This window comes from Pelorhabdus sp. sgz311002, assembly GCF_056134285.1.
Window position 1 is genome coordinate 53,093 of record NZ_JBWBCL010000014.1, and the last position, 40,943, is coordinate 94,035.

At 44.1% G+C, this 40,943-nt stretch carries 34 protein-coding genes and 1 pseudogene; 4 read left to right on the plus strand and 31 right to left on the minus strand.

Features of this window, described 5'->3' with window-relative positions:
- Positions 1-427 precede the first annotated feature (427 nt).
- Positions 428-1,867 carry an FAD-dependent oxidoreductase gene (locus tag AC0NJP_RS16410; protein ID WP_474700476.1) on the plus strand — a complete coding sequence of 480 codons (1,440 nt, stop codon included), beginning with the start codon at positions 428-430 and terminating at the stop codon, positions 1,865-1,867.
- Between the two features lie 3 nt (positions 1,868-1,870).
- On the opposite strand, the gene AC0NJP_RS16415 is transcribed toward AC0NJP_RS16410, so the two are convergent.
- The 8 genes from AC0NJP_RS16415 to AC0NJP_RS16450 all read right to left on the minus strand — a co-directional run bounded on the left by AC0NJP_RS16415 (position 1,871) and on the right by AC0NJP_RS16450 (position 8,640).
- Complete coding sequence (locus AC0NJP_RS16415) at positions 1,871-2,233, minus strand: EamA family transporter (RefSeq protein ID WP_474040027.1); 363 nt, start codon at positions 2,231-2,233, stop codon at positions 1,871-1,873.
- Positions 2,234-2,238: 5 nt separating this feature from the next.
- Positions 2,239-3,348 (minus strand): GNAT family N-acetyltransferase, encoded by a 1,110-nt coding sequence (locus tag AC0NJP_RS16420; RefSeq protein ID WP_474700477.1) that lies wholly within the window; start codon positions 3,346-3,348, stop codon positions 2,239-2,241.
- 12 nt (positions 3,349-3,360) lie between these two features.
- Positions 3,361-4,221: an arginase family protein gene (locus AC0NJP_RS16425; RefSeq protein WP_474700478.1), complete on the minus strand. Its 861-nt coding sequence runs from the start codon at positions 4,219-4,221 to the stop codon at positions 3,361-3,363.
- Positions 4,222-4,242: 21 nt separating this feature from the next.
- Positions 4,243-5,472, minus strand: coding sequence for an aminopeptidase (locus tag AC0NJP_RS16430; protein WP_474700479.1), 1,230 nt, complete (start codon positions 5,470-5,472; stop codon positions 4,243-4,245).
- 89 nt (positions 5,473-5,561) lie between these two features.
- A complete protein-coding gene (locus tag AC0NJP_RS16435) occupies positions 5,562-6,797 on the minus strand; it encodes a molybdopterin molybdotransferase MoeA (protein ID WP_474700480.1) in 1,236 nt (411 codons plus the stop codon).
- Between the two features lie 127 nt (positions 6,798-6,924).
- On the minus strand, positions 6,925-7,422 hold the full coding sequence (gene msrA, locus AC0NJP_RS16440) for a peptide-methionine (S)-S-oxide reductase MsrA (protein WP_474700481.1): 498 nt from the start codon (positions 7,420-7,422) through the stop codon (positions 6,925-6,927).
- A 155-nt stretch (positions 7,423-7,577) separates the two neighbouring features.
- Complete coding sequence (locus AC0NJP_RS16445) at positions 7,578-8,273, minus strand: LrgB family protein (RefSeq protein WP_474700482.1); 696 nt, start codon at positions 8,271-8,273, stop codon at positions 7,578-7,580.
- Positions 8,257-8,640 (minus strand): CidA/LrgA family protein, encoded by a 384-nt coding sequence (locus AC0NJP_RS16450; protein WP_474700483.1) that lies wholly within the window; start codon positions 8,638-8,640, stop codon positions 8,257-8,259. The genes AC0NJP_RS16445 and AC0NJP_RS16450 overlap by 17 nt, the downstream gene beginning before the upstream one ends.
- 153 nt (positions 8,641-8,793) lie before the next feature.
- On the opposite strand from AC0NJP_RS16450, the gene AC0NJP_RS16455 reads away from it, so the two are divergent.
- The gene (locus AC0NJP_RS16455; RefSeq protein ID WP_474700484.1) at positions 8,794-9,708 is read left to right on the plus strand and encodes a LysR family transcriptional regulator; all 915 of its coding nucleotides are present in this window, start codon (positions 8,794-8,796) and stop codon (positions 9,706-9,708) included.
- 49 nt (positions 9,709-9,757) lie between these two features.
- Here the strand turns inward: AC0NJP_RS16455 and hrpB are convergent, their stop codons facing one another.
- The 7 genes from hrpB to AC0NJP_RS16490 all read right to left on the minus strand — a co-directional run bounded on the left by hrpB (position 9,758) and on the right by AC0NJP_RS16490 (position 18,888).
- Positions 9,758-12,232, minus strand: coding sequence for an ATP-dependent helicase HrpB (gene hrpB / locus AC0NJP_RS16460; protein WP_474700485.1), 2,475 nt, complete (start codon positions 12,230-12,232; stop codon positions 9,758-9,760).
- Entirely contained in the window at positions 12,219-12,434 is a 216-nt protein-coding gene (locus AC0NJP_RS16465; RefSeq protein WP_474040037.1) for a hypothetical protein, read from the minus strand. Before AC0NJP_RS16465 ends, hrpB begins: the two co-directional genes overlap by 14 nt.
- Before the next feature lie 147 nt (positions 12,435-12,581).
- Positions 12,582-13,382 carry a flagellin N-terminal helical domain-containing protein gene (locus tag AC0NJP_RS16470; RefSeq protein ID WP_474700486.1) on the minus strand — a complete coding sequence of 267 codons (801 nt, stop codon included), beginning with the start codon at positions 13,380-13,382 and terminating at the stop codon, positions 12,582-12,584.
- Positions 13,383-13,461: 79 nt separating this feature from the next.
- Positions 13,462-15,114: a phosphoglucomutase (alpha-D-glucose-1,6-bisphosphate-dependent) gene (gene pgm, locus AC0NJP_RS16475; protein WP_474700487.1), complete on the minus strand. Its 1,653-nt coding sequence runs from the start codon at positions 15,112-15,114 to the stop codon at positions 13,462-13,464.
- A gap of 65 nt (positions 15,115-15,179) precedes the next feature.
- The gene (locus AC0NJP_RS16480) at positions 15,180-17,345 is read right to left on the minus strand and encodes a DNA topoisomerase 3 (protein ID WP_474700488.1); all 2,166 of its coding nucleotides are present in this window, start codon (positions 17,343-17,345) and stop codon (positions 15,180-15,182) included.
- 290 nt (positions 17,346-17,635) lie between these two features.
- A complete protein-coding gene (locus AC0NJP_RS16485) occupies positions 17,636-18,082 on the minus strand; it encodes a hypothetical protein (RefSeq protein ID WP_474700489.1) in 447 nt (148 codons plus the stop codon).
- Positions 18,079-18,888: a DUF3100 domain-containing protein gene (locus tag AC0NJP_RS16490; RefSeq protein ID WP_474040042.1), complete on the minus strand. Its 810-nt coding sequence runs from the start codon at positions 18,886-18,888 to the stop codon at positions 18,079-18,081. The genes AC0NJP_RS16485 and AC0NJP_RS16490 overlap by 4 nt, the downstream gene beginning before the upstream one ends.
- Positions 18,889-19,002: 114 nt before the next feature.
- Between AC0NJP_RS16490 and AC0NJP_RS16495 the strand changes: the two genes are divergently transcribed.
- Together AC0NJP_RS16495 and AC0NJP_RS16500 are read left to right on the plus strand one after the other, a co-directional pair.
- Positions 19,003-20,328 (plus strand): amidohydrolase, encoded by a 1,326-nt coding sequence (locus AC0NJP_RS16495; protein WP_474700490.1) that lies wholly within the window; start codon positions 19,003-19,005, stop codon positions 20,326-20,328.
- A gap of 22 nt (positions 20,329-20,350) precedes the next feature.
- Positions 20,351-21,268: a DMT family transporter gene (locus tag AC0NJP_RS16500; RefSeq protein ID WP_474700491.1), complete on the plus strand. Its 918-nt coding sequence runs from the start codon at positions 20,351-20,353 to the stop codon at positions 21,266-21,268.
- 2 nt (positions 21,269-21,270) lie between these two features.
- Here AC0NJP_RS16500 and AC0NJP_RS16505 read toward each other — a convergent pair whose 3' ends face one another.
- From AC0NJP_RS16505 to AC0NJP_RS16580, 16 genes and pseudogenes are all read right to left on the minus strand, one after another.
- Positions 21,271-21,984: a class I SAM-dependent methyltransferase gene (locus AC0NJP_RS16505; protein ID WP_474700492.1), complete on the minus strand. Its 714-nt coding sequence runs from the start codon at positions 21,982-21,984 to the stop codon at positions 21,271-21,273.
- Between the two features lie 171 nt (positions 21,985-22,155).
- Positions 22,156-23,856: an amidohydrolase gene (locus AC0NJP_RS16510; RefSeq protein WP_474700493.1), complete on the minus strand. Its 1,701-nt coding sequence runs from the start codon at positions 23,854-23,856 to the stop codon at positions 22,156-22,158.
- Positions 23,857-24,024: 168 nt separating this feature from the next.
- Entirely contained in the window at positions 24,025-24,429 is a 405-nt protein-coding gene (locus tag AC0NJP_RS16515; protein WP_474700494.1) for a response regulator, read from the minus strand.
- A 43-nt stretch (positions 24,430-24,472) separates the two neighbouring features.
- Positions 24,473-25,501, minus strand: a complete 1,029-nt coding sequence (locus tag AC0NJP_RS16520; protein WP_474040048.1) for a protein-glutamate methylesterase/protein-glutamine glutaminase — start codon at positions 25,499-25,501, stop codon at positions 24,473-24,475.
- Between the two features lie 12 nt (positions 25,502-25,513).
- Positions 25,514-26,323 (minus strand): CheR family methyltransferase, encoded by an 810-nt coding sequence (locus AC0NJP_RS16525; protein WP_474700495.1) that lies wholly within the window; start codon positions 26,321-26,323, stop codon positions 25,514-25,516.
- An 8-nt stretch (positions 26,324-26,331) separates the two neighbouring features.
- Entirely contained in the window at positions 26,332-28,539 is a 2,208-nt protein-coding gene (locus AC0NJP_RS16530) for a HAMP domain-containing methyl-accepting chemotaxis protein (RefSeq protein WP_474700496.1), read from the minus strand.
- A 35-nt stretch (positions 28,540-28,574) separates the two neighbouring features.
- Positions 28,575-29,060, minus strand: a complete 486-nt coding sequence (locus AC0NJP_RS16535) for a chemotaxis protein CheW (protein ID WP_474700497.1) — start codon at positions 29,058-29,060, stop codon at positions 28,575-28,577.
- A 21-nt stretch (positions 29,061-29,081) separates the two neighbouring features.
- Positions 29,082-31,172 carry a chemotaxis protein CheW gene (locus tag AC0NJP_RS16540; protein WP_474700498.1) on the minus strand — a complete coding sequence of 697 codons (2,091 nt, stop codon included), beginning with the start codon at positions 31,170-31,172 and terminating at the stop codon, positions 29,082-29,084.
- Between the two features lie 32 nt (positions 31,173-31,204).
- Positions 31,205-31,786 (minus strand): TetR/AcrR family transcriptional regulator, encoded by a 582-nt coding sequence (locus AC0NJP_RS16545; RefSeq protein ID WP_474700499.1) that lies wholly within the window; start codon positions 31,784-31,786, stop codon positions 31,205-31,207.
- 91 nt (positions 31,787-31,877) lie between these two features.
- Complete coding sequence (locus AC0NJP_RS16550; protein ID WP_474700500.1) at positions 31,878-34,574, minus strand: PAS domain-containing hybrid sensor histidine kinase/response regulator; 2,697 nt, start codon at positions 34,572-34,574, stop codon at positions 31,878-31,880.
- Positions 34,575-34,608: 34 nt separating this feature from the next.
- Complete coding sequence (locus AC0NJP_RS16555; RefSeq protein WP_474040055.1) at positions 34,609-35,808, minus strand: MFS transporter; 1,200 nt, start codon at positions 35,806-35,808, stop codon at positions 34,609-34,611.
- 143 nt (positions 35,809-35,951) lie between these two features.
- The gene (hypD, locus tag AC0NJP_RS16560) at positions 35,952-38,327 is read right to left on the minus strand and encodes a trans-4-hydroxy-L-proline dehydratase (RefSeq protein WP_474700501.1); all 2,376 of its coding nucleotides are present in this window, start codon (positions 38,325-38,327) and stop codon (positions 35,952-35,954) included.
- Positions 38,328-38,332: 5 nt separating this feature from the next.
- Entirely contained in the window at positions 38,333-39,241 is a 909-nt protein-coding gene (locus AC0NJP_RS16565; RefSeq protein ID WP_474700502.1) for a glycyl-radical enzyme activating protein, read from the minus strand.
- A 12-nt stretch (positions 39,242-39,253) separates the two neighbouring features.
- Positions 39,254-39,814 (minus strand): helix-turn-helix domain-containing protein, encoded by a 561-nt coding sequence (locus tag AC0NJP_RS16570; RefSeq protein ID WP_474700503.1) that lies wholly within the window; start codon positions 39,812-39,814, stop codon positions 39,254-39,256.
- Between the two features lie 247 nt (positions 39,815-40,061).
- On the minus strand, positions 40,062-40,706 hold the full coding sequence (locus tag AC0NJP_RS16575; protein WP_474040059.1) for a CBS and ACT domain-containing protein: 645 nt from the start codon (positions 40,704-40,706) through the stop codon (positions 40,062-40,064).
- Between the two features lie 67 nt (positions 40,707-40,773).
- A pseudogene (locus AC0NJP_RS16580) lies at positions 40,774-40,943 on the minus strand (ABC transporter ATP-binding protein); the annotation flags it as partial.

Sequence of the window (40,943 nt, forward strand, 5' to 3'; positions counted from 1 at the left end):
CATTTGAAGCATTTGAAGCATTTGAAGCATTTGAAGCATTTGAAGCATTTGAAGCATTTGAAGCATTTGAAGCATTTGAAGCATTTGAAGCATTTGAAGCATTTGAAGCATTTGAAGCATTTGAAGCGGGTAAAACAAAAACACAACCCTTTTCGACCTAGCAAACCTCTTGCAAAACCAAGAATCGAAATTCCATGCACTTGCAAATCGGAGAATCTGTAGTCACTATAAGGATGGTGCTTGATTTAATTATAAAGCCTTTCCTATAAAAAAGCAAGAGCCTTAAGAAAAAATTTTTATCTTTTAAAAAACATTCAAAAACAGATTGAAACAATAAGAATTTTTCCTGTAAGCTAAGCAGGATTCGTTTGGAAAAAGAAAGAAATTCCTAATAAAGAATCTTTAAGAATTATAAGGAGGCTTCTTTATGTATGACGTCTGTATCATTGGCGCGGGAGTGATTGGCGCGAATATTGCCCGACTATTATCCCAATACCAACTTCGCATCTGCCTTATTGAAAAAGCCGCTGACGTAAGTTGTGGCTGTTCCAAAGCAAATAGTGGCATTGTTCATGGCGGTTATTCCGACAAACCAGGCACACTAGCTGCCGAGCTGTGCGTAAAAGGAAATCGTCTGTATGCCCAATTGGAATCAGAGCTGCATTTTGGTTATCGCGAAACAGGCTCCTATGTAATTGCTTTAGAAGAGGAAGACATTCCCCGCCTCAAAGCGCTAGAAGCGTCAGGACTGACCAACGGCGTCAATGGCCTTGCGCTACTTTCCGGCGAAGAGGTCTTACAAAGAGAACCCCATCTAAATCCAACCATCAAAGGAGCGCTTTACTGCGCAGAGGCTGGTGTTACTTCTCCTTATGAATTCGTCATTGCCCTAGTCGAAAATGCCATCGCCAATGGCGTTGAGCTGCGCTTAAACGCCCTTGTTACCGCCTTAGCACGTCAGCAAGATGGCTTTGAAATAACGATTAATGAAACCGAAAAGCTTAGGGCTCGTTATGTGATAAACGCAGCAGGCGCTGGCAGCGACGCCATTTCGGCCTTGCTAGGCATCACTGGCTTTAAGATCCATCCCCGGCGCGGCCAATATGTTCTCTTAAACAAAAATCAAAATCATCTTGTCTCATCAGTGATTTTTCAAGTTCCCAGTAAATTAGGCAAAGGCATTCTCGTAACCCCCACTTATCATGGCAATATCATGGTCGGCCCTAACGCGGAAGAAATTGACGACAAAGATGATGTAAGCACTGATGAAGCTACCTTAGCTTTTATTGCAGCAACGGCGAGAAAATCCTTGCCCACACTAGACTTCAAACAATCACTTACTTCTTTCGCTGGTAATCGTCCCGTCTGTAATGACGGCGGTTGGACCATTGAAGCGACAGAAATCCCCGGCTATATTCATCTAATCGGCATCGATTCGCCGGGGCTTACAGCTTCACCAGCGATTGCCCTGAAGGTACGCGGCATTTTAGCCTCTATTGGTCTTGCCCTCAAGGAAAATCCGGATTTTAATCCTTATCGCGAAGCAATTATTCATAAAAAGCCAGCCGATTTTGCTGGTAAAATTGATGGCGACTCGCCAGAATTAAATATTATCTGCCGTTGCGAAACGATTACTGAGGCAGAAATTATCGACAGCCTCCACCGCGGGATTCCTGTCACAGCGGTCGATGCTGTAAAACGCCGGACCCGAGCTGGTATGGGGCAATGTCAAGGAGCGTTTTGCCGTCCTCGCGTGAAAGCCCTGCTGGCTAGAGAGCTAGGTATTCCACTAGAAAACGTACCGGAAAATCTTTCTTCAACTCCGCCGGAAGTACGGGCCAAGCGTCTTGCTTTACTTAAATTATAAAAATTATCGACTTAAAAAATATGTGCCGCTGCAAATAAGGGTAATGCCAATAAACCGATGTAACGTAAAAGGCTCCTGAAAAATCAAACAGCCTACAGCTAAAGCAAAAATATAATTCAATGATGTAAGCGGCACCACGACACCGAGGTCGCCGCTTTTTAATATGTAAATCCACAACAACAAATCACAGGCGCTAATAATCACACCGAACATAATTAAAGGGTTTTGAATTACTTGCAAAATCAAAAGCCATATTTCATAAGGCGAATGAGGATCGATCAGATTCTTTGATCCAAACTTAATAAGAATCTCGCCTGCCGTATTAACACCACACCATAGTAAAATAAGAGTTAGTAGTCGCTTCATAATGCTCACCGCTTTTCTTGATGTTTTTTTTGCCATTCTTCCAAAACTTTGCGATCTGATTCAAAAGAATCGGCCACAAGCTCAAGCAGCTTACGCATCCACTTGTTTTTCGGATATACGGCATGCTTCGTAAAGGTAAACTCGGCGCCAAGTTCTGCTTTAATTTCAGGACTTGTCCAGCCAAAAACCACATATTTCTTACCTGTCTGCCTAGCATATTCAAGAAAATCGAACCAGCTAACAAAATAGAGATTGCAGTCACGATAAGCTGGATAAAGGGCGCCCATATATTTATCAACGAGACAATCACCCTGCTCATAAGCAAGAAAATAGCCAACGAGTTGCTCCTTCTGCCAGTACGTAAAAACAACTCCACCGGACCGACTGTCCTGAAATGCCGCGGTAAAAAACTCGCGTGACAATAAATCAAAATGAATTTCACTAGCATCATAGACTGCTTTATAAAGAAGATATAAGAGGTCTAGATTTTGTTTATCTTGAAAAAATGAATCACCTGTCCGGAACAGCCGCAATGTAACTTCACTGCGACTTTTTAATTTGCGGCGAAAATTTTTGCGACGATTTTTCGAAAATCGCTCTAAAAACTCCGCTTCGGAAGCAAAATCTATGGGAACATAGGCAGCAGCCTGGCCTTCTAGCAAAACAAAACCAGCCTTTACCAAAGTATCACAGATGGCCTGTGCCGCTTTTCTTTCTGCGTCATTAAAAAAAGGGGCATCGGCAGCTAAATCTTTAGCAATTAAATAACTGGCGCCAGTCCGATCCATAGTTTGCTGCAAAACACCGGCAAGTTCCTCCAGTGCAAAACCCGCCGGAAACAGACAAAATTCCGAGACAGTTGTACCAATAAACAAAGTATTCGGCTGCAACAGTGATTGACGCAGTCGCTGTGGCAAGAGAAAGCTTACAGCCTGAACTTTTCGCTGTAGGCTTTCATCAGCCGTAAGCAGTAAGTCAAATCGAGTTGTAAAAGCAGGCAGCTTCCGCTCCCCCAGAGAAATCGCTTCTGGAGTAAAGCCCTCTGGCGGATTATCTTGAAAAGCAGTAATTAGCGAGTTCGGTTCCATTTGAAACAAAAAATTTTTATCATCCATCCTACTATCTCCTCATTCATTCCCACCGGCTGTATCACCGTCGGCTCCATTCGCTAACAGAGACAAAAGGATCGTATTGACCTTTTCCTGCTTTTGCCAACTAGCTGTCAAGGAAAGCTTGTCGCAGGGATTAGGATGATCCCAATCGGCCAACAAGTGTTTTAAAAAATATCCCTGATAATTGCAAGGAAAACTGGCCTCGCCGGTTATATCAGCTCCAATATAAGAAAAAGACGAACCGACTGCTTCGATAAGATAGACTACATCAGTCAGTGTCAAAATACCGTTATCCCAATCTCCTGGTGACTCCTGCGCGTTTATGACATCCTTATCAAGACTGAGATATAAAGGCATTTCTTCCTTAAGGCTCGGCTCCAACAAGGTCATAATTTCCTGGTAATAATATTTTTTTCCCTTGCCGATCTCAGCTGGAATAAACAATAACTTACCAGATTGTTGTAAGCTATGCAAACTTAGCGCACGACGCAACCAGCCATATGTTTCGGTAGCTCCTACATGGACCACCTGCCGACATAAAGGCAGCTTCACGGCATGATACAGCCAATTACCGCAAGCATAACGCGGCAAAGCATAGGAACAGTCTGGATGATTGTCAAATACAAGTAAAGCAAAAGGATCTGTTAGTTTCTCCAGCGTAGCTAATGTTAAATGATGAAAATCACCAGACCCTAAAAAACGGCAGAATCCTGCCGGTGAAGCCTCTTGTAAAAGTTTAGCCTGAAAACGACGAATCGCTTCCTGGTCAGCCCAATACTGTAAGCTTGCCTGCAGGTCCCGCAAATAAATCCGTTTTATATCACGACGGAAAAAATCTAGGCTTCCATCCGTGTCAAGAATAATCGGTTCAAGCACAAGGCGCCTCCTTCGCTACAGCTAAAAAGCAAAGTTTCCGGCTTTAAATACAGGAATCTCTGTCCCGTCGGCTTGAATTCCTGTAATCGTCAGATCAGCCGTACCAATCATAAAATCCTCATGAATCAAAGAATCATTTACCCCAGCAGCAGCAAGCTCTGCTCTGGTCTTCGTTTCGCCTTCAGACAGACAAACAGGATAGGCTTTGCCGATGGCCAAATGACAGGATGCATTTTCATCAAAGAGTGTATTATAAAATAAGAGATTCATATTAGAAATTGGCGAATCATAAGGTACCAAAGCAACTTCGCCTAAATAAGAAGCCCCGTCATCGGTAGCTATCAAATTTTGCAAAACTTTTTCACCGACGCGTGCTGCAGCTTCTACAATTTTACCGTTTTTAAAGACGAAATAAAAGTCCTCAATTAAATTTCCATTATAGTTAAGCGGACGGGAACTGACAACTTTACCGTTCACACTGTCTCGCTTTGGCAAAGTAAAAACTTCTTCCGTCGGCATATTCGCCATAAATTCAAGCCCGGAAGGCGTCAGTTCAGAACCGCCAAGCCACAAATGATGTGCGGGAAGTTCAATCGTTACATCAGTTCCTAATGAATTTGTGTAGTGCAAAAACTGAAATTGGTGCTCATTCAAAAAGGACAGACGTTTTTTTAGCTGTTTCTTATGGTGATCCCAGGCGGCTACAGGGTCAGCGCAATCAATTCGTACACTTTTGGCAATCGCTTGCCACAGCTTTTCTACCGCTGTCGCTTCCGTATCCTCTGGAAAAACCTTTCGAGCCCAACTAACCGTAGGCACTGATACGACAGTCCAGGTATTGCGATTATTCATCATATTTTCCCGATATTCTCTGAGCGCCTCACTGCTTGTTTTTTGGGCCAAAGCGAGCCGCTTCGGCTCCACATCTTTTAATAAAGTTGGATCATTGGCGGCAATGCTGATAAAAGCGGCCCCCTGCTTCATATAAGACAGATAAAAATCCTGCTGCCACTGGGGAAACTCAGAAAAAATGACTTCCGGCCCTTGTTCGTAACGGATTTTCGCAAACAATTCATCTTTCCAGTTCATTACCACATCTCTGGCCCCAATAGCAAAAGCTTCCTGAGCAATCAGCCTAGCAAAAGACGCACATTCAATGGGTGTGGTAATAACGACGGTTTGATTCTTTTGCAAATTCACTCCAGCTTGTACAATCAGCTGGGCGTAGCGCTGTAAATAAATTTCGTTCATGTATACCCCTCCTTGTTCTACCAGTAAAAAAGCAAGACAGATTCCGGCGATCCAGAAACTGTCTTGTCAAATTTGAAGCAAGCGACTTTTTAATTCAATAGTTCAATCTCTACCCATTCCTGACCATATAAGCCGCTCTTCACTTCACTAATATGCACAATTCCGTCCGCTTTTAATAAAGTACTAATTAATCCCGGCTTGCCATCAATTGGCTCTGCCCAATAATCACCGCCGCGCCGCACAAGGCGAACACGAATAAAATCATCACGTCCCATGACCGAAGCAACACTGCGTGTCAGACGCGCTAAAATACGATGTACCGCTTCTGGTGGCTTTTGTCCGAGTAACAAAGCTGCGGCTGGCTTGACTAAAGCATTACAAACCGTCATAGCTGCTACAGGCTGACCCGGCAGAGCAAATACGGGAATGCGACCAATCATGGCAAAAATAGTAAGCTTACCAGGATTTACGGCAATTTCCTTAAGCAAAACGCCCTGCGTATCAAAACGTTGCAAAACCTCTAGCGTTTTCTCCCGCGCGCCAGCAGAACTTCCACCGGAAATTAGAATCATGTCACTATTCATGAGCGCTTTTTCCATAGCTCGATAGAGGGTTTCAGATTCATCTGGTACAATGCCGCACCGCTCAACCTGACAGCCCACCTGCTCCAACACAGCTCCTAATGCATAGGAATTGACATCGCGAATCTGTCCCTCACCGACAGTTCCACCCACATCGACGACTTCATCCCCTGTTGATAAAATAGCTGCCCGCGTTCTTTTATTGACCTTCACTGAACTATAGCCGCAAGCGGCCAAAGCGCCAATAAGCTGGGGTGATAGAACCTCGCCTCGCTTGGCCACAAGAACATCCTGCTTAAAATCCTCGCCGCGCAAAATCACATTTTCCTGCGCGGTTACCGGATATGGTACTAACAATCGATCCTCTACCACGCTACTGCTTGTAGGTAGCATCAGTACCGCATCAGCTCCTGGCGGCAACATGCCGCCAGTCGGAATAAGGGCTGCTTCGCCTGGCTGCAAAACAAAACCTGCGGCCTCTCCCATTCGAACCGCCCCGATAATTCTTAAGGAAACAGGCTGTTCCAAAGATGCATCTTTTACATCAGAACTATGTATGGCAAAACCGTCAATGGCAGCACGGTCAAAGGGCGGCAAGTCTTCTTTAGCAACCATATCAACAGCGGCAATCCGTCCTAGTACTGTTGCTAAAGCCACTTCTTCTACTTCAGGCTCCAAATGGGCCAGTGATTGCAATATCACTTTGAGAGCTTCCTCTAAAGCCACTCCATGATCAGGCTTCATGCTACTCCTCCTTTACCGTCTTCTAGCTACTTGTCTTATAAAGATCAATTCAACATCAGTCAGTCTATTTCCTGCGAAAAAAAGAAGCCGCCGCGCTTTCTCCATAAAGCTCCGGCAGCATAACAAATCAGTTTTTTTCCTGTTCTGTAACTTGATCCAAGTCAATATGACAATAACCGCTAGGATTTTTCTTCAAATAGTCTTGATGATACTCTTCTGCTGGATAAAAAGAGCGTAGCGGCTTTACTTCGACCACGATGGGTCTTGCATACTCAATCTGCTTCTTCTGCAAGAACTGTTCAATCACAGCTTGTTCATCAGGATCATTATAATAAATCCCCGTCCGATACTGAGTTCCCACATCATTGCCTTGACGATTTTTTACTGTCGGATCAATAATGCGAAAAAAAGCTTCCAGCAGTTGATCCAAAGGCAGCTTTTTTTCATCATAGACAACTTCACAGATTTCAGCATGGCCTGTAGTTCCCGTACAAACAGCCTCATAGCTAGGATTTGGTATTACCCCTTGACCATAGCCGACAGTAGTATCAACTACTTTGGCAAACTGTTGAAAATAGGCTTCTACGCCCCAAAAGCAACCACCAGCAAGCCAAATTTTCTTCATATGAGTTCCCTCCTCGCCTGTACTTACCAATTAAACAATTTGCGTTTATAATTCATATTAACTATCCATAAATATGAATTATCTTTTTTGTAAATATAACACGAAATATTTCTGGCGTCAAACTGGAGGAAATATACAAGCTAAAATAATGAAACTTAAAACAACGTTAAGGACCCCAAACAAAGCGGAACAAGATACGGTGCTAAAAGCGTCGTAATTAATCCCATGAAAATCATGGTAAGACTAGCCATAGCGCCTTGTAGCGAACCGCCTTCATGGGCTTTTGAAGTACCTGTGCCGTGAGCAGCAGCGCCAAGCATCATCCCCTTCGTTACGGGATTTTCAATCCGAGCTAGCTTAAATAAGGGCGGTGCAAGAAGAATCCCAATAATCCCCGTAAGAATAACAAATACAGCTGTGATTGCCGGATTACCGCCAACAGCCTCGGAAACATTAATCGCCATGGGTGTTGTAATCGACCGCGGTGCTAGACTCTCTAAGAGTTGACTGCTTAGCCCAAAATGACCAGCGACCAAAATTGATGAGATAATCGCAGCAACAGCGCCGCCTGTTACGCCAAGCAAGAGTTCTTTTAAATAGGCTTTCACCACGCGTTTGTATTTATACAGCGGAACAGCTAGCGCAATCGTTGCTGGCTGCAGCATCAAGGTAAGCCATTGGCCGCCTTGGTTATACTTTTCATAAGGGATTTGAAATAGCAGTAACGCACTAATCAATAACAGCGGACATACAATTAATGGTGACAAAAAAGTAGTGCCTGTCACTTGATAGAGTCGTTTTGATAAGCCATAAATCAAAAGAGTCGCTAAAATACTAGATAGAACGTACATATTGCCTCCTTCTGCGCCGATACTTCAAGGCGCCTTCTGTCAGCAAACCGACAGAAAGTAAAACAATTGCTGTACTCGCAATAATTGCTATTAGTAAATAAGATGCTTGGTTAAGTAATAAAGTTTGGAACCGGACAACCCCGATGGCGGAAGGAATAAAAAATAGTAGTAATTCAGAAATTAAGATGCCAGCGCCAAGCTCTACCCAATGAATCGGAATAATCTTGTATTCCAACAAGATATATAAAATCGCCAGACCCCAAATGTTTCCTGGGATCGCCAGAGGAATAATCTGAGATAGTCCATTTCCCAGCCAGCTGAGTCCGCATAATAGGATAACCTGCAGCAACATTTTGGCAAAGTTCATGTGCCGTCACTCCTTTATATTCGTTCTTTTGCTTTAACAGGTTGAACCTATTGTATACCTACTGGCAGGATAACAAAAATACATGTTGTATATAATAGCTATTACTTAAAGTTATAATATTTTTTAAAAAAAACGTAGTCACAAGGAGTTTTTATGGACCTGATTCATCTGATTTACTTTGTCGAAGTAGCCAGAAAAAAAAGTTTTACCCAAGCAGCCAAATCACTGCACGTAAGTCAACCAGCCATCAGTAAAGTGATCAAAACTCTGGAAGGCGAACTTGATACCACCTTATTGGAACGAACGGGTCGTGAAATTCTATTGACAGATACAGGCGAAGCCATCTTCGAACGAGCACAATCCATTTTAGCCGAAATGACTAATTTACGCTCAGAGCTTGCTGATATTACTGGCCTAAAACGAGGAAAACTCACCTTTGGACTCCCCCCTATGATCGGCGCCCGCTTTTTTCCGCAAATTATCAGCCGCTTTAAACAATCTTATAGTGAAATAGACATACAAATTATGGAGGCTGGTTCAAAAGAGGTAGAATCAGCGATTCAAACAGGCCTCGTAGAATTAGGTGTCGTAGCCCTACCGCTACAAGGACTTCATTTTGAAATTTTTTCGTTGCTTGATGAGCCGCTTCGCGTAGTCTTACCGCCCAGTCATGAATTAGCACAAAACAGCGAGATTCCCTTAGCTGCTTTGCATCAAGAATCATTTATTCTCTATCGTGATGATTTTTCCTTAAACGACTTAATTTTGCAAGAATGCCATAAAGCAGGCTTCGAACCCAAAATTGCCCTGCAAAGCTCGCAATGGGATTTTATTGCCGAAATGGTTTCGGCAAATCTAGGCATTGCGCTACTGCCCCACACTATTTGTCGGGAACTAGATCCGAAACGCTTTGCCATTGCCCGCCTAGGCCAGACAGTCATCCCCTGGCACCTTGCTATGATTTGGAAGCAAGGAAAATATCTATCCTTTGCCGCCAGACAATGGCTTACGGTAACTAAAAATTACTTTGCCAATGATTTAAAAAAACAGACACCCCTCCAGTACTAAGTTGGAAGCGATGTCTATGGGAATCAATACTATAAAAGAGTATTAAGTACTATTGTAATTTAGGTCGAACAAACTGGGTAGGAATAGCCTGCAGCGGGTCCTCTGGCCAATAATGCTTCGGATAACGACCTTGCAGATCTTTTTTAACAGCAAAATAAGTATTCCGCCAAAAATTAGCCAAATCACTTGTAACTTGTACTGGTCGCTGCGCTGGCGACAATAGGTGGAATGTCAAAGGAACTTTGCCGCCCAGAAGCCGTGGCGTATCAGTCAAACCAAAGAGTTCCTGCAGTTTTACCGCTAACCTGGGACAAGCGGGGTCATCGTAATGAATAAACACCTTGCGGCCACTTGGTACAAGAAACTGTTCCGGCGCATAGGTCTCCAATAACTGTCGCTGCGGCCAAGATAGCAGGCCTTCTAGCAGCGGCAGCAGTGGAATCTGATCGAGATCTGCCTGTCCACGAATGGTTCCGCAATAAGGCAGTAGCCAAGTTTCAACGGTCGCCAGCAAAGCCGGTTCGGAATAATCGGGCCAATCTTGCGGTGAATGATAATGCATAAACTCCATTCTCTGACAAAAGCGCTGCGCTGCTTTTGTCCAAGGAAGTAAGAGCTCTCCTTGCTGCAACAATTCTACCAATAGCGGTAGTAACACTTCATTTGCAGGTAGCGGCGCTGCCTGCTCCTGTAAAACTAGAGCCCCCAACCGCCGCTGCCGCCGTGTCTGAAGCACCTTGGCTGCTTTATTCCAAAGCACCTTTTCCGTTGTTTCAATAGCTTCACTACAGCATTGTTCTAATTCTGCCTCACTTAATGGTGCAGCCAGCAAAATCGAACTATCGGCTCCCTGCAATTCAAGTTCAGCAATCGCCAAATAGGCAGAATCAGCAATCGCTCCAGTAGAAGCTCCGTGACGCCAAGTTGCGCCGCTTCCTCGTCGCAGCAAATAACGTCCATTACTGCGTTGCTGCGCAATCCGATCCGGATAGGCCCACGCTAAAAGCAAGCCTGCTGCCGCCACTAGCTTCTGAGGTCTCACGGGTCCAACAAGTTGAAATACTTTCTGCAAATACTCGGCTTCCCGCGCAAGCAGCCGCAGTTCCACTTGTTGGTTTGCTTGAAATAATTCTTCTAAGAGAACACGGATATCGGCTTCCCGACTGGTTCTTTTTTGCTGCCTGGCTTGCAAAAATGCTGCTAAGTAACAAGCTTCCCTGCCAAGCTGCCAAGCAGCCGCTGCTAAAATCATATGAGATAAGCGCGGATGAATCCCAGCAGCGGCCATAGCGCGGCCATGCTCTGTCACTGTGCCCGTTTCATCCACAGCGCCAAGCAATTGCAGTAAATCCCATCCTTGCGCCAAAGCAGCGCTAGGCGGCGCATCTAGCCAGGCAAGCGAATACGCGTCTTTCGTGCCCCAAAGTGACAGCTCTAACACCAAGAAAGCAAGATCAGCTTCCAAAATTTCCGGTTTCCCCTGTAGAGCAAAGTGTTGCTCTTGTGTCTGCGTCCACAAACGATAGCAAATCCCCGGCTCAGTTCGGCCAGCTCGACCGCGGCGTTGGTCGGCTGACGCTAGCGAAACAGGAATTGTGTCTAAATAAGTTAAAGCTCGTCGCGGCGAAAACCGCGGTACTCGCATCAGCCCAGAGTCAATAACAATGCGGACCCCTTCCACAGTAAGACTTGTTTCGGCAATGGCTGTTGCTAAAATAATTCGCCGCTTGCTTTGCGGTCGCAGTATCGCTGCTTGCTCCGTCTGACTTAAGGAACCATGCAACTCCAAAACAACAAAAGTATCCTCGCTTGCCCGTATCAAAGCAGCCGCTTGACGTATTTCTTTGCGTCCTGGCAGAAACACGAGTAAATCACCGCTCTCTTCTGCCAAAGCTTGCCTCGTAACGACGCAAAGCGCCTGAAGCCAGTTTTCAGTTGGTCTATCTAAATATATCGTTGTAACCGGAAAAGAGCGGCCTTCACTAATCACGACTGGGCAGGAACCAAGCAAAGAAGCAACAGGCTGAGCTATTAAGGTTGCCGACATTACCAGAATTTTCAAGTCAGGCCGTAGTATAGCCTGACTTTCTAAGCATAAAGCCAATCCTAAATCGGCCTGTAGGCCCCGTTCATGAAATTCATCAAAAATAACAATATCCCATTCGCTTAAAGCCGGATCAGCTTGCAGCATGGGGATTAAGAGGCCTTCCGTAATCACTAGAAGGCGCGTTTTAGCACTCGTCTTACTGGCTCGGCGCATACGATAGCCCACGGTTTGCCCTACAGCTTCGCCAAGCAAGCCAGCCATATATTCGGCCGTACTTTGCGCCGCAATACGCCGCGGTTCTAGCACTAAAATCCGCATCTCTTTTGTAGCAGCTGCTAGAAGCGCTAAGGGAACTCGCGTTGTTTTACCAGCGCCAGGCGGAGCAATGAGTACGGCATTACTCTTCTGCAAAACTGCCGTTAATTCATCAAGCACCGCCTCAACTGGTAAGACAGTTTTCCCCTCACCTTGTTTCAATGTCTTTCACCCGCCGTAAAAAAGCTTCAATTTTCCCGGTCGACCCTTCTATTTCAAAATCATTGATCCATTGCCCGCCCTTTTCAAAACGAGTTTCCACCAAAGTCGCCTGAACACCACCAGCTTCGGCAAGACGAAGCACCTTCTCTTCTGCTAAAAAAGTCTTTAATGCAATGGAACTATGAATCTCTGCTTTATCCATAAACTACTCCTTTTATCCAAACCAATTAGATTAATTTGCTAAAAATCCCTATAGAAGCAAAGATAACCGTCTGTTATTCGCTACAGACGGTTATCTCACTTGTATCATCTTTCATCTTATACACGCTTTTAGCCAACTAGGACACAGTTAGGCTAAGATCGAAAAAGCATTTTGCTGTTGCTGCCACTGCTTCGGCAACATCATCATATTCACATACATTTTCAGATTGGACTGTTGAAACAAACTATAGGCGTTAGCTACATCAGAATCGCCCATCGAAGAAGCCGAACTTTGCTGATTTGCCGCCATTTGCGCCGAATTATCAGCACTCCTATGTAAAGAATTAATCATAGTTCCAGCATAAGCGCGAGAAGAACTAAGCTGACTAAGCCCTTTATCCAATGCGGCAATGGCATCATTTGCGCCGCTTTGTGTCGATACATCTACGCTTTGAATACCCAGTGCAGCCGTTGACGCATCGCTCAGCGAATAGGTCTGGTTTTGTCCGGCATTGGCGCCAGTTTGAGCAACTCTTTCACTCATACCATTGTTGGTATAAATCGTATTATACTGAGTTTGACCAGCATTCATATCCACTTGGGCACTTAACTGCCCCATTTCCTGCTGAATCATGGAACGATCTTCATCTGTTAAAGTGCCATTGGCAGCTTGCACAGACAATTGGCGCATTCTTTGCATTACGTCACTGGAATTGCCCATAGAGCCTTCTGCCGTATTCAGCAAATCAGCAGAGCCTTGACTATTAGCAACTCCCTGTGAATACCCGCTGATTTGTCCTGCCATTTTTGATAAAATCGCAAGTACAGCTGGATTATCGGCTGCCTGATTCACCTTTTTTCCTGTTGCAACCTGTTGCGCCGCTTTCTGGCTTGCTATCTGATATTGATTTGAATAAGAATAGGAGGATATATTGGAAGGAATTCGCATGATACTCACCGCCTATTATATAATGTTACTTTAAGAATAAAGGTTCTTTGTTAACCTGAAAATAGTTCAAAAGTCCTATTTATACCCCACTTGCTGTAAAGGCCTGGCTGACAATTGCTTGCGCTTCAGCCTGAATTGCTTCTAAATGATGTGGACCACAAAAGCTTTCGGCGTAAATCTTATAAATGTCTTCCGTACCTGATGGTCTAGCGGCAAACCAGCCGTTCGCTGTGCAGACCTTCAAGCCACCAATGGCCGCTTGATTGGCTGGCGCTTTCGTGAGTTTCGCTGTAATCACTTCGCCTGCCAAAGTATCTGCTGTAACTGCTGTTTCGGAAAGATTGGTCAGCACGTCTTTTTGCTTACTATTAGCCGGAGCTTCCATACGAGCGTAACAAGGAGAGCCAAATTTTCCCGTCAGCGCTTCATAATGTTTAGCCGGATCACAGCCTGTTTTCGCAATCATTTCTGCTGCTAAGAGGCATAAAATAATTCCATCCTTATCAGTCGTCCATACGGTACCGTCTTTACGTAAAAAAGATGCTCCGGCACTTTCTTCGCCGCCAAAACCAAAGCTGCCATCAAGCAAACCCGGCACAAACCATTTAAAGCCTACCGGCACTTCCGCTAAGGGCCGTCCCAAGCTCGTAGCTACACGGTCAATCATCGACGAGCTTACAAGGGTTTTGCCGACAGCCGCCGTCTTCGACCAAAGTGGCCGATTCTGAAATAAATAAGAAATCGCCACTGCCAAATAGTGATTCGGATTTAAGAGTCCGGCACTTTTAGTCACAATGCCATGTCGGTCAAAATCGGGATCGTTGCCAAAAGCAATATCGTACTTATCTTTTAATTCAATCAACCCAGCCATCGCATAGGGAGAAGAACAGTCCATCCTAACTTTACCATCAGAATCGATATTCATAAAGCTAAAAGTCGGATCAGCAAAACCGTTTCGCACCGTAATATCTAAGCCATAGCGGCTGGCAATTGGTTGCCAATAGCCCAGACCAGCGCCCCCCAAAGCATCGGCAGCAATTTTCAGTCCGGAGCCAGCAATCGCTTTCATATCAATGATCTGGTCAAGATCTTCGACATAAGGTGTAATAAAATCGTATTCTTCCATATGGTCGGCCTTACGAGCCATAGCATAGGGTAGCCGTTTTACTGCTGCATTTTTTTCTTTCAGCAAATCATTGGCATAAGCAGCAATCCACTTCGTAGCCGCCGTATCGGCAGGTCCTCCATGGGGCGGATTGTATTTAATGCCGCCATTATCTGGCGGATTATGGGAAGGCGTAATAACAATCCCATCAGCTAAACCAGTTTTTCTTCCTTTATTATAGGTTAAAATGGCGTGCGAAATACTCGGAGTCGGTGTATAGTTCCCATCCTTCGAAAGACGCGTCGCCACACCATTCGCTGCTAATACTTCTATGGCGGAAATAAAGGCAGGCTCCGACAAAGCATGCGTATCGAAACCAATAAACAAAGGGCCGTCAATGCCCTGTCTTTGGCGATAGCAGCAAATCGCCTGAGTAATAGCATGAATATGATCTTCATTAAAGGTGTAATTGAGGGAATTGCCACGGTGACCAGAAGTACCGAATACAACGCTTTGTTCTGGCTGAGAGCCATCTACCTTGTTGACATAGTAAGCACTAATAAGCCGAGGGATATGAACAAGTTGTTCTGGTAAAACTTTTTTTCCTGCTAAGGGATGAATTGACATAGTAACAACACCTCCTAAAACCTTTATTACAAAATTCGCTAAAGTTTCACTTTTTCCCTGTATTCTTAAGAATTTTTATAGCCCCGGGGCTTGCCATCAATATCATCATAAGCCTCGCGGCACTGGGGAAAGCGATTACAGCCCCAAAAAGAGCCGTTTTTTCCCTGACGAAGTTGCAAACTACCTTGTTTACAGCGAGGGCAAGGATAAAGAGGCTTTTGCGGCTGACCATCAGCATCATCATAAGTCGCCCGGCAAGCAGGATAACGCGAACAGCCCCAAAAGACACCATTTTTTCCTTGTCGTTGTTGAAGCACCCCTTGACCACAAACTGGACAAGGATGAGCACCAGCAAGAGGGGGCGAAACTTTAACTGCTTTTTGACACAACAACGTCATGAACTGTGACTGTTTTTGTAAAAAGTCGCCAAGGGTGCCTTCCCCTTGGGACATTTGCTGCAGTTTTTCCTCCCATAAAGCCGTTGAGTCAGGGTAGGTTAGTTCATCAGGCAGCATATCGATCAATAGATAGGCTCGATCTGTCGGTATTAAATACTTCTTTTTCCCCTCTGGTTTTAAAAAACCACGCTGACCTAATTCCTGAATGATCGTCGCTCGCGTCGCCTCTGTTCCAATCCCAGCCACTTCTTTGAGTTGTTTTTTTAGTTCAGCCTGTTTCACAAAGCGATGTATTTCCTTCATGGCGGCTAGCAAGGTAGCAGCCGTAAAACGACTTGGCGGCTTCGTTTCTTTCTGCTCTAGCGATGCCGCTAAAAAATCAGCCGTATCGCCTTGCTTCATCGGCGGAAGTAAGTCAGAAGCTTTATCCGCCTCATCGCCGCCTGCTTGATTTTCTTCCTCGCCAGAATTCTTTTCATCAGCAGAGTATAGGGCTTTCCAACCCATGTCGATAATCGTGCGTCCGCTTGCCGTAAACAGTTCATCACAGTAAGAAACTTCTACTTTCGTCTGTTTATAGCGATGAATCGGATAAAATTGCGCCAGGTAAGCCTGGGCAATCAAGAAATAGAGATCTTGTTCAATTTTACTTAGCTTCACTAAATTTGCCTTTTCTTGTGTCGGAATGATCGCATGATGAGCCGTAATTTTCTTGTCGTTCCAAGCGCGGCTTTTGAGCGATGCATCAGCGTCTTGCGCCCACTGAGCCAAAAGGCTAGCTCCTGTTTCCTTGAGGTTTGCTAAAATCACCGGTACATCTTCTAACTGCGATTCAGGGAGAAAATCGCAATCGGAACGGGGATAGGATGTAAGTTTTTTTTCATAGAGCTTTTGCGCTCCGTCCAAAACGGCCTGAGGATCATAGCCGAATTTTTTCCCGGCTAAAACCTGCAATGCTGATAAAGACAGGGGCAGCCGCGGTGATTCTTTTTTCTCCGTAGTTTCATAGCGTGTAATCTCGGCTGTCTCGATAGTTTTATTCTGAACAAACTTCGCCAGAAGCTTTTCTGCTTCCGTTTTGTCAACGAGTCGATTTTCCGAATCAAGCCCTAACTGTTCGTCACTAGGACGAAACTGCGCAGTAAAGCCTCCCTTTAAATGGCCAAAATCTGCTTTGATATTATAATAATCAATTGGTTTAAAATCCTTAATCTCCCGTTCGCGCCGCACAACTAAAGCAAGAGTCGGCGTTTTTACCCGTCCTACTGGCAAGGTTAGCTTGTGGCCAGCCCATTGCGCTGCCAAAGTATAGGCACGCGACAAATTCATACCAATCAGCCAATCAGCCCGTGCTCTCGCTAAAGCAGACTGCTTTAGATTAAAAAAAGCCTGATTTTCTTTCAAGTTTCGTAAAGCTTTTTTTATGCTTTGCTCATCAAGGGCATTCAGCAAGACTCGCTTTACAGGTTTTTCATTATGGACATAATCTAAAATTTCGTCAATCAGCAGTTGCCCTTCCCGATCCGGGTCACCAGCATGAATAATTTCCGTAGCTTCGCCCAACAAACGGGCAATCACGCCAAACTGCTTCTCACAAGATTTCTCAATAAGAAGCTGCCACTCCTGCGGAATAATCGGCAAATCTTCCATACGCCATCGTTCATATTTCACATCATATTCGCCAGGCTCAGCCTGACGAAGAATATGGCCATAGGCCCAAGTTACCGTGCCATCGCCGGTAATGAAGTATCCATCAAGACGGCGCAGCGGCCCTGGTAAACATTTGGCTAACTCCAAGGCCATACTCGGCTTTTCTGCAATATACAGTTTCAATCCATTCTACCTCAACTTTTTTTCTACTTCGATCAGCCTGTTCATTTTATCTTGTATTGCCGCAGCTGTACAGTCTTGCGGTCAATAACCTGTTCTTCTTTACTTCTCACTTAGCGAAAGGATTCCTCTTTTAACAGGATTTTAACGCACGAAAAGCGAATCATTATATAATGAAATCTGTAGTAAATCACTTTTTGACGCCAGCTACATAATCGCAGCTTCGCTATCCAAGTAAAAAACACCTCTGCTGCTCTCGCAGTCAGAGGTGCTTCTATTCCCAGCAAACCCGTTTAGATAATCCCTTCGATTTTTAGCAAGGTTTGCGCAATGATCGTAGAAAACAGAAATGTCCCGGTATATACGGCCAAAGCTACTATAATAATCCGCCACGACATCTTTTTAAACATGGGCAGATCCTTGCCTACAGACAGACCGGCATAGGCCAGTATGGTTGTACAGAGGGCCAGAAAATCCACTTTTGCCGTATAGGTGGCAATCAGTTGGGCAATGGGAGAAAAAGGCATAGAAACAAGAATGGCTACAATCGAAATCCAAAAGACTAGCGGCAATTTAACAGGCATAATATGGGTTACGCCAATTCCAACTAAGGTGACAGCCAACAGTAAGCCATAGCCAATCGCTGTATCTAGGAGCGAGACATGGTAGCCAATGGAGTTGCCTAGAATTGTAATAATACTTGTGATCAGAAAAATAATTAGCGGCTCTTTCCATTTCATAGGGCTCTCTCCTCCTTTGTCTGCTTTTTCCCTAGAATCGGCGATAAAATCTTATAAAGATAGTTTGTGACAGGCAAAGACACGAAGAGACAGAAATAAATTCCCACAATCGTTGTCAGCAAATTACTCGCGCCAGCATACATTAAAATCTCATTGGCATATTCGGGAAAAACAGCTTTAATCGCGCCAGAGGCGGCTGCCATCATACTGCCTGACCCAAGGCCTGCTCCCATGGCCAATGCATAAGGATGAAAAATCTGCAGCGCTGCCATATAACCGGCTAAAAGGCCAATCCATACCGCCCCAAAGACAGTACCGCAAATATAAACAGCCATAACCCCGCGGCCTTCCGGCGAATTCAAACCATATTTTTCGGCGATAATCGCAATATTGGGTTCTCGGTCAATCGAAAAGGTAGCGCCGACTGATTCGCGGCCAAGGCCTAAGAGCAACGCTAGCGGCAAACCTAAAATGACCGTTCCAAAGAAATGGCCCAATTCTTGCAGTGACAAAGCGAGTCCTGAATGAGCCAATTTAGCCACAGACGGCCCAATAATTACGCCGAGTTTTGTAACTAGCAGCAAAGTAAGCAGCGTCATAACTTTTGATGCATAAGTCATTTCCTCTACTTTCATTACCTTAAGACGAGGCCAACTGATAATTCCGCCGAGAATCATGGCGTAAAGCATGGGCAACAGCATTAAAACACCAGGTCCTAAAGGGATTTTTTTGGTACCAATGCCTTCGCAAATTACTACTAAAATAAGAGCGCAAAGATGAACTTTCCAATTTTTAATAACTTCCACTCTGATTCCTCCTTATCAATTTTTATTTTACTGTCAAAAAAAAGAGCACTTTGATTGTATAATTAGAAGAAACATTTGTCAATTGCAAACAAACATTTTTAGGAGATGATTTTCATGTCACAGGAAGAATTAAAGAAAAAAGTCTGTCAAAGTATTGACGAACATAAAGAAATAATCTATTCTCTGGCTGAATCAATTGCGAAAGAGCCTGAAATGGGCTTTAAAGAAACCAAGACGTCTGGCAAAGTTGCCGAACTTTTTACGAAATTTTCAATTCCACATAAAACAGGTCTAGCGCTGACTGGCGTAAAGGGACTCCTTACAGGTAAAAGCTCCAAACGAAAGATAGCTGTTCTCGGCGAACTTGATGCCGTCACCTGTTTCGATCACCCCCTCTCAGATCCCCAGACAGGCGCGGCTCACGCCTGCGGCCATCATGCCCAAGTTGCCGCGATGGCTGCTGTGGCAATAGGTCTTAAGGCATCAGGTATTATGGCTGAGTTAGACGGCGATGTGGTTCCCTTTGCCGTTCCGGCGGAAGAATATGTAGAAATTGAATATCGCAACCGCTTGCGACGCGAAGGAAAAATCGGCTATTTAGGCGGCAAAGCCGAGCTCATCCGTCTTGGCGCTTTTGATGATATTGATATGGCTATGATGATGCATTTAACTACAACAAGTGATGAAGGCCGCAATATTTGCGTCGGCGGATCAAGCAATGGCTTTATTGGCAAAATGATTCGGTTTATTGGCCGCGAAGCCCATGCGGCCGGTGCGCCTGAAGAAGGTATTAACGCCTTAAATGCTGCTTTGATTGCACTAACAGCGGTTCATGCCCAAAGAGAAACATTCCGTGATGAAGACCATGTACGGTTTCATCCTATATTTACCAAGGGTGGCGATTTGGTAAACGTAATTCCTTCTGATGTGCGCTTAGAAAGCTATGTACGTGCCAAAACCCTACCTGCCATGCTTGACGCGAACAAAAAAGTCGACAGAGCGCTACAAGCGGGCGCCATGGCTGTGGGGGCTCAGGTAGAAATTACGGATCTTCCTGGCTTTCTGCCACTCATTAATGACCCTGATTTAACAAAACTATTTCAAACCAATGCCGCTTACCTCGTCGGCGCGGACCACGTTCATTCGCTGACACATCATGCCGCAAGCACCGATATGGGTGATTTATCACATCTCATACCAGTCATTCATCCTTGGGTCAGCGGCATAAAAGGGCAAGCTCATGCCCGTGATTTTGCTGTAACTGATCGGGAGATGGCTTATCTTATGCCAGCGAAAGCCATGGCTATGACAATTATCGACCTTCTCTATAATCAAGGAGAAACTATCGAAAATTGTCTGGCTGCTTATAAACCGGCCATGACGAAAGAAAGCTATCTTACTTTTATGAATTCCATTGAAAAAAAGAACTCCGGTGACTAACAGAAAGGAATTTACAACAATTATGAAATCCAATATGTTTTTACTCCTAGCCGCCTTGATTTGGGGCTTTGCCTTCGTAGCCCAGCGCGTCGGCATGGATCATGTCGGTCCTTACACCTTTAATGGTATTCGTTTTGCTCTGGGAGCGCTCTCGTTAATTCCACTCCTGTTGTTCCTACCCAAAAACGAGTCTGTGACAGCTGAAAAATCAGGCACAAAAATTACGAAACCAAGCGCTGTAAAAATTGGGCTCTTAGCTGGCTGTATTCTCTTTCCAGCCGCTTCGCTGCAACAGATCGGCCTGCTCTATACTACAGCAGGCAAGGCCGCCTTTGTTACCTGTCTCTATATTGTTCTTGTGCCTATTCTCGGCATCTTCTTGAAACAAGCAACGACAATCAATACATGGATCGGTACTGCCCTGGCAGCCTTTGGCTTGTATTTTCTCTGCGTTAAAGAAACCTTGACTATTTCACCTGGCGATTTTCTCGTTCTAATCGGCGCCCTCTTCTGGTCCTGCCATATCCTGCTAATTGATCGTTATGCTGGTCATATTGACACAGTCAAACTGGCCTTTGTACAATTTTCCACCTGCTCACTGTTCAGTCTTCTTGCCGCCTTGTTCCTTGAGAACATTACCTGGCCTGGCATTCAAGGCGCAGCGGTCCCTCTTCTCTACGGTGGCGTCTGCTCAGTTGGCATTGCTTATACGCTGCAGATTGTCGGCCAAAAGGGAGCCTCTCCCAGTCATGCCGCAATTATTCTCAGCATGGAAACCGTATTTGCAACACTTGGCGGCTATCTGATTTTAGATGAAAAATTGGGCTTTACGGAATGGATTGGGTGCGCCCTTATGTTTGCTGGCATGCTCATTTCGCAGCTAAAGGTTTTTCACTTTAAAGAAAAACTAAACCATTCCCATAGTTCTTCCAAAGCATAAGTCTACTTACACCAAAAATGCCCCACTCGCACTGATTTGATATGAAGCAATGCCCTTTTTCCCAAGGAAAAATCCCAAGGCTCATCTTCTTGAACCCGCTCGATCATAAGCCCACTTTGCTTAAGCGTCTGACGCCACTCCGGTTTCGATAAAAAACAAACGCCGCAACCAGCTGTATTAGCACCAAATCGGCGTAACAACGGGGCCAGCTTCGTCTGAGAAGTGAGCGAAAAAATTAAGTGGCTGGGAAGGTTATGGAACAAAATCCCCTCATAGAGATTTTCAAAAATAGACATTCGCCCATCTTTTGCCAGTAACCCTTTTCCTAAGCGAAGGGCTGCCACGATATTTTGGCGCGTAGCCTGATAAGAATCAGCTACTAAGTGATGAAGCAACCAGTTGCAAAAAACAATATCGACTGATTGTATATGTCGAGGAGCCTGTTCTATGGAGTCAAAAATAAGCCTTTTTCGCTCATGAGGCCGATTTTCTTTGATTAAGTAGGGCGAATTATCAATAAGAGTCCCGCTAGCTTGGGGAAAAGCCGCCAAAATACGATCCGTAAAAAGTCCGTTGCCACCGCCTAAATCAGCAAAAGAGAATTCTTTATTTCCCCACTGTTGTTCAATAGCTGACACTACCATCTGCCAAGTCGCTTCTGTTACATAGTCTTGATTAAAGTTTTTGACACTTTCCTCGTTAAGCTTCTTTAACACAGCATTTCGCCCCTTTTGAAATTACATTTTTTTCCATATAAAGAATATCATACTATGCTTTATTTGTAAAATTTTTACTTATGCAATAACAAAACAAGCTGTCCCGTCTTCTTTTTAGCAACAAAAAAAGTGACGAGACAGCTTGTTTATTTTCAAGAACGAAAAGGTCTTCTATTCTTCCAAGGAATAGACAATTTTGCCGCCGAAAAAGGTCATTACAACTTTCACTTTATCAATTTCGGTCGGAGCCATTGTAAATAGATTGTGATCAAGTACAACCAAATCAGCCTGCTTACCTACTTCAATGGAACCAATTTTGTCTTCCAAAAAGAGCAGATAAGCACCGTTAATAGTAAAGCTGCGAATCATATTGCGCACCGAAGCTCTTTCCTGACGATTTAACAAATACTCAGGTGCATCAGCGTCGCTAATATCGGCAACACCATGCAGTACGCCATTATCAATATTGCGCGTTACACCAATATCAATAGCCTGAAGCGGATTCGGTAACAGAGTCGCCGGATAATCCGAAGAAGAAGCCACTGTAACACCAGCAGCAAAAAAGCTCTGCAGCGGAAACTCCTGTTCCGCCCGACTTCCTAGCAGCTGATAATCGACTTTTTCCCACCAATTGGGTCCTTTAAAGTGCCAATAAGGTTGAACGCTGGCAATTACGTCAAGTTCCTTAAAGCGAGCGATATCCGCGGCTGCCACTAACTGCAAATGAGTGATTGTATTGCGGCAATCAGTTTTTCCTAATTCCTGCCGTACCTTCGCCAAAGCATCAAGAACAAACTGGGTGGATCGATCGCCTGTAGAATGAACGTGAATTTGCAGACCCCGCTGATTTGCCGCATAAAAGGCCTGAAACAAAGCCTCCTTATCCCATAAAAAGCGACCGTAATCAGGCTCCTCCGTATCATATTTCTGTTCATAAGGCGTTAAAAGACAACTCGTCCGACCTTCTACTACTCCATCAGTAAAAAACTTGGCTGTTGTCACTGCCAAATGCTCCGATCGAAACCGTTGCTGCCAGTCAGAAATAACGCCAAGCTGCAAGGCAAGATCTTCTTCCGCCCTAATTGTAGCAGCACCACGAACATGCAGCAGAAGCTCGCCATTGGCTTCCATATCTTGAAAAGCCGTAAAAATTGTTTCAAAAACTTGACTCGATAAGGCAAGAATACTCGTAATCCCCAAACGATGCATTTTTTGCTGAAAGGCTTTTAAGGCGATCTTATACTGATCCAAAGTATACTCAGGCAAAGCAACGAGTCTCATGGCGCTTTCTTTCAGCGTTCCCCAAAGCTGGCCTGTTACAGGATCTCGTTCAATGAGACCGCCTTCTGGCGCTACCGTCGCCTCAGTAATGCCATTGACCTCAAAGGCCTTCGAGTTCAGCCATAAAGTGTGTCCATCATGAGCTCTAAGAATAATCGGACGATCACGACTGACAGCATCAAGATATTCCTTGCGCGGCCCTTTTGCCAGTTCCTCCCCCGACAAATCTCCCCAAGACCAGCCGCGGCCATAAATTGCTTTCATCTTAGGTTGCTTATCCCGAAAAACAGTTACAGCTGCAATATATTCCTCTATACTATGACAAGCGTGAAGCTGTACTTCATAAAGCTCAAGCAAGGACAATCCTGGCGGATGAAGATGCGTATCGCTCATGCCAGGAATTACAAATTTCCCTTGCAAGTCAATGACCTTTGTATCCGGCCCCTTATAAGCAATCGCAGCCTCATTTGTACCGACAAAAATCAAACGTTGTCCGGCTATAGCAACAGCTTCGCTCATCGAATCTTTTCCATCAGCTGTATAGATCAAGCCGTTTAGGAGAAGTGTATCAGCCTGCAGAATTGTTGTCATACTTAACAGCCTCCTTTTCCCGCAAACGGCAAATTGTGTATGTCCTATTATAACAAAAAAAAGCTGTCTTCTTAAGAAAAATTTCAACTATATATTGTGACTTAGTAAAAGACCGCCACAACATACAGTGAATTTTCTTTTGAGAAAACAGCTTCGCCGCTAGACTTTTTAATAAGCAGCTGTCAGTCCTAAATGCTCCATTACTTGGAAAAATTTCTCAACGTCAATGGGCTTCCAGGCAAAAGCCGCACAGTCGGCTTCTTGCGCGCTCAAAATAGTTTTTCTGTCATTCAGCGCAGTTGTAATAATCACCTTCGTTTTATGAGGGGTAGTTAAAAACTCATTTTGCCGCTCAATTTCCCGAATCGCCCGAAGCGCTTTCAGGCCATCAAGCTTTGGCATCATAATATCAAGACAAAGCAAATCATAAGGCTTACGCTCCTTTAGCGCTAATAAGAAAGCGTCAAGTACTTCAAACCCGTCGACAACGGTATCACACTCACCGTATCGGGCTAATAGTTTACTCATAAAAATGCGACTGGCCAAATCGTCTTCTGCAATCAAAATCCGCAATTTTAACGCAACCTTTCTCCTCGGAAATTCAAGCTCACACACTTTAAGACGACCGTTTCGCCGCTGCATTCACCAGCAGTTGCGGAATCTGTCCCAGTGGTGCTTGTCGACTTACAGCACCAATGTCATAAGCTGCTTTTGGCATTCCATAGACAACAGATGTTCTCTCATCTTGCCCGATTGTCATCGCGCCAAACTGTTTCATTTCAAACAAGCCTTTAGCACCGTCATAGCCCATTCCAGTGAGAATCACACCAATAGCAGCGCTACCGACGGCTTCGGCAACAGACAAAAAAAGCATATCGACAGAAGGACAATGGCCATTTACCTTGGGCGTCCGTGAAAAAGCAATCCGATAGCTGCCTTGCTGCCGAACGACCTGCATATGACGTTCACCGCCTGGCGCAATGAGAACTTGTCCTGGAACAATTTCATCCCCGGCCTCTGCTTCCTTCACATTTAAAGCACAAGCGCTATCAAGCCGTTTGGCGTACATAGCCGTAAATACAGGCGGCATATGCTGTACAATTACAATACCAGGCATCCGCTCAGGCAAGGCATGAATAATCTCATAGATAGCCTCTGTCCCGCCAGTCGAAGCGCCAATAGCAATTAGGCGACAGTCGCCGCTAGTCATAGCATTTACCGGCGTACTGAACAAATCATGCCGCGGCCCTACTTTAGCCGTAGAAGCAATTTTAACTTTTAGAATCAGCTCACGAATAAATGCAGGCAGGCTCTGAGAACTTTTTCCGTCAGGTTTTGTCACAAAATCAACAGCTCCAGCGGCCAAGGCGTCAAAAACATGCTCACTCACCGAACTAACAACGACAACAGGCAAAGGATATTGCGGCATCAGACGCTTTAGAAATTCAATGCCATTCATCTTCGGCATCTCTACGTCCAGAGCTAATACATCAGGCTCCAAGGCCAAAATTTTGTCTCTGGCAATAAAAACATCGGCGGCCGTACCAACGACTTCAATACCAGCATCAGCGCCAATCCCCCTAGCGATCGTTTCGCGAAATACGAGAGAGTCATCAATAACTAAGACCTTTACCCGTTTCGCCACAGCCTTCGCCTCCTATTCCTTCCGGTAAACGGCAGGCATAATATATTTATAGTGCGTATCTTGGCGAGAAAGCGACTCAGAATGGCCAATAAACAAGTAACCGCCAGATTCTGTCGCCTCGTAGAATTTACGTACGAGCTCATTTTTGGTTGCTTGGTCAAAGTAAATCATTACATTACGACAAAAAATAACATGAAATTTTTTACGGAAAGGAAAGGGATCCATCAAATTAAACAGACGAAATACAACTTCCCGCCGTAATTCTTTAGCAATTTGAAAAGTGTCGCGATTGACTTTTTCAAAATAATTAAGCCGCCAACTAGCAGGAATTTGCTGCACCGCATCATTGTCGTAAAGACCTTGTTCGGCCTGTTCGAGAACTTGAACCGAAATATCCGTAGCCAACAATTGTCGATTCCATTGATACTTCTCTTCCGCAAAAAAGTCAGCTAAGAGCATAGCTAGAGTATAAGGTTCTTCGCCGCTGGAACAACCGGCGCTCCAAATACGCAAATCTTTATTTTTTACAACTGACGCCAGATAAGGCAGTACCTGCTTTTGAAAATATTCAAAATGGCTGATTTCCCGCATAAAAAAGGTATGGTTTGTCGTAACTCGATTGACAAGTTCCGTTAGCTCTCGTTTTGTCGGATCGCGAAACAATGCTTCGAGATAGTCCCGAAAACTGGTAAAACCTTTTTCCAGCAGCATACTGCTTAAACGGCCTTCAATTAAGTTGCGTTTTTTCGTAAGATTAATCCCATACTCACTTTGAATATAATCTGTCAACGCCTTAAATTCCTTATCGCCGATGACTAACATGATCCCACCTAGTATTTCCCGAATTCATGGTCGCTCAAGGCAATGCGTGGCTTCTGTACCCCGCCGCCTTTCGCCGGTTTTACTGATTTCGATTCGTAAGAACTTATTTCGGGCGTCATCTTATGAAAAGAAGCGCCATCATGACCTTTTAGGTGAAATTTAGCAATCATCCCTTTTAACAATTCAGCTTGCCCTGATAATTCTTCACTAGCGGCAGCGCTTTCTTCGGCTGTCGCAGAATTGGTCTGTACAACCTGTGATACTTGTTCAATTCCTTTGTTAATTTGGGCAATCGCCGTAGCCTGTTCGTTTGAGGCGGCAGCTATATCGCCTACAAGTCCGGCCACATTAGCTACATCATCAATAATTTCTTCCAAAGCACGAGCCGTATCATTGGCTGTTTGCGTACCATCATCTACATTTTTCACAGATCCTTCAATAAGTTCCGTCGTTTCCTTCGCAGCATTGGCGCTTCTAGCCGCCAAGTTGCGTACTTCTTCTGCTACAACAGCAAAGCCCTTGCCATGTTGTCCCGCTCTAGCCGCTTCGACTGCTGCATTTAGGGCCAGAATATTCGTCTGGAAAGCAATTTCATCAATTACTTTAATAATTTTAGAAATTTTGGCTGACGATTCATTAATTTCTTCCATAGACTTCAACATAAGCCGCATATGTTGATTGCCTTCATCCGCATGTTCTTTGGCTTTTAGGGATAATTCATTGGCTTTATTGGCATTAAGGGCATTGTCTTTCGTTTGACTAGCCACTTGTCCAATTGATACGGTCAGTTCTTCCACAGCGCTAGCCTGTTCAGTTGCTCCCTGTGATAAAGCCTGACTGCCGTCAGAAACTTGGCGTGACCCGGAAGCAACCTGATCAGAGGCGTGATTAATATCACTAAACACTTCATTAAAGGAATTGATAATTGAATTTAAAGCTGTTTTAATCTGTGCAAAATCCCCTTTATATTCGTTATAAATGACCACATCCAAATTGGAATTCGACATCTTACTTAATATGCGGGAAATTTCCTCGACATAACCAGAAATCGCATCAAGCGTCGTATTTAGGGCTGTTTTGATCTCGGCGTGATCTCCCTGATATTCCCCTGTCACCCGAATTGAAAGATTTCCTTCCGCCATTTCTTTCAAGACAGCTGCCGCTTCTTCGACTGGCGCTACAATAGCATCAATCGTCTGATTTACCCCATCAACAATACGCCGATACTCGCCCTGATGCTTCATACTGTCAGCTCGTGTCGACAAACGTCCAGCTAGAGCTGCTCCCACAAGAAAGTTCGCGTCAGTAGCTAAAGCGGCAATATTATCGGTACAATTTTTAAGACTTTTGCCTAACACGTCATCTTGCGAACGAACAACGACTTGCGCTGACAAATCACCAGCAGCAATCCGTTCCGCCGTAGCAGCAGCCTGCCTAACATGCTCTGCCAACGCATTTAGGGCCTTAGCTAAAATTCCCACTTCATCATTGTAATCATTTTGAATATGTACACCAATATTTCCTTGCGCTAACAGCTCGGCATTTTCCACAAGCTGATTGACAGGTCTACTAATGCTTCTAGATATAAACCAGCCAAATACAACAGCTAGAATGGCGATGACAGCTACCAAAGCTGTAACCATCGTAACAGCTTGGCGTGCCTCAGCAGCGTTTAAGTCAGCATTTTTCTTAGCAGATGCCACCTTCATATCAGCTAGTTTATCAAGCTGTTCTTGATACTGTTGTTGAACCTTAGCTCCCTCGCCATTCATAAACGCTCTAGCTGCGGCAGAGTTGCCGCTCATCACTAGATTTGTTATCTTTTCAACATAAACGGCGTAGTCTTTGCGAGCCTGAAGATACTTATCATATTGCGCCCGAATCTCCGCTGAAACAATTGTAGCCCCTACATCATCAGAATATTTTCCCATTTCCCCTCTAGCTGCGGCAATTCGTTTTAACAGTTCACTTCTCGCTTCCGGCGTCTCAACTAAAGTAAGTTCAAGCAAATCATTTCGTATTTGTTGAAAAACCCGGGTCATGTCTTGAAGCGTAGCAATCGGTACCGTTTGCTTCTCATACATAAAAGTATTGCGATTATCAAGTTCAGTAATCTTATAAATACTAAACAAACCAACAACAACTGTAAGTAAGGCCACCGTAATAAACGCAATGAGCAGTTTCGGCATGATTTTCAAATTGTAAAACCATTGCATATAAAAGCCTCCCTCTTTTCTCTCAAGTTATAATATTATGACAATTCTTGTAGAGTATGGATCTCGTCATTATTTAAAAGCTTGTCGCAATCAAGCAAAAGCTTTACTCCATTGCCGCTTTTTCCAATCCCCTTAATATAGCGGTTATGAAATCCTGTTTTTGTCGTTGGTGGTGTCACAATTTGATCAGCGGCAATTTCCGCCACCTCGGAAACATGATCAACAATTAGTCCGATCGAAACTCCCTGGATATCGATAACGATGATACAGGTACGGTCATGATAGGCACAAGGTTCCTTTTTGAACCGAAGTCTTACATCCATAACCGGAATAATCTTGCCGCGTAAATTAATAATTCCTTTTAAGTAATCAGGTAGTTCAGGTACCTCGGTAATCTCTTGAATTCCAATGATTTCTGTTACATATTTAATCTCAAAACCATACTCTTCCTTGCCAATTAAAAAAGTCAAATATTTGCCTTGTTGCGTATCTTCCCAAGTGAGCTCTTCGCTGTCGGTCATACATTTTTCACATCCTCTCCTTCAAGTTAGATATTCTGTCAAAATTTCATTGCTGTCTAAAATTAGGCTGATGCCGCCATCGCCAAGAATTGTACAGCCAGCAATCCCTCGTACCTTTTTTAAATAACGCGGCAATGCTTTCACAACAACCTGCTGCTCACCAATCAGTTTATCGGCAAATAGACAAGCTACTTTCGTATCATTTTCAATCATAATCATAATTCCCTCAGTCAACTTTGTAAGCGCATCGTGCCGTTTAAACAGACTATGAAGCCTAAGTACCGGATAACATTGACCGCGAATCATAATGAGTTCATGGCCAGAAGCATCACAAATCACTGCTTCAGGATCAGGTCGAAACGATTCTTTAATCGCGGTCGTAGCAATTGTATAGCGAGCCTTGCCAACGCCAATCTCAATCCCGTTAATTATTGCTAGAGTCAACGGAATTTTTACTGTAATTTCACTTCCCCGACCAAACTCGCTTTCAATCGTTATGGAACCACCAATTTTTTCAATATTCTTGGTCACCACATCCATCCCGACGCCGCGACCCGAGAATTCAGTCACCTGTTCTTTGGTCGAAAAACCGGGCAACAGAATCAGGGAAAAAACCTCTTTATCACTCATCTCTTGATCAGGCCGATTTACTAAGCCCTGTTCCTTAGCCTTTTTCAATATTTTTTCCCGGCTCATCCCTTTACCATCGTCACGCACCATAATCCACACTTCGCCGCCGACATTTTTGGCTTCTAACGTCAAGCGGCCTTGCTCATTTTTACCTGCCGCCAAACGTTCTGCCGGATTTTCCAACCCGTGGTCCATGGCATTGCGAATCAAATGCATCAAGGGATCTGATAAGTGGTCAATAATATTTTTATCAACTTCTGTTGCCTCACCAAGAATCTCCAAGTCAACATCTTTTTCCAAGCGCTTACTCATATCACGCACAATTCGGTTCATTTTATGAAACACAAGTGAAACAGGCACCATGCGAATCGACATGACTACATCTTGCAATTCATCTGTTAATTTACGCAATTGCCTGGCGGCTTTATTGAAATGGTCCAGCGACAATCCCGCTAAGTCAGGATTTTTGATGACCATTGCTTCAGAAATGACAATTTCGCCAACAATATCCATCAGCATATCAAGTTTATTTACAGCAACGCTGATCATATTCTGCTGTCTGGCTGTACCTTCTTTTTCACTGCGATCTCCCTGACTTACAGGAACGGTTTTCGCTGCTTTTTCCGGCTTTTCCGGTTCTTCCGATATTCTATCATCAAGCTGAATTACCGGTTTTGGCTCTATTAAAGCAGTAATTTCCGGTGGATAATGATCTACTAAATTCAGCTCAATTTTTCGCATAAAAGCGGTTTGACTTAAGAGACTTTCAATTTCTCCCTGCGGCGCTGTCGTAGCAAAACAAAGTAAAAAACCATTATCATGAATGATTTCGGCACTTTCCGGCTTATCGACAATTTCAGCCGGAATATGATACAGTTCAGAGACACACTCTTTGAGATTATGAACAATCATATAGGCTCGTACATTTTCCATCTGGCAATCTTCTTCAAAAAAAATACGGACAGTATACTTTTGGCTATCAGGCAGTCCCTTCGCTGGATAAGCGCTAATATAATACATGGGCTGTTTTTCTTCTTTTGGCGCAATCGGGGTTTCGTAACTATTACTGCCAGCTTTCATGGTTTCCAAAAAAGCCTTATTATTGGTAATCAATCCGTCTGCTACACCATCGGCTTTCTCGCCGCTGGCAATTTTGCCAGTTTCCTCTTTGATAAAGTCTAGGCCAGTAAGCACTAAATCTGATATAGCATCATAATTAATTTGAATATTAGGATTTTTACGAATAAAAAAGAACAGATCTTCCAAAGAATGCGCTAACCGCGAAACATCATTAAATAGCATCATCGCTGAAGATCCCTTAATGGTATGCATGATACGAAAAATTTCATTGATAGCTTCTTCTGTAAAATGAGCTTCCTTCTCACAACGGAGAATAATTTCTTCGAGCTGTTCCGTTAGTTGGCTTGATTCAAATAAATACATTTCAAGCATCGGCTCGCGGCCTATATCATCATCCGCCATTCTCATCGCCTCTTTTCTCAAGAAACCATCGTTTAATGAAACAAAACAGCTATACTTGCTCTAAGCCATTCTGCCAGATTAAAGCGACGTTCTTCCAAATTCCATCGCAACGTACCAGCATAAAGAGTCCCTAAAAACAAATCAGCAGCAGCCTGGGAAGTCATGGGAATTACCATTTCATTCCTGGCTGCTGCCTGCGTAACAAGATTCTGGAAGAGAACTTGACGTTTCGCTATCAGTTGATCGATGTTTTCTTTTAAATCGCTGTCATAGCGAAACAAGTCAAAAGAAAAAAGTATGGTACTTAGATAAGGCGTTTTTTCATAGGTCTGACCATACTGTTCCATGACATAAAAAATTCCCTTCTTACCTCGCAGTCCCTCTGCCTGTAGTGCTTCTTCGATTTGCTCATCAAAAGTCCGACAGCACTTCAACAGTTCAGCAATAATTGCTTTTTTGCCAGAAAAGTATTTGTAGATTACAGGTTCTGTCACAGCCTGCCTTCTAGCAATTTCTTTCGTAGTAAGTCCGTTGGTCCCCGCTTCCTCAAACAGCGCCACAGCCGCTTGTATGATTTTATCCCGGCGGCTTACTCTTTCCGTCCCATCATTCATAGGCACCTCTAGAAGGTTAGTCCTAACTTACCTACTTTCAATAGTAGCGAATCTTGCAAAAAGTGTCAATACTTTTTATGATATTTTTCTATTATTTATTTCTTTTTTCGACAAAATTGCGCACTTTCATGAAATTGCGCAGATCTTCTTCCATCGTGCCAATTAACGGTGGAATATCGCTAAATAAGCCACGCCGAATTGCTAAGGCAATTTTAAAAGCAAGGCTGCGAACTGTTTCAAATCTGCCTTTGTCAGCACTGCGCCGAATTTGGTCGGCGGCCGCTTCTAAACGATCTATATTTCCCGAGGCCAACAGCGACTGTAGTTGGTCAATTGCCTCAAACAAATCATACAAAATTTGCTGGACTTGTTCTTGCGATAACTTCACTTTCGGCTCGTGCTGTTCCCTAAGCCGTTTCTCGCGCCACAACAAAGCACTTGATTCCGCCAGATCTGATAAAATCATTTCCAGCCGCTCCATTGATACGGGTTTCGCCAAATACTCATCCATCCCTAGGGCAAGAAATCGTTCTTTATCGCCTTGCAGCGCATGAGCTGTTAAAGCAATAATGGGGACAGCCGGTATTTCTTGTTCCGTTTCATAGGCTCGAATCGCCAGAGTCGCCTCCATGCCATCCATTTCCGGCATTTGAATATCCATCAAAATAGCATCAAAATTTCCTTCTTTACGGCGCTGTAAAGCCTCCAAACCATTTCCTGCCACAATGACTTGATGTCCTAGCTCATTGAGAATCAGCTTTAAAACAATCTGATTCTGTAAATTATCTTCGGCTAACAGTATGGTTAAAGCTCGCTTCGTTTTAGACCGCTGCGGCTCCTCCACTACCACTGCCTGTTCGGACCGAATGCAGGGAATATGAAAAGAAAAGGTACTGCCTTGTCCTTTCGCACTTTCTACCGTAATGGTTCCCCCCATAAGCTCGACAAGCTGTTTCGATATAGCGAGTCCTAAACCGGTGCCGCCGTACTTACGCGTATGAGAGCCGTCAACCTGCGAAAAGCTTTGAAACAATAGTTTTTGTTCTTCCGCCGAAATACCGATCCCGCTATCAGTTACGGTAACAAGCAAATTGCACTGATCTATATCGAGGTTTTTACATTCAGCTGTTACAGTAATTTTCCCTTGTTCTGTAAACTTGATTGCATTTCCCAAAAGATTATTGAGAACTTGTTGTAACCGATGGGGATCTCCCCTAAGAGTCTGCGGTAAATTTGCCGCAAACTGATAGTAAAGGGACAATCCCTTACTTTCGGCCCGAGCTCCATGGGCCTTAATCACACTTTCAAAGGTATCGCGAACCGAAAAGTTCACGTTTTCTAACGTAACTTTACCTGCTTCCATTTTAGAAAAATCAAGAACATCATCAATAATTTTGAGCAAAGAATTTGCACAAGTCTTCGCAATGGTCAAATTCTCTTTTTGGTCGGCACTGGGATTTCCTAATAGAGTCAGTTCAATCATCCCCAAAATTCCATTTAAGGGAGTGCGAATTTCATGACTCATATTGGCTAAAAATTCGCTTTTAGCCCGATTGGCTGCCGTTTCGGCCGCAATCGCCTTCTGTTTCATCAGCTCAACCTTGCGTCTTTCCGTAATATCACGAATAATGCTGACAATCATGCGGCGACCGCTAAGCTCCGTTCCCTGAGAGCTGACTTCGATGGGAAACGATTCGCCATTTTTCTTATAATGTATCGCCTCAAATAGCAGCCCGTGTTGATCTGACTCTTCAATTTCTTTAAGAATTTTTTCGTAATCTGCTGGTTTCGACTGACGTAAATCAAAAACAGTTTTGTCTAAAAGCTCTTCACGGCTGTAGCCGTACACTGATAAGGCTGCACTATTCGCATCAATAATCCGCCCTTGACTGTCAGTGAACAAAATGATGTCACTAGCCTTTTCCGCCAAAAGCTCATAGCGCTTTAAACCTTCTGTCGCATTTTTTCGTTCCGTAATATCATGAACTGAGCCAATATAACCAGCAAAAACCCCATCAAGACCGCGAAAGGGTTTCCCCATATCGAGAACCCAGCGATACTCCCCATCATAGCGCAAGCGGCGGTATTCGATTTCAAAATCCTGCCGCGCGGCAAAATTTTGCTGATAGGTCAGAATACAGCGGGCTCGATCAGCAGGATGTATGTCAGCGCTCCACCCATCGCCTCTTTCCTCCTCGAGATTCTTGCCAGTAAAAGCCAGCCAGCTCTTATTGAAATAATCACATCGTCCGTCTGGCCCAGAACGCCAGATCAGTGTCGGAAAATTCTCAAAAAACGTAAGATACAAATTCCAGTATTTCATCAAATCGGCTTCGATTTCCTTATGCTTCGTAATATTCTCAATCGAAACAAGAGCCTGCCGTTCATTCCATTTTAGTTCAGTAATATTGATTCTAAGCCAGGGCGAACTCTTACAGCCAGGCCGTTCAATCCGCAGCTTCAATTCAATATTATAGGATGGACGATTTTGGGTAAAAAGTTTCTGCACCAGTTCTGGCAGCAGTGACGCAACTGTCTGTTCGCGCTGTTCGCCCGTTTCCCCAACTTCGTCTTCTACTGCTTCAAACAGAGAGGAAAAAGGCCTGCCGATAATCTGCTCGTCCGCTTCAACTTGAAACAACGTTAAAAAATTATGATTCACAAAAACAAGTTCACCTTTATCATTCATTACAGCAAGCGCCGGAACAGCAGCGTCAAATAAGGCTTGAATGTGCTTCTTCTCAGCAAACAAAGTATCTGGAGCGACCCCTTCTTGATTATGCAGCATCTTTTCTTCCCTTTCCTCTCCGCAAAGTAATTCGCTAAGCGCCTGAATTTACCGCAACTTTTCGGCGAAAGTAACGCCAAGCTACAGCAAGGCCAATCGTAAATAATAAAGCGCCTGTAAATAAAAAGACCGGACGAATTCCTACCCAAGAACTTAAAAAACCGCCTACTAGCGGTCCCAGCATGGAACCCAGTTGATTGGCAGTAGTCGTTAGACCAAAAATCCGACCTTGGAATTCCTTCGGCGCTGAAGTAACGGCAATCGTATTAATCGCCGGAAATACGCCTACAACAAACAAACCAAATAAAAACTGCAGACAAGCAAATTGATAGATGGTTGCCGCAAAAAACTGACTCGCATTAAATAGACCGGCGCCGCAAAAAGTAAGAAATAATACCCGCAAAAAGCCGCTTCTCTGACCGATTTTACCCCAAGTCGGCGCGGCAATCGCGCCAGCAATACCTGCAAGGCTATAAACAATACCGGAAGTTAGCACAGCGCCTGATAAACTACCTTGCAGCTCAACCACATAGAGAGTCAACAGTGGCTGCAATACCATGGTCACCATCTGTACTAACAGCAGCAAAGCCAAAACCTTGAGCAACCGTCGATTACTTACAGCCGTTTTTAAATCATCAAGAATCGTACCGCCTGACGGAGCCTTGCTCATCGACGGCTCAGTTACTAAGAAAGCGACCGACAGTGTATCAAGAAAAATAATAACAGCGGCAATGACAAAGGACATGCGCATTCCAAAAAAATGCGATAAAAATCCGCCTAGTAAGGGGCCAATGATGCCGCCGCATAGCAGCGCTGTCTGCATCACTCCCATACTAGAGCCAAGCTTGTCGCGCGGCGTTGTCCCCGCTACAATCGCCATAGCCGCCGGTACAAATCCGTTCGCAAAGCCTTGCAAAATCCGGACAATCAGTAAATCAATCGGCCCTCGTACAAAGGCGCCCATAAAATAAACAATAGCCAGACAAAAACCAGCTCGCAATACCATGCGGCGTTTTCCTGTCTTATCAGCTCTTCTTCCCCAGTAAGGCGCCATAATCGCCGCTACTAAAAAAGTAACAGAAAATAATAGCCCTGACCACAAATTCACCTCAGCGCTGTCAACGCCGATATCTAATAAATATAGCGGCAAAAAGGGAATTAACATCGTATAGCTAGAGCCTGACAAAGCTACGCCTACAGCTAACGCCCACAAATTTTTACGCCATAATACCATCCAATTCCCCCAAATCCGGCTAAAAGGTTTTCGTCGTCTTCTATATTGTAACATATAAAAATCCGACAAGAAAATACAAGGAGCAAACTTTATAAAACAGTTTGCTCCTTGTAAAGCCAGCTTGAAATTATAAAAAATAACTTTTAAGCAAAGTTCTGCTCCGTTCTAGCAATAATTTCATCTTGCAGCGCTTTATCTAGATTACGGAAGTGATCACTATAACCAGCTACACGCACAATCAAATCTTTATATTCTTCCGGTCGCTGCTGCGCTTGCAGCAACGTTTCCCTGTCAATGACATTAAATTGAATGTGATGACCATCTAAATTAAAGTAGGCTCGAACCAGCGAAGCCATATTACTAAGACCTGCATCGCCTTTTACTACAGCAGGGGTAAACTTCTGATTCAATAGAGTTCCGCCTGTCTTAATATGATCCATTTTTGCCGCCGACTTAATGACTGCAGTTGGTCCCTTGCGATCAGCCCCCTTCTCAGGCGAAATTCCTTCCGAAACAGGCTTGTAAGCCTTACGTCCGTTGGGCGTAGCGCCAAGAACCGAACCAAAATAAACATGACAGGTCGTTGGCAGCATATCAATCCGATATAAACCGCCTTTGCGATTTTTCCGACCTGTCACGTCATCATGAAAGGCATTAAAGGTTTGCACCATAATCGCATCAGCATAGTCATCATCATTGCCGTATTTAGGCGAACGGTTCGCTATAAGATGGTAAATCCGATCATAACCAACAAAATCGCCAGCCATAGCTTCCAGCAGTTCCGTCATCGTAAAGCTCTGCTTATCAAAAACGTGATGGGAAATAGCCGCCAAACTATCAGTAATTGTGCCAATGCCAACACCTTGAATATAATTTGTATTATAGCGAGCGCCGCCTTCATTATAGTCTTTTCCTGCAGCGATGCAGTCACTCGTAATGACTGATAAGAAGGGAACAGGCAAATATTTAGCATAAAGCGCTTCAATCACATGATTTCCTTGAACCTTAATATCAACAAAATGATGCAGTTGCTTCGTAAACGCGGCAAAAAGCTCCTCATAAGAAGTGAACTCGCGGGCGTCACCGGTCTTAAGGCCAATCTGTCGGTTTGCTATAGGGTCAAAGCCATTGTTCAATGTAACTTCAAGCACCTTCGGCAAATTGAAATATCCTGTCAAAATGTAGGCCTCTTTACCGAACGCGCCTGTCTCTACACAGCCGCTGGCGCCGCCAGCTCTCGCATCGACAATCTCTTTACCAGCGCGCAGCAACTCAGCGATAATCGCCTCTGTATTGTAAAAGGCCGGTTGCCCCCAGCCCTTACGGGAAATGGCACAGGCTTTCTGCAAAAAATCGGCAGGCGTTTTTTTACTGATTTGAACATTGGAGCTTGGCTGCAACAGCTTCATCTCATCCATAGTTTCTAAAATAAGATAAGACACTTCATTGACGCCATCAGCGCCATCTTCGCGCACGCCGCCTGTATTCAAATTGACAAAATCCGTATAAGTGCCGCTTTCTTTTAGCGTAATGCCAACCTTAGGCGGCGCTGGCTGATTATTAAATTTAACCCACAAGCACTCTAGCAGTTCTTTCGCCTGCTCACGTGTCATGGTTCCTGCGGCAAGTTCTTGTTGATAGAAAGGATATAAATGTTGGTCAAGTCGCCCGGGGCTCAGTGCATCCCATGGGTTAATTTCTGTTGTAACACCGATGTGAACAAACCAGTACATTTGAATTGCCTGAGCAAAAGTCTCGGGCTTATGAGCTGGCACAACAGCACAATTGGCAGCAATCTGCAGAAAATCGGCTTTTTTAGCTGGATTGCTTTCCTTGGCAGCTAATTCCTTGGCGTAGGCTTCGTAGCGTTTACCATAAAGAATAATAGCATCACAGCAAATAGCCATGGCCTCGAGCTGCGCTTTTTTATGCAGTGCTTCGGCATCATTCAAAATATCGAGTTTTTCCAGTTCAGCGGCAATATCTGCTTTAAAGTCGAGAAAGCCTTTGCGATAAATCTTACCATCCGCTACAGTATGTCCCGGACCGCGTTGTTCCATAAACTCGGTAAAGATGCCGCTTTCATAAGCGGCCAGCCACTGGGGCGTCATTTGTTCTAAAATCTTCTTACGCATCGACCGATTCTGCCAAAACGGAATCACCGTATCAGCCTGAATACGTTTCGCTTCATCACTTACCTTAAAAAAGATTTTTTCTCGTTCGTCCATCACGGAAAAGTCTTCCAGGGTATGACAGCAAAGTTCGGGAAAGGTAGGCGACGCCTGGGGCTGATCGCCTTTTTCCCCCACAATCAACTCCCCATCATTAATGCAGAGGGTTTTCTGGGCCATAAGTTCTTTAAAGACAAGCGCCCTAAGGACAGGAGTAGAAACTGCGCCTAAATACTTCTCATAGGCCTTTGTAACAATGGCCGCCCGCTCAATCGATAAAGTGGGTACTGTTGTTACGCTTTGTTTCCTCAATTTTCTTACTCGGTCATTCATCCCGCGTTCTTCCACCTGATTCATCCTCCAATCTGTACTGTCTGATGAGCCGCCTGAAACAAAGCGGCTAAGTTGCTTAAATGAGCCTCGCTTGGCGCCGTAAAATTCTCGCCTTCATAAACCTTACCTAATTTTTTATATTTAACTTTGCCTATGGCATGATAAGGCAAAAGAAAAACCTTCTCGATCGACAGAGGTTGAATAAAGCGAATGATTTCAAGCATCTGTTCTTCACTGTCATTTACACCGGCAATAAGGGGCAAACGTAACCATAAGGGCGCTCCTAATTGACTAAGTAGCTTGAGGTTTGCCAAAATTTGTTCATTGCCACTGCCTGTATAGCGGCGATGCAAGCTAGAATCCAGACATTTTAAATCGTAAAGAAAAACAGCGGCTTTTGGTGCAATTTCGATCAAATGCTCTGACGGTACAAGACCGCACGTATCAATCGCTACAGAAATACCGCGTTGCTGGCAAGCGGTAATCAGCTCTCGGCAAAAAGCAAACTGCATCAAAGCTTCGCCGCCCGAAAGAGTAACACCGCCGCCTGATTCTTCATAAAAGGCGCGATCCTTTTCAATTTCACTAAGAATCTCTGTTAAACTGTAGCTCTTCCCGGCAAAATCTCTCGCTTCATAGCAGCAACTATCAAGGCATGCTTCACAATCGGTGCAGCGACTTGGATCATAGCTAAAATGTCCGCTCGCTTGCTGCAATGCGCCGGTCGGACAAGCAGCCGTACAGGCGCCGCAACCACTGCACTTGTCTTGCTGCCATAAAATTTCTCGGGAATACGATTGACTCTCCGGATTGTGGCACCAGAGACACTTTAGCGGACACCCTTTAAAAAAGAGCGTTGTGCGAATCCCCGGGCCATCATGAGTACAAAATTTTTGTATGCTAAATAGCATCGCTTTTGGCACCATCATTGCCACCTTCTTTTATCCTGCAAACGGGTTTGGTGAGCTCACAACAAGCAATCGCACCATTTTGGTTGTATAATTTGCCCAGTTATGAACTGTAGAAGAATTATAGTGGGCGCTATCGCCTGGAAACAATTCAATTTGCTCATCATTAATAAATAAAGTCAGCGTACCTTCTAGCACATAAATAAATTCTTCCCCTTCATGGGCGTATTGGCTGATATCTTCCTCTGAATTAATTGGCAAAAGTTCAATGAGGCGCGGCAGAATTTGACTGCCAGTTTGGCCATTGTGAAGATGATAATGAATAAATTTCGAATTAATCACTTGAAAAACTTCTTTTTCATAACTACGCATAACATAGCCACGCGTCCTGTTTTGACTACTGAAAAAGTAGGAAAGTTCTACCTCAAAAGCTTCCGCTATTTTCTGCAACGAATCGGTAGCAATATTTGTTAAACCCCTTTCTAGCTGTGATAAAAAACCAATCGAAAGAGTCGTCTTTTCCCCTAGTTCTTTTAATGTTAATTTTTTTTGTAGACGCAGTTCTTTTACTTTTTTTCCAATATCTTTATTCATAGTATGACTCTCACTTTTTCTAAAATTATAAGTTCATTGCTGTACTGGTATGATACTTATTCTTGTTACATTATAACAACTTCTCGGATTTTAATCTACCTATTTTTAGTAGAATATAAATATATTTCATTATAATGAAAATACCACTTACTTGCTCTCCCTAACGAAAAGAAAAACAGGATCTCGGGGTCCTGTTGCCAGTTCCCAAAGATCCTGCTTTATCAACGTATTATTTGTACTTTTTCCCTTAGCCGATTTTTGCTACATGCAGTACTTTATAACCTTTTGCTTCTAGTTTTGCTGTAAGCGTCGTCACATCATCTACATCAAAGCGGATAATATCCTGCGCATCGCCGCCATCGCTATTTAACAAAACAAGGCTGCTAATATTAATCCCTAACTCTTGAAAGACTCCCGTGATTTCATGAAGTACGCCGACTTTATTTGGTACACCAATAGTCAGGCGAGTTTTCCCTTCAGCTAATCCCATTACATCAACAAAACATTTGAAGATATCGGTCTCCGTAATAATACCAACAACAGCTCCATTTACATCCACGACAATAAGGCCGCCGATTTTCTCCCGGTACATAATCAGAGCTGCCTCTTCAATGGTTGCATCAGCAGCAATTGTAAGCACATTTTTCTTCATAATGTCGGAAATTTTCATCTTCGCAAGCAGGTAGTTGAGTTCATGAACTGATAAAGTCGTAGCTGGCGATGCCGATACTTCCCTTAAGTCACGGTCTGTAACAATCCCCACGAGCTTTCCGTCTCTTACAACAGGCAGACGGCGAAACTTATGAGTTTTCATGAGTTCTTTTGCTTCCAATACAGGTGTATCCGGTGTAACAGTAACTGGACTTTCCGTCATTCGAGTTGCTACAAACATGAATACCACTCCTTAAGATTGATAGCCAAATTAAATCTATACAAAAACAAATCCATGTGGTTCGTCTTTAGCCGCCGAGATAAGCCTTGCGGACTTCTTCACTAGCAGCTAATTCCGCCGCCGGACCAGACAGTGTGATTCTGCCTGTTTCCAATACATAAGCATGATGCGCAATCGATAAAGCCATATGTGCATTCTGTTCTACAAGCAGAACCGTCGTTCCTGTCTTATTGATCT

Bases quoted from the DNA above. Each gene is read 5' to 3' on its own strand.
- AC0NJP_RS16410 (WP_474700476.1), top strand. From the start codon at position 428: ATGTATGACGTCTGTATCATTGGCGCGGGAGTGATTGGCGCGAATATT.
- AC0NJP_RS16415 (WP_474040027.1), bottom strand. From the start codon at position 2,233: ATGAAGCGACTACTAACTCTTATTTTACTATGGTGTGGTGTTAATACG.
- AC0NJP_RS16420 (WP_474700477.1), bottom strand. From the start codon at position 3,348: ATGGATGATAAAAATTTTTTGTTTCAAATGGAACCGAACTCGCTAATT.
- AC0NJP_RS16430 (WP_474700479.1), bottom strand. From the start codon at position 5,472: ATGAACGAAATTTATTTACAGCGCTACGCCCAGCTGATTGTACAAGCT.
- AC0NJP_RS16435 (WP_474700480.1), bottom strand. From the start codon at position 6,797: ATGAAGCCTGATCATGGAGTGGCTTTAGAGGAAGCTCTCAAAGTGATA.
- msrA (WP_474700481.1), bottom strand. From the start codon at position 7,422: ATGAAGAAAATTTGGCTTGCTGGTGGTTGCTTTTGGGGCGTAGAAGCC.
- AC0NJP_RS16445 (WP_474700482.1), bottom strand. From the start codon at position 8,273: ATGTACGTTCTATCTAGTATTTTAGCGACTCTTTTGATTTATGGCTTA.
- AC0NJP_RS16450 (WP_474700483.1), bottom strand. From the start codon at position 8,640: ATGAACTTTGCCAAAATGTTGCTGCAGGTTATCCTATTATGCGGACTC.
- AC0NJP_RS16455 (WP_474700484.1), top strand. From the start codon at position 8,794: ATGGACCTGATTCATCTGATTTACTTTGTCGAAGTAGCCAGAAAAAAA.
- AC0NJP_RS16465 (WP_474040037.1), bottom strand. From the start codon at position 12,434: ATGGATAAAGCAGAGATTCATAGTTCCATTGCATTAAAGACTTTTTTA.
- AC0NJP_RS16470 (WP_474700486.1), bottom strand. From the start codon at position 13,382: ATGCGAATTCCTTCCAATATATCCTCCTATTCTTATTCAAATCAATAT.
- pgm (WP_474700487.1), bottom strand. From the start codon at position 15,114: ATGTCAATTCATCCCTTAGCAGGAAAAAAAGTTTTACCAGAACAACTT.
- AC0NJP_RS16485 (WP_474700489.1), bottom strand. From the start codon at position 18,082: ATGAAATGGAAAGAGCCGCTAATTATTTTTCTGATCACAAGTATTATT.
- AC0NJP_RS16495 (WP_474700490.1), top strand. From the start codon at position 19,003: ATGTCACAGGAAGAATTAAAGAAAAAAGTCTGTCAAAGTATTGACGAA.
- AC0NJP_RS16500 (WP_474700491.1), top strand. From the start codon at position 20,351: ATGAAATCCAATATGTTTTTACTCCTAGCCGCCTTGATTTGGGGCTTT.
- AC0NJP_RS16510 (WP_474700493.1), bottom strand. From the start codon at position 23,856: ATGACAACAATTCTGCAGGCTGATACACTTCTCCTAAACGGCTTGATC.
- AC0NJP_RS16525 (WP_474700495.1), bottom strand. From the start codon at position 26,323: ATGTTAGTCATCGGCGATAAGGAATTTAAGGCGTTGACAGATTATATT.
- AC0NJP_RS16530 (WP_474700496.1), bottom strand. From the start codon at position 28,539: ATGCAATGGTTTTACAATTTGAAAATCATGCCGAAACTGCTCATTGCG.
- AC0NJP_RS16535 (WP_474700497.1), bottom strand. From the start codon at position 29,060: ATGACCGACAGCGAAGAGCTCACTTGGGAAGATACGCAACAAGGCAAA.
- AC0NJP_RS16540 (WP_474700498.1), bottom strand. From the start codon at position 31,172: ATGGCGGATGATGATATAGGCCGCGAGCCGATGCTTGAAATGTATTTA.
- AC0NJP_RS16545 (WP_474700499.1), bottom strand. From the start codon at position 31,786: ATGAATGATGGGACGGAAAGAGTAAGCCGCCGGGATAAAATCATACAA.
- AC0NJP_RS16550 (WP_474700500.1), bottom strand. From the start codon at position 34,574: ATGCTGCATAATCAAGAAGGGGTCGCTCCAGATACTTTGTTTGCTGAG.
- AC0NJP_RS16555 (WP_474040055.1), bottom strand. From the start codon at position 35,808: ATGGTATTATGGCGTAAAAATTTGTGGGCGTTAGCTGTAGGCGTAGCT.
- AC0NJP_RS16565 (WP_474700502.1), bottom strand. From the start codon at position 39,241: ATGATGGTGCCAAAAGCGATGCTATTTAGCATACAAAAATTTTGTACT.
- AC0NJP_RS16570 (WP_474700503.1), bottom strand. From the start codon at position 39,814: ATGAATAAAGATATTGGAAAAAAAGTAAAAGAACTGCGTCTACAAAAA.
- AC0NJP_RS16575 (WP_474040059.1), bottom strand. From the start codon at position 40,706: ATGTTTGTAGCAACTCGAATGACGGAAAGTCCAGTTACTGTTACACCG.